At 40.3% G+C, this 43,036-nt stretch carries 39 protein-coding genes and 1 riboswitch; of the genes, 6 read left to right on the top strand and 33 right to left on the bottom strand.

Annotated elements, in window-relative coordinates; translation table 11 throughout:
- The 17 genes from WYK_RS00400 to WYK_RS00315 form a co-directional block, all read right to left on the bottom strand.
- Nucleotides 1-413 (bottom strand): PglD-related sugar-binding protein (locus WYK_RS00400; protein ID WP_040372341.1); only part of this gene is annotated, 413 nt, incomplete at its 3' end.
- The gene (locus WYK_RS00395) at nt 403-1,053 is read right to left on the bottom strand and encodes a sugar transferase (protein WP_040372340.1); all 651 of its coding nucleotides are present in this window, start codon (nt 1,051-1,053) and stop codon (nt 403-405) included. The genes WYK_RS00395 and WYK_RS00400, both read right to left, overlap by 11 nt.
- Nucleotides 1,053-2,168, bottom strand: a complete 1,116-nt coding sequence (locus tag WYK_RS00390) for a DegT/DnrJ/EryC1/StrS family aminotransferase (RefSeq protein WP_040372339.1) — start codon at nt 2,166-2,168, stop codon at nt 1,053-1,055. Before WYK_RS00390 ends, WYK_RS00395 begins: the two co-directional genes overlap by 1 nt.
- A 36-nt stretch (nt 2,169-2,204) precedes the next feature.
- On the bottom strand, nt 2,205-3,095 hold the full coding sequence (galU, locus tag WYK_RS00385; RefSeq protein ID WP_040372338.1) for a UTP--glucose-1-phosphate uridylyltransferase GalU: 891 nt from the start codon (nt 3,093-3,095) through the stop codon (nt 2,205-2,207).
- Nucleotides 3,096-3,114: 19 nt separating this feature from the next.
- On the bottom strand, nt 3,115-4,932 hold the full coding sequence (locus tag WYK_RS00380) for a polysaccharide biosynthesis protein (RefSeq protein WP_040372337.1): 1,818 nt from the start codon (nt 4,930-4,932) through the stop codon (nt 3,115-3,117).
- 1,063 nt (nt 4,933-5,995) lie between these two features.
- A riboswitch (cyclic di-GMP riboswitch) is annotated at nt 5,996-6,078 on the top strand.
- A 656-nt stretch (nt 6,079-6,734) separates the two neighbouring features.
- Nucleotides 6,735-7,238 (bottom strand): VanZ family protein, encoded by a 504-nt coding sequence (locus WYK_RS00370; RefSeq protein ID WP_040372335.1) that lies wholly within the window; start codon nt 7,236-7,238, stop codon nt 6,735-6,737.
- A 25-nt stretch (nt 7,239-7,263) separates the two neighbouring features.
- Nucleotides 7,264-8,238, bottom strand: coding sequence for a UDP-glucose 4-epimerase GalE (gene galE, locus WYK_RS00365; protein WP_040372334.1), 975 nt, complete (start codon nt 8,236-8,238; stop codon nt 7,264-7,266).
- 28 nt (nt 8,239-8,266) lie between these two features.
- Nucleotides 8,267-9,481 (bottom strand): polysaccharide pyruvyl transferase family protein, encoded by a 1,215-nt coding sequence (locus WYK_RS00360; protein WP_040372333.1) that lies wholly within the window; start codon nt 9,479-9,481, stop codon nt 8,267-8,269.
- Nucleotides 9,482-9,483: 2 nt separating this feature from the next.
- The gene (murJ, locus tag WYK_RS00355) at nt 9,484-11,028 is read right to left on the bottom strand and encodes a murein biosynthesis integral membrane protein MurJ (protein ID WP_040372332.1); all 1,545 of its coding nucleotides are present in this window, start codon (nt 11,026-11,028) and stop codon (nt 9,484-9,486) included.
- A gap of 3 nt (nt 11,029-11,031) precedes the next feature.
- Nucleotides 11,032-12,099 carry a glycosyltransferase family 4 protein gene (locus tag WYK_RS00350; RefSeq protein WP_040372345.1) on the bottom strand — a complete coding sequence of 356 codons (1,068 nt, stop codon included), beginning with the start codon at nt 12,097-12,099 and terminating at the stop codon, nt 11,032-11,034.
- 26 nt (nt 12,100-12,125) lie between these two features.
- Nucleotides 12,126-12,605, bottom strand: a complete 480-nt coding sequence (gene pssE / locus WYK_RS00345; RefSeq protein WP_040372331.1) for a PssE/Cps14G family polysaccharide biosynthesis glycosyltransferase — start codon at nt 12,603-12,605, stop codon at nt 12,126-12,128.
- Nucleotides 12,602-13,057 (bottom strand): PssD/Cps14F family polysaccharide biosynthesis glycosyltransferase, encoded by a 456-nt coding sequence (gene pssD, locus WYK_RS00340; RefSeq protein WP_040372330.1) that lies wholly within the window; start codon nt 13,055-13,057, stop codon nt 12,602-12,604. The genes pssE and pssD overlap by 4 nt, the downstream gene beginning before the upstream one ends.
- A 26-nt stretch (nt 13,058-13,083) precedes the next feature.
- A complete protein-coding gene (locus WYK_RS00335; protein WP_040372328.1) occupies nt 13,084-14,403 on the bottom strand; it encodes a UDP-glucose dehydrogenase family protein in 1,320 nt (439 codons plus the stop codon).
- Nucleotides 14,404-14,454: 51 nt separating this feature from the next.
- Nucleotides 14,455-15,087, bottom strand: a complete 633-nt coding sequence (locus WYK_RS00330) for a sugar transferase (protein ID WP_051387228.1) — start codon at nt 15,085-15,087, stop codon at nt 14,455-14,457.
- Nucleotides 15,088-15,146: 59 nt separating this feature from the next.
- Nucleotides 15,147-16,040, bottom strand: a complete 894-nt coding sequence (gene galU / locus WYK_RS00325) for a UTP--glucose-1-phosphate uridylyltransferase GalU (RefSeq protein ID WP_040372326.1) — start codon at nt 16,038-16,040, stop codon at nt 15,147-15,149.
- Between the two features lie 996 nt (nt 16,041-17,036).
- Nucleotides 17,037-18,266 carry an acyltransferase family protein gene (locus WYK_RS00320; protein WP_040372324.1) on the bottom strand — a complete coding sequence of 410 codons (1,230 nt, stop codon included), beginning with the start codon at nt 18,264-18,266 and terminating at the stop codon, nt 17,037-17,039.
- Nucleotides 18,267-18,641: 375 nt separating this feature from the next.
- A complete protein-coding gene (locus WYK_RS00315) occupies nt 18,642-19,193 on the bottom strand; it encodes a hypothetical protein (protein WP_040372322.1) in 552 nt (183 codons plus the stop codon).
- 226 nt (nt 19,194-19,419) lie between these two features.
- Between WYK_RS00315 and WYK_RS25920 the strand changes: the two genes are divergently transcribed.
- Nucleotides 19,420-19,554, top strand: a complete 135-nt coding sequence (locus WYK_RS25920; RefSeq protein ID WP_268870010.1) for a hypothetical protein — start codon at nt 19,420-19,422, stop codon at nt 19,552-19,554.
- 385 nt (nt 19,555-19,939) lie between these two features.
- The gene (gene nagZ, locus WYK_RS00310; RefSeq protein WP_152526359.1) at nt 19,940-21,220 is read left to right on the top strand and encodes a beta-N-acetylhexosaminidase; all 1,281 of its coding nucleotides are present in this window, start codon (nt 19,940-19,942) and stop codon (nt 21,218-21,220) included.
- Between the two features lie 59 nt (nt 21,221-21,279).
- Here nagZ and WYK_RS00305 read toward each other — a convergent pair whose 3' ends face one another.
- Nucleotides 21,280-22,743 carry a hypothetical protein gene (locus WYK_RS00305; protein WP_040372320.1) on the bottom strand — a complete coding sequence of 488 codons (1,464 nt, stop codon included), beginning with the start codon at nt 22,741-22,743 and terminating at the stop codon, nt 21,280-21,282.
- A 211-nt stretch (nt 22,744-22,954) separates the two neighbouring features.
- A complete protein-coding gene (gene manA / locus WYK_RS00300; protein WP_040372318.1) occupies nt 22,955-23,905 on the bottom strand; it encodes a mannose-6-phosphate isomerase, class I in 951 nt (316 codons plus the stop codon).
- A 408-nt stretch (nt 23,906-24,313) separates the two neighbouring features.
- Here manA and WYK_RS00295 point away from each other — a divergent pair, with 408 nt between their 5' ends.
- On the top strand, nt 24,314-25,006 hold the full coding sequence (locus tag WYK_RS00295; RefSeq protein WP_040372316.1) for a hypothetical protein: 693 nt from the start codon (nt 24,314-24,316) through the stop codon (nt 25,004-25,006).
- 4 nt (nt 25,007-25,010) lie between these two features.
- Here WYK_RS00295 and WYK_RS00290 read toward each other — a convergent pair whose 3' ends face one another.
- The 7 genes from WYK_RS00290 to WYK_RS00260 form a co-directional block, all read right to left on the bottom strand.
- Nucleotides 25,011-25,244, bottom strand: a complete 234-nt coding sequence (locus WYK_RS00290) for an aspartyl-phosphate phosphatase Spo0E family protein (RefSeq protein ID WP_040372314.1) — start codon at nt 25,242-25,244, stop codon at nt 25,011-25,013.
- Nucleotides 25,245-25,661: 417 nt separating this feature from the next.
- Nucleotides 25,662-26,369: an ABC transporter ATP-binding protein gene (locus WYK_RS00285; protein ID WP_040372313.1), complete on the bottom strand. Its 708-nt coding sequence runs from the start codon at nt 26,367-26,369 to the stop codon at nt 25,662-25,664.
- On the bottom strand, nt 26,369-27,148 hold the full coding sequence (locus WYK_RS00280; RefSeq protein WP_040372311.1) for an ABC transporter ATP-binding protein: 780 nt from the start codon (nt 27,146-27,148) through the stop codon (nt 26,369-26,371). The genes WYK_RS00285 and WYK_RS00280 overlap by 1 nt, the downstream gene beginning before the upstream one ends.
- On the bottom strand, nt 27,123-28,091 hold the full coding sequence (locus tag WYK_RS00275) for a branched-chain amino acid ABC transporter permease (RefSeq protein ID WP_040372308.1): 969 nt from the start codon (nt 28,089-28,091) through the stop codon (nt 27,123-27,125). The genes WYK_RS00280 and WYK_RS00275 overlap by 26 nt, the downstream gene beginning before the upstream one ends.
- 12 nt (nt 28,092-28,103) lie before the next feature.
- On the bottom strand, nt 28,104-28,982 hold the full coding sequence (locus WYK_RS00270; protein ID WP_040372305.1) for a branched-chain amino acid ABC transporter permease: 879 nt from the start codon (nt 28,980-28,982) through the stop codon (nt 28,104-28,106).
- 62 nt (nt 28,983-29,044) lie between these two features.
- The gene (locus tag WYK_RS00265; RefSeq protein WP_040372303.1) at nt 29,045-30,217 is read right to left on the bottom strand and encodes an ABC transporter substrate-binding protein; all 1,173 of its coding nucleotides are present in this window, start codon (nt 30,215-30,217) and stop codon (nt 29,045-29,047) included.
- Nucleotides 30,218-30,562: 345 nt separating this feature from the next.
- Nucleotides 30,563-32,170 (bottom strand): thiamine pyrophosphate-binding protein, encoded by a 1,608-nt coding sequence (locus WYK_RS00260; RefSeq protein ID WP_040372301.1) that lies wholly within the window; start codon nt 32,168-32,170, stop codon nt 30,563-30,565.
- A 916-nt stretch (nt 32,171-33,086) separates the two neighbouring features.
- Between WYK_RS00260 and WYK_RS00255 the strand changes: the two genes are divergently transcribed.
- A complete protein-coding gene (locus WYK_RS00255; RefSeq protein WP_040372299.1) occupies nt 33,087-33,926 on the top strand; it encodes a manganese catalase in 840 nt (279 codons plus the stop codon).
- A 278-nt stretch (nt 33,927-34,204) separates the two neighbouring features.
- Here the strand turns inward: WYK_RS00255 and WYK_RS00250 are convergent, their stop codons facing one another.
- On the bottom strand, nt 34,205-34,879 hold the full coding sequence (locus tag WYK_RS00250) for a TetR/AcrR family transcriptional regulator (protein ID WP_040372297.1): 675 nt from the start codon (nt 34,877-34,879) through the stop codon (nt 34,205-34,207).
- A 146-nt stretch (nt 34,880-35,025) separates the two neighbouring features.
- On the opposite strand from WYK_RS00250, the gene WYK_RS00245 reads away from it, so the two are divergent.
- A complete protein-coding gene (locus WYK_RS00245) occupies nt 35,026-35,778 on the top strand; it encodes an SDR family NAD(P)-dependent oxidoreductase (RefSeq protein ID WP_040372295.1) in 753 nt (250 codons plus the stop codon).
- 46 nt (nt 35,779-35,824) lie between these two features.
- Nucleotides 35,825-36,655, top strand: coding sequence for an SDR family oxidoreductase (locus WYK_RS00240; protein ID WP_040372293.1), 831 nt, complete (start codon nt 35,825-35,827; stop codon nt 36,653-36,655).
- A 435-nt stretch (nt 36,656-37,090) separates the two neighbouring features.
- Here the strand turns inward: WYK_RS00240 and WYK_RS00235 are convergent, their stop codons facing one another.
- The 6 genes from WYK_RS00235 to WYK_RS00215 form a co-directional block, all read right to left on the bottom strand.
- Nucleotides 37,091-37,852, bottom strand: a complete 762-nt coding sequence (locus tag WYK_RS00235; protein WP_040372292.1) for a tRNA threonylcarbamoyladenosine dehydratase — start codon at nt 37,850-37,852, stop codon at nt 37,091-37,093.
- Nucleotides 37,853-37,943: 91 nt separating this feature from the next.
- Nucleotides 37,944-38,888, bottom strand: coding sequence for a right-handed parallel beta-helix repeat-containing protein (locus WYK_RS00230; RefSeq protein WP_051387226.1), 945 nt, complete (start codon nt 38,886-38,888; stop codon nt 37,944-37,946).
- Nucleotides 38,885-40,351, bottom strand: a complete 1,467-nt coding sequence (locus WYK_RS00225; RefSeq protein ID WP_040372290.1) for a DUF6270 domain-containing protein — start codon at nt 40,349-40,351, stop codon at nt 38,885-38,887. The genes WYK_RS00230 and WYK_RS00225 overlap by 4 nt, the downstream gene beginning before the upstream one ends.
- Nucleotides 40,305-42,104 (bottom strand): DUF6270 domain-containing protein, encoded by a 1,800-nt coding sequence (locus WYK_RS00220; RefSeq protein ID WP_040372288.1) that lies wholly within the window; start codon nt 42,102-42,104, stop codon nt 40,305-40,307. The genes WYK_RS00225 and WYK_RS00220 overlap by 47 nt, the downstream gene beginning before the upstream one ends.
- Nucleotides 42,101-42,277: a hypothetical protein gene (locus WYK_RS24720; RefSeq protein WP_161629083.1), complete on the bottom strand. Its 177-nt coding sequence runs from the start codon at nt 42,275-42,277 to the stop codon at nt 42,101-42,103. The genes WYK_RS00220 and WYK_RS24720 overlap by 4 nt, the downstream gene beginning before the upstream one ends.
- The coding region (locus WYK_RS00215; protein ID WP_040372286.1) for a CDP-glycerol glycerophosphotransferase family protein at nt 42,274-43,036 on the bottom strand (763 nt) is incomplete at its 5' end. The genes WYK_RS24720 and WYK_RS00215, both read right to left, overlap by 4 nt.

The raw sequence follows: 43,036 nt of genomic DNA, 5'->3' as shown, positions 1-43,036 counted from the left end.
ATATTGTCATGATCTATAGTAGCTCCAGTATTGATAATGCAGCCCTTTCCTATTTTCGAGCAACAATTGATAACTGCACCAGCCATGACTACTATTCCTGATGACAACTCAACCTGATTTCCAATTACAGAAGTAGGATGTATTATAATTGGGATACTTGCACCTTCAGCTTCAAGCTTCCTCTGAATCTTTTCTCTGATATTATTATTTCCGACACCGACGAAAATATCACTATTCTTTAAGTATTTAACTGCTTCAGATGATTTACCTATTACTTCTATCCCCATTGTAGACTCAATATTTTCGTTATCATCTAAAAAAGCTACACTTTTCCATTTATTCATTTTCAATGCAATGTCTGCCACAACTTTCCCGTGGCCACTGGCACCGATTATAAGAAGTTTATTTTTCATGGTTAAATCTATCCTTTTTTGTACCTTTGAAAGGCTCTATTGTTGCAGCAGTTTCTGAATTTATACCTTCTCTTCTAAATACCTTCTTAACAGTTAAATAAATAATCTTCCAGTCTCCTATGAAGCTTATATTATTAACATATTCCACATCGAGTTTGAATTTATTTTCCCAACTAATTGCATTTCTACCGCTAATCTGTGCTAAACCAGATAATCCAGGCCTTACCTCATGGCGACACTTTTGATGTTCATTGTAGAGTGGCAGATACTGTACAAGTAAGGGTCTTGGTCCAATAATGGCCATATCTCCCTTTAGAATATTAAAAAGTTCAGGGAGTTCATCGAGAGAAGTAGAACGAAGAAATCTGCCGAAATTAGTAAGCCTTACGCTGTCCGCCAGTAACTTACCATTCTCATCTCTTTCATCGGTCATTGTCCTAAATTTGTACATCATAAAAATCTTCTCATAAAGGCCAGGTCTTTTCTGCTTAAAAAGTACTGGGCTTCCAAGCTTTACTCTTACTAACAAACTTACAACCAAAAGAACTGGGCTCAGCATTATAATAGCTATTAAAGATAGTGTAAAATCCATCGACCTTTTTATAATTCTTCTATAAATACCACCTTTAGAATCACTCATTACCTTACCCACAAATTTTTGATAGTCTCTACTACTCTCTTCAAATCCTCATCCGTAATCTTCGTATCACTCGGTAAACAAACACCGTTCTCGAACAACTTCTCCGATACATCTGTACCAACGAAGTCATACTTTTCAAAGTACGGTTGCATATGCATCGGCTTCCAGATGGGTCTTGATTCAATGTTCGCTTTTTCAAGAGCTTCCATAATATCTATTGGTCTAACCTTACCGTTTAAAGTCATAGAACTTAGCCAATAATTCGGTTTGTTCCATTCATTACTAGGCATGAACTCAATACCTTCAAGTTCACTAAGTTCTCTCTTATATAATTCAAATATATAATTCTTCTTCTCAACTCTCTGCTTTAATACCTTAAGTTGTCCTCTACCAATTCCTGCAACTACATTACTCATTCTATAATTAAATCCTAATTCGCTATGTTGATAGTGCCTTGCTTGGTCTCTGCTTTGAGTAGCCCAAAACCTTGCCTTAGTAACTTTTTCTTCATTATTAGAAACTAGCATTCCACCACCAGAAGTCGTAATAATTTTGTTGCCATTAAAAGAGAAAATCCCATAATCTCCGATGGTTCCCGTATGTATTCCTTTATAATATGTTCCTAGAGACTCCGCTGCATCTTCTATTAAAGCTACATTATGCTTTTTACAAAGCTCTACTATTTTATCCATATCTGCTGACAGTCCATAAAGGTGTACGACAATTACAGCCTTAACCTCAGGGTATTTTTCAAATGCTTTTTCCAAAGCTTTAGGACACATATTCCAAGTTTCATAATTACTATCAATAAAAACAGGAACAGCATTTTGATAAATAATTGGATTAACCGTAGCAGAAAAAGTTAAAGTCGGACAGAATACGATATCTCCTACTTCAACACCTGCTGCTTTAAGTGCTAAATGAATGGCAGCTGTTCCTGAAGATAATGCTGCTGCAGATTTAGAACCGACCATAGTTGCAAGTTCGTTTTCAAACTCATTCACATTTTCTCCTAGAGGAGCAATCCAGTTCGTATCAAAAGCTTCCTTTATATATTCCATTTCATACCCTTCATCGCTCATATGTGGTGATGAGAGAAATAATCTATCTGCCATTGTCTATAACTTCCTTCCTATCATTTAGAAATCATATTAAGCGTTGATTTTTTCCGAAGAGACCTTCTTAACCATTTGTTCTAAAAATACTAATAAATCATCTTTTATTTCTTCGTTCTGTAAAGCAAACTCTACCGTCGTTTTCACGAACCCTAATTTCTCTCCGACATCGTATCGTTTACCTTCAAAGTCATAAGCAAATACCTGCTGAATTTCATTTAATTTTTGGATGGAATCAGTTAACTGGATTTCGCCGCCGGAACCTTTTTCTTGCTGTTCTAGGAACAGAAATATTTCAGGCGTTAGTATATAACGTCCCATTATGCCTAAGTTAGAGGGTGCAGTCCCCTTAACAGGTTTTTCAACGAATTGATTGACTTGATATCTTCTTCCCGTTTGTTCAGAAGGATCCACAATTCCATATCGATGTGTCTCGTTTTCAGGAACCGTCTGTACACCAATCACTGAAGAAAGCGTTTGGTCATATTCATTCATTAGCTGTTTTAAACAAGGTGTTTCGGCTTGGATGATATCATCACCTAAAAGTACTGCAAATGGTTCATCCCCAATGAAATTCCTCGCACACCACACCGCATGTCCTAATCCTTTTGGTTCTTTTTGTCGTATATAGTGAATTTCAACTTTTGAAGGTGCTTGGACTTTTTCTAATAAATCGAATTTTTCTTTCTCTAGTAAATTCATTTCCAGTTCAAGGTTATTATCGAAGTGATCCTCTATTGATCGCTTCCCTTTCCCCGTTACAATGATAATGTCCTCAATCCCTGAAGCAATCGCTTCTTCGACAATATATTGAATCGTTGGTTTATCAACAATCGGGAGCATTTCTTTCGGCATCGCTTTGGTAGCTGGTAAGAAGCGCGTTCCTAAACCAGCAGCTGGAATAATTGCTTTTCTAATTTTCTTCAATTAACTTCCCTCCAGTTCACTAGTTTGCTAAGGACAATTTATTCTTTTTCCGATTAGCTAAGTTGATAACGAATTCTTTAAGCTCCATTAGCGTTAAAGTCTCATGAGATTCGAGCAAATAATGAATTTCTTCTTCCTGATCGAGTACTGCTTTGCCAATAAAGATTTTAGGAAATACCGCTTCACTATGAACCTCATTTTCTCCCAATAATTCCTCATACATTTTCTCGCCAGGTCTGATTCCCGAGAATTCAATCCCGATTTCTTCTATAGTATAGCCAGATAACTGAATCAGATTGGTTGCCAAGTCGACAATCTTAACAGGCTCGCCCATATCAAGGACAAAGATTTCGCCGCCTCTTGCAAGAGAACCAGCTTGAATCACTAAACGTGACGCTTCTGGAATGGTCATAAAGTATCTGGTCATTTCTGGATCAGTCACGGTAACGGGTCCGCCTGCTAGAATTTGTTTTTTGAATAAAGGAATAACACTGCCTCTGCTTCCTAACACATTCCCAAATCGTACAGCGACGAATTTGGTTGAGCTGTTTTTGGCTAACTGCTGGATGATCATTTCGGCTATCCGCTTAGTTGAGCCCATGACGTTTGTTGGGTTGACGGCTTTATCGGATGAAATCATTACAAAGGTACCGACTCCATATGTATCTGCTGCTTCTGCGACGTTCTTAGTACCAAATATGTTATTTTTCACGGCTTCACGCGGGTTGTACTCCATCAATGGAACATGTTTATGTGCAGCTGCATGGTAAACGAGATTCGGTCTGTGTGTATCCATTACGTCAAACAGCCTAGCTCGGTCTTGAATATCCGCAATAACGGGTACAAGTTCAATCTGTTCTGCATAGAGCTTTTTCAATTCCATATCAATCAGATAAATACTGTTTTCACCATGACCAAGTAAGATTAATTTTTTCGGGGAGAACCGGCATAATTGACGGCAAATTTCAGAACCAATTGATCCCCCCGCACCGGTAACCAAAACGGTTTTTCCTGTAACCGATTCTGAGATGCTGTCAATATCGAGTTCTACGGGATCTCTTCCTAGTAAATCCTCTACTTCAACTTCTTTGAATGAATTAACCGCGACATTCCCGAGCATAATATCTTCAATCATCGGCATAATCTGTGTTTTGGCTTTCGTTTTGACGCACTCTTCAAAGATATCTTTTAAGTCTTTTTTGCTTAAGGAAGGAATGGCAATGACAATATTATCAATATGATAGTTTTCAACCATTTCTGGAATATCGGTAGATGTACCAACTACGGGTATGCCTAAAATGTCTAATCTACTTTTTTTCGGATCGTCATCGATAAAAGCGACCGGCTTAAGCTCTGTATCATGATTGTGCAAGAGCTGACGAACGACCATCGTTCCTGCTGCACCGGCCCCAATTACCAGAGTGTTTTTCACATTCAACTGGACGTTAATATACCGGTCGCGAACAACTCTCCATGAAAAACGCGATCCGCCGATTAGGATGACATGAAGCATCCACGTTAATCCCATGGCTCGAACATAAATATCTTGAAAAACTATGGCTTGGATAATGACCACGGATAGAATGGACAGCGTCACTGCTTTTACAATCGACACCAATTCTCCGATACTCGCATATTCCCACGCTTTTTTATATAACTTATACATAGAAGCAAACATATGATGGCAAATTAATAGGGAAACTGAACTAACTAAAAGCGTGGGTAATTTAAATATGCCTAGATACGGATGCAGGACTAAATAGCTGACATAAATGGCCGATAAAACAATGACCGAGTCTAGCAAAGCTAAGATGGCTATACGTTTACGGTAGCCCAACCGAATTCCTCCTTCAAACTAATTGCTGCGAACCTGTAAACAGGCATGCTGTTCAGTTATTCTTGATTAGCACTATCACTAAAACAAAAGAGCATCCATTGACCTATTTTCCTTTAACTTAATAAAGGCTTATGCCGAACTAAATACCCACTAAGAACCCATATCCTATTAATCTTTCTTATTAAATCGTCTAGGCATTGCACATAAGATGACTAAGCTTTACCGACAATGCTTAAGAAATTTAATTTTCCATTATATTTAAAAATACCCTTAAAAACCCATTTATAACCTAACGAAGATAATTGGTTTTAATTACCAATAAATAAAGGTGCTGGATCCATAATAAAAAAATCATGGCACATCTTAGGCAAGTGGTCAGTTAAAGCTATTGTTTGTTCTTTTTGGTGCATCAAAAGAAATTGTGTGTGTGGGAGTTTTATTGATTTTCGTTTCAAGTGCCCGGTTAAGCTTGGCAGCAGTAACTTGAGTCTGCTCTCCACTTTCACAGTGAGAGCAAGCGAGCAGAGAATTTGCAGATTAGATTCTGGATGGACAATAAGTGGCGTTAATCCCTTACTTAAAAGGACATACACCAATCTTCCTTATAACGAGGTACAGAAATTGAAGGCAGTTCAATGAGTAAAATCTTGTCTCCATTTTGGGTCAGTTAGTCTTCGTTGTAATAGATCATCCAGTAGTTCCCCGCATATCCCTGGCTTTTCACCAAGAAAAATCGTCAATGGAATATTTGCTTTTAAATGATGTAACTTTTCAAAAATTAATTCTTCTTAGGTTCATATTGTCTGTTTTCATGATGCACTGATCCCAATGATCGAGGTAATCCCTTAAAAACTTCTGAGACTAACCTACTCTTTTCCGTCATCCAGAAATGTACGACAGAACACACTAAACATTGACAATAATCCTAAATACTTGATTAATATATCATATTTACTAGTAATTTGAAAGAATATACCAATTTTTTATTTATCACGAGTCAATATATCTATTATTTTGTAATTTATAGTAAATTTGGTGCTATAATGACAGTGTCCAAACAAAATCTAGTGAAAAGCAAACTTATTGAAAAGTAAGGACGCAAAGTTACAGATCTAAGGCGTAGGCTAAGATGGCTGGGCTCCCGCAAAGGGAAGAAACGAACATGCCTTTATATCATATGAAGGAACTATGGACACCCGCTTCCATTTTAGGGGTGAAGTTTTTCAGAACAGAAGATGGTCATGTATTTATGAAAGTCCGCAAACATAGTCGTAAACGAATCAGGTAAAGAAAAGAGGCGCTCAGATGAGCGCCTCTTTTGGTATAGACAGACAAAAACAGCGGATATACCTAGTAGGCATACCCGCTGTTTATATTTATTTACAATTTACATATCGGCGACTTTTTTATCTCCGCGTTTTGCGGCTGACGTAATGCTAATTCCGAATATAGTAATGATTGAGCCTGTAAGTACTCCTGCGATAAATGTGATCAATAGTATCTCCTCCTACGTTGTCTTAATTCACGAAAATGGTTCGAGAGTGGACCAGTGGAGAAATAATGAAGGTCACTATGTTGCAGGGCTAATCCAAGTGGCTATGCCCTATTCACGAATTAAGTTTATAGGTATATAATACCTTTTATGAACACGAGTTAAACGAGCCTAAAGTACTATCTTTTTTCATTTTTAGGGAAAACCATATATTTTTCTAGTGTTTTCAAGGTGTAAAGAACTAGTTTCGTGCTTCAAAAGATGATAATGCCCAAACAAGGAAAAAAGCCGTAAGCAATATGCCACGGCTTTATTCTAGATTATGCTTTTTTCTTTTCAATCTTAGCTTATGGATGATCCAGCACCCGGTAATCCCAACGATGCCGCCGATGGTATCCAAGACCACATCCATTTTCAGGGGCGTACGGTTCCCAGTTCTACTTTGATGATATTCATCCAGTACCGCGTAAAGAATAACGAAAATAACGGAGAGGAGCCAACGTACTTTGTCATGCTTTTTCATAAACAAAGTGAGTAAGCTGTAGGTTAGGAATCCCCAAACAAAGAAAATCGCCAGATGTGCTGCCTTGCGGATGAAGAATTCAACGAATGTATCGACACCTAAATTTTCGGTACTAATTTCCCGGCCGCCATACATAAAGGAAATAAAGGAGAGTTTCTCTTTAAGATCAAGATCACTAAGATAGTCATGTAAAATGGGCGTAATGTCCTGATCCTGGTACGGCTGGGAGGAAAAATAGAAGATGAGCAGGGCCCAGAACATGAATACCGCTGCAATCAGGGTCTTTTTCATGATTTTTTCTCCTGCCTTTCACGCTTTAGCTGAGAGGACTGCGCTGATGCCAGTTCCAGGCGCTTTCAATAATTTCCTTGAGCGAATAGTTGGGAACCCAGCCCAGTTCTTGCTCGATTTTTGCTGAGGAAGCAATGAGCTGAGCCGGATCCCCTGCTCGGCGCTCACTATAATCAATTGTTGCTTTTCTGCCAGTCACGGCTTCACAGGTCTGAATGATTTCGTTCACTGAATACCCTTTGCCATTCCCTAAGTTGTAGGTTGATGTGTCTTTGTCACCGTTCAATAAGGCATTGAGTGCAAGAATATGAGCGTTTGCTAGATCCGTTACATGGATATAATCACGAATACAGGTACCGTCCTTCGTATCATAATCGCTGCCGAAGACCGAAATCTTCTCGCGCTTTCCTTGTAAATGTTCCAGCACAATCGGAATTAAATGCGTTTCTGGATCGTGATTTTCACCGATTTCAGCTAATGTATGTGCACCGGCAGCGTTAAAGTAACGCAGGACAATATAATTCAATCCATATGCTTTGGAAAAATCAGCAAGGATCTGTTCGACCATTAATTTCGAGTGACCGTATGGATTGATTGGCTTCGTTATTGACTTCTCTGTTAATACATCGTCTTCTGGAATCCCGTAGGTTGCTGCGGTTGAGGAGAAGATGAACTTTTTCACCTTATATTTCAGCATCGTCTGTAGCAGGGTAAGTGTTCCCGCTACATTATTCTGGTAATACTTGCTTGGATCAACAACCGACTCGCCTACTAAACTATTCGCTGCAAAATGCATGACGGCGTCGATTTGATGTTCTTGAAAGATTTTCTCCACATCCTGTACATTTCCAAGGTCACCTTCAAATAAGACCGCTTGCTTATCGACTGCATTTCGATGTCCAGTTGAAAAGTTATCGAGAACACCCACTTCTTGTGTTTCGACCAGTTCCTTTACTAAATGGCTTCCAATATAACCGGCCCCGCCTACTACTAATATCATGGAGGATGACTCTCCTTTCATGTCTACCTTAGATTTCTTCTTTAATATAGATGGCAGGTTTTTCGCTGCTTTTCACTAGATTCGGAATATTTTGCTCTAATTTCTTGCGTACAGCTTCCTTGTTGTTCCAGCAGTGATCGACTTTTGAAATTAACTCATCCGGTGTAATCTCATTGATTTCTACTACGTTTTCTTCTAAATCGAGCATTTCCATAATGCCTCGTGTTTTATGTTCATAATTAATGGCAATGGTTGGAACAAAGGAAGACAGTGCAAAGATATTAGAATGCATCCGTGTGCCAATAAACATGTCCACTTTTGAGTAGAGATACTTCAATTCTCTCGGCGAAAAATCAACATCTAGTAACCCGCTGGTCGTGATTCCTTCATCCTGAAGAATTTCTTTGCTGATCAGTCGATCATCATTAAAGGGATTCGGGCCTAGAACCTGTGGCATCAACAAGACTTTTGCTTGATACTTCTTCTCTACATGCTTAATCACTTCTTGGATGCTTTCCACATAAGAACGTCTCCGGAAGTCCTTATCTTCCATCTCAGGGAAATTCCAATCTCTCGCCGTTAAGCCAATAATAGGTCCTTTGTGATTTTCTTTTGCTTTTGCGAGAATCGCATCCACAAGTCCGGACGGCTTCGGCTCTAAGCTAAAGGCGGCATCCGGTACGACATGAACATTTTTATTCGTGCAGCCGATTGTATTCAGCCATTCTTTTGAAATCGTTTCTCTTATATAGATTTGATCCACTTGATCGAGAATTTTCTTACTCATCTTCTGCATATAGCTGTTGTAGAATGGCCCAATCGATTGAGCGTAGATAATGACCGGTTTTTTATAGTCAAAAGCAAGCTTGATTTGCACCAAATGCTGCAGCAGTGCCGTACTAAATCGGTGAGACAGGAGAAATCCGCCGCCGCAGCTGACCACGACATCTGCCCATTCATAATCAGGATCGATTCGCTTATCACTTCCGCTTAACAGCTTTAAAAGCTTTCTCGCCGATAAGACCTTGGAGAGCTTGGAATCCTTCGGGTCGACGGAGATATTGGCGACACTCTCCTCTACTGACACATTCTCATAAAATAAACGGTCAATGTCGGGAAATCTCGTTTTTATTTTGATACTGGCATTCGGGATATGTTTATTAAACGAATCCAGCATGGCCAAAATGATACCTGCATCCCCTTTGTTTTGAGATGAATGGGCATTTATGATTAGGATATTCAATGCTATTCTCCTTTTTTAGACAAAAATTTCGTAAAGAAGCGGGTGATTTGCTTGTCTCGCAGGCCGAGCAAAACAACCAGATACACGACTGTAAATAGAACAAAATAGATGATGAGAATAATGAGCTTGAAGATAATCGACTGATTGGACTCCCAAGCGAAAAGCGGTGAATACATCAGGATTGCCTTGATGGCCATTGCTGCAATAATCAAGGAAAGACTCACCTTCACACATGCTGCCACAAAGGCTTTGTCCCAAATATTCGGTAAGTAATTCTTTAATTTATTCGTCAACATCCAGACACTTATGATAATGCCGACGGAAGATGACAGGCCTAATCCATATAAACCAAACCAGCCTACAAATAAATAGCTGAGAATCATGTTAAGCACTAAGCTGATGATAAGAATGACGGTTGGTGTTTTCGTATTGCCTAATGCATAGAAATTCCGGAGCACAAGTTCTCGAACGCCGACGAATACTAAGCCTAAGGAGTAATAGAAAAAGACACCACCTGTAGCAAGCTTCGCGTCTTCACCAAATGCCCCACGCTGGAAAAGGATTTCAACAATCTCTGAACCAAACAGCATCAGATAGGCACTGACTGGTCCGACAACAAGAAAAATTAAGAGAATATTCTCTTTCGTCAACTCGATTAACTCTTTCCGTTTCAAATTATTCGCAAGCTTTGACACCTTTGGAAACGAAATCGTAATCAGCGCCGAAATGAAAATCCCAATGACCATGCTTTTCAGTCTGTAGGCATACATTAAGGAGGAAATACTTCCTTCACTGAGTGTAGAAGCTAATAATCGATCCACTACTGCATTTAACTGACTAAACAAACTGCTCACGATTACGGGCATCGCCAACAGCATAAAGCCCTTGGTATTTTCGTCTAAGAATTTCTTAGTAAAAGTGAACGAATACGTTTCCTTCCGGAGAAAGTAATATAATAGAAGGAACTGAACAATAAAGCTGATTAGCGTAACCACTGCAATTCCGATAATCCCTAAACTTTTTCCATAAACAAGCAAGTAAAGAATGATAATGGCATTATTCGGCAGGATACTTAATGCCGGAATGAGAAACTTCTCATAGCTGTTTAACATATCTGTGAACAGCTGTATACAGATCACGATAAAGACTAACGGAAATAATACCTTAAGCAACTGAATAGAAAGAGCCTCAGATTCAGGCGGAAGGCCCGGTGCCAGCAGCTTAATAATCGGACTATTATCCATAAATAACGAAAGATAAAGAATCCCCGTTACGATAAAGAACATCGTGATAATGTTATTCGTAAACCGATAGGCTTCTTTTTTATTGCTCATATATTTGACGAATAACGGTAGAAAAACACTGCTAAGGCTTAATGAAAAGGTAATCGCCAATGTTGAGGGTGTTAATGCAATGAAATACGCATCCGATTCATAGGACGTCCCATAATAGTAAGCTAAAAATGTTTCACGGAGAAAGCCTAATAGTTTGCTTACCGTAGACAATATAAATAGGAGTATCCCTGCTTTGACTAGATTCTTGGACATGTTTCACTTACCTACTTTTGTCTGCAAATCGCGAAAAATCACAAGAAGATCATCAATCGATGAATAGATATTAAATCGCTGATTGATTTTTTCCCTATTATTCTTCGACATCGCGGTCTGTACTTCCGGATGATCCAGTATGTAGGTTATACTCTTTACCATTTCATCGATTTCTCCTGGCTGAACCAGAATCCCATTTTCCGCTTCAACGACGGTTTCAATGGAACCGACTCGAGTCGAAATGATCGGAATCCCATAGCTCATTCCTTCTAAAACAGACATCGGCATGCCTTCATTATAGGAAGGAAGCATATAGATTGCACTCTTCTGATAGATTTCCTCAATTTTTGCTTGATCGGAAATCCAACCCGGAATGACGAATAGCTCTTCTAAATCTAGTTCTTTGATCTTCTTCTTGATGATCTCGACATCGCCGTCACCTGCGATGAGAAATTTATACTTTTTATCAATTTTCCCTTTTAATCGCTTGCCAACTTCTAGTAAATCATACGACCCTTTCCGCTGAGACAACACACCCATCGTGGAGATATAAACCTTCTCCTCTTGAACTGCCTCTTCTTCTTTAGGGAATACCGCATTATCCAAGGAAATAACCTTCGCCGTACTGATACTTTCATAGAATTGCTTCCATTGCTGACCTAACGCTAGAATGACATCCACCGAATTCAAGGTATTCTTGATTTCACTTTGCTGACTTTTAGAGCTGTTATTATAAAAGTCTTTGAACTGTGAGCCATGCATATGTAAGACCATCGGAATCTTTCTTTTCTTTAACAGAGCGATAATCACTTTCTTCCGCAGGAAGCTTCCTTTATAGGACATATGAATATGTGCGGCATCATAGTCTTTGCGCAGAATGACCAGTTGAAAATAAAGAAGTAAATATCTTGTAAAGAAATACAAGATATTTACTAGATTGTTACTTCCATAATACGTTGGAAAATAGGTAAGATTGGCTTTTTCATTCAAGCCAGCTTCCATATAATTTTTCACAACTCGGGTAATCCCACCATTGACACGTAAATGAGATCCAATCATTAAAACATTCATTTTTTTCACCTTTTCCATCCATCATGTTATGTATGCAGCGCTGTTTCTAAAAGTTCAATAATATGATTTGTATTCGATTGATACGTTCTGAAGGTCATATCGACTACCTTTACAAGTGCGTCTTCAAGATCCGCAATCTCGTATACGGCATAGATTAGTTTCGTATTCTCGAATTCCTCGATAATCTCAAATTGATGGTTATCCACATGTTCGCCAAAGGCCTCTTGTCTCGGAACACCAATCACTTTTTTCCCAAGTTTCACACTATTGATGATGGACCCTGTTCCTCCATGTGTAATGACGATTTCACTGTTGTTGATATGAGTTAGAAAATCATCTTTCGACATAAATGGTTCAAAGTGGAAGTGTTTTGGTTCATACTGACAGTAACCCGTTTGAGCGACGATCTCAGAACCGTTCATCTTCCCTGTTTCGATTAACCGGTCCACTTCCTTTAGCAGCCGGTCAAACTGGAATTTCTGTGAACCTACCGTTATGAAGATCAATAGATTCCACCGCCATAGATTGCTTTAGGATAATGCTTAATCATATCTTCCCATTGAACGATAAATTGGTCTGCAATCTTATACATAAGTTTGCCCGTAACCGTAGGCGAACTGATTTTTGAAAAGGACTCGATAAAGATGACCTTTTTCCGGAATACCTTAGCAATCGTACACATCGGTACGGTTGCTAAAGCGCCTGTTGAGATCACAACATCCGGCTTTTCTTTTAAGAAAATGAATAAGGTTTGAATACTCAACAGCAGAAATTTAAAGATAAACGTTTTTTCTCTTCTGTTTACTTGAGGTACCTTAACGATATCTAACCCTTTTTTATTCATTTCATAATTTGTTTTCTCTGTTAGAACAAAGCTGTCGTACTTGTTCATCATCGGTGTCAGCATCAGCAACTGCTCGAGGTGTCCTCCCGACGAAGCGGCAAAACAGATTTTCATGCTAATCCCAGCTTTCTTTGTATGTGTTAAACGAGAACTTCCTGTCTTTTCGCTGCCCGGCCGATTGAATAGTAGGATTGAAGATTTGATTGTTGAATGTCCTTTTGGCTAAAGCAATTTCTGCCATCATAGACATTCGAATTCCTCATTTGATTCTCGAACGTTGATAATGGAAGGTCTCTGATATCTGCCCATTCCGTTAAGATGAATACCAAATCCGTATCCGCTAGTGCAAGAGTTGGTGAATCGACATATGTCACTTCAGCTGGAAGTACTTTCTTAGCGTTATCCATTGCTACAGGATCATAAGCTTTGACGTTTGCACCCATTTTCACCAATTCAGGAATGATTTCAAGCGACGCTGCTTCACGAATATCATCCGTATCTGGCTTGAACGCTAACCCAAGGATTCCGATATTCTTGCCTGCTAAGGAATCAAAATCTAGTAAAGCTTGGTTTAATAGTTTCTTTCTTTGCTTATTATTAAACTCAATGACTGCATTAAGCAGACCAAACTCATAATCTACTTCATCAGCAATTTGTTTCAAGGCTTTTGTATCTTTAGGGAAACAAGACCCGCCGTAGCCAATGCCAGCTTTAAGGAATTGACTGCCGATTCGATTATCTAATCCCATTCCAAGCGCTACTTCCTCAATATCTGCATTCACCTTTTCACATACATTTGCAATTTCGTTAATGAAGCTGATTTTGGTTGCTAGGAAGGCGTTTGAAGCATATTTAATCATTTCAGCACTGCATGTGTCTGTTTTGAAGATTGGAATACCAAATGGTTCGTTTACTTGATGCATCACTTCAGCCGCAGCTTCACTATCTGATCCGATGACAATCCGGCTGCCATGAAAGACATCATAAACGGCCGATCCTTCACGTAGAAATTCCGGATTAGAAACTACTTCAAAGGCCACATTTGGATTTTGTTTCGTTAATTTGTCTTTAATATAATGATTGGTGCCGACTGGAACCGTGCTTTTTGTTACGACGATGATTTCCTTCTTGGTATAGTAGGCAATCTGGTCAACTACTTTATCAATAAAGGTTAAGTTAGCTGTTCCGTCCTCGTTTTCTGGAGTTCCCACAGCAATATAAACGATATCAAGATTTAGGAAGGTATCTGCGTAATTCGTGGTGAAATGCAAACGATCTGCAAGGATGTTTTCCTTCATTAAGTCTTCTAGACCCGGTTCAAAAATCGGTGAAATCCCTTGCTTCATTTTGTTCACTTTTTCTTCATCAATATCGATACAGGTAACATGATGACCAATAGCAGAAAGTCCTACTCCAGTAACAAGTCCAACATATCCAGTTCCAACTACTGCAATATTCAAATCAAACAGCTCCTAATTAGTGAAAAGTATTTATTCATCAATCCGTCATTTTTAATAGGCATCTTTTGATCCGACCAGTAAAAACACGGTTCTAAATATGATGGTCAGATCAAACATAAACGATCTCTGTTCAATATACTGAAGATCTAGCTCGACCATTTGATGAAAGCTTAAGTGATTACGGCCGCTTACCTGCCATAATCCTGTGCATCCTGGGGTGACTAATAACCGCTGTCTATCATAATTCGTATAGACTTCAACTTCCCGGGGAAGCGGCGGACGCGGGCCCACCAGACTCATATCCCCTATAAGAATGTTGAAGAATTGAGGGAATTCATCAATACTCGTTTTGCGGATGAATTTCCCAATCTTCGTGATACGGGGGTCATCTTTCATCTTAAACATGGCCCCGTCAATTTCATTTTGTGCTAATAATTCAGCCAGACGCTCCTCCGCATCCGAAACCATCGAGCGGAATTTATACATATCGAATTCTTCGCCATTTTTACCAATTCTTTTTTGTGAAAAGAAAACACTGCCCTTTGGATCTTCTAGTTTAATTAAGATAGCAATAATTAATAGCGGAATAGATAAGACCAGCAGTCCACAGGATGCGCCTATGATATCGAACAACCTCTTCGAATAGCTGTATGCTTTTCTTTCTTTTACGACGATGGTGGACATTTTCGTCTCTGAAAGCAAGGCTTCCTGATTCGCAAGATTTGACACATAGAGCCCTCCTTTTATACTTGTGTAACTTTTACTTTAGCCGCAGACGTAACTTCTAATAAATACTCCATAACTTCCTCTTGCAGCTCTTTGTTTTGCAAAGCGAAATCGACGGTTGTTTTAATGAAACCGATTTTCTCACCGACATCATAACGAATTCCTTCAAAGTCATATGCGAATACACGTTGGATTTGATTTAATTGTTGAATAGCGTCTGTCAGTTGGATTTCTCCGCCTGCTCCTGTTTCTTGGCGATCAAGGAAACGGAAGATTTCTGGTGTTAGTACATATCGGCCCATAATAGCAAGTGTTGATGGTGCTGTTCCGGGCTTTGGCTTCTCAACAAAGTTATTCACTTGGTAACGACGGCCTTCTTGAGACTCAGGATCGATAATTCCGTAACGGCTAGTCAAAGCTTCGGGTACAGTTTGAACACCAATAACAGAGGCTAAGGTTTCTTCGTATTGATCAATAAGTTGTTTTAAGCAAGGTGTGTCGCTCTGCACGATATCATCACCAAGCAAAACAGCAAATGGCTCATCTCCAATGAAATTCCTAGCGCACCAAACTGCATGTCCAAGTCCTTTTGGTTCTTTTTGACGGATGTAGTGGATGTCAGCAAGGTTAGTAGAATAGCGGACTTTATCAAGTAAATCTAATTTACCTTTCGCTTGTAAGCTTTGTTCAAGCTCCATGGCTACATCAAAGTGATCTTCAATTGCCCGCTTCCCTTTCCCTGTTACGATAATGATATCTTCAATTCCTGAAGCAACTGCTTCCTCAACGATGTACTGAATGGTTGGCTTATCAACAATTGGAAGCATTTCTTTCGGCATTGCTTTGGTAACTGGTAAAAACCTAGTTCCTAATCCTGCTGCTGGTATAATCGCTTTACGTACTTTTTTCATGTTTGTTCCTCCCCATTCTTTAGCGGACATTTATCTGCTAAGTAAAATAAATACCTAATGATAAGCCATGCTGGTCACACGAATTATCATTAACTATCTATCGTTTGTTTCTCACAGCAATTCCATCCCGGCAAATTATGCATTATTTTATGCATGACTATTTTCGCGGTACTAATTATCTAAATATACTGAAATATAGTATTAGAATATTAGTAGGCTATAGAATATCCGCTGGAATACTCGTTTATCCCAAAACACGATGGCTGTGATTTCTTCCACAACAGTAACATATTGTCATAATGTTTGGAAGGTATTTCATGTATTTCTTATATATTTCCATCTAAGGTAATAGAAGCTATACGATAATAGTTTTTAGCCCTAATTGAGGGCTTAATTACCCACCGGTGATCCTAGAAGCTTGTTGAAAACAATCGAATTTTGCAAACCCTTTCAATTTTTTATACAATATATTTTATGAATATACATTCAGTTATTATGTTAACTATTACCAACTATTGAATTATTGAGGAAAGCCTCCAAATAGAGGTTTATCAGTATTTAAAAAGGGGTACAGGTATAATCCACTTCCCTCACAACTTCTATTCCTTTCTTTTATTGCACTTGCTGGTCCGGTTGTCTGCAGGAGCACGATCCACACTGAATACATTTTTTCTATACTCCCTTTTTAATTTGTCAAATGACATATGACTTATTTGTGAGTAGAGTAATAGTACCGAAAGGCTTTGACGTAACGCTTGTGCCCTGTAATACTGCTACCATTGACGCTTGTTTCATTCATCTAGAAAATAGTAGTGACCTTTTCAACAAATAAAGTCCGCATTTGGACGGTGTTTTCTCCCGATAAATTGGTAATTAATTGATGTATACCTAGATTTCTATAGTTTCGAGTGGGTTAATACAACTAGACTCGATGTGGGATATTTATAAAAAAAGATACAAAATAGGCTGCTGAGAAATTCTCAGCAGCCTTATTTGTCAAGGATTCTTACTTATGATTGATTGCTTAGGTGTGATGACTAGTTTCTGTTTCTTTTTAGAAGTTAAATAGTTTCCTAGTTTCTGTGCTGGCTTTTCAATATATGTATGTGTAACGGCGGCAACAGCAATCGATAGGAACGGAACGATCACTAAAACATAATAGTATGGAATGATTTTCCCCAAGGTGTACATTAATGTAATCAATACCACCATATGAGTTAAATATAAACTATATGAAACTTTACCCAGCCATAAAAACACCCGCTTGGTTAACAAGTCTTTCACACGCGTCGAATCAATGGCAAATAAAAAGATGATTAATACGCCTATAGATGCTACCCAATCACCTCCTGCTTTTATCGGCATCGACAATATTCCAAAGTCTTTCTGCAGCACTTTGAACACTTCATCTATGTTAAATAAAACCAAAGCCAGAATGAATAGAAGAATTTTTATAAAAGCAGGGATATTCGTAAAGGCCGGAATCACCTTTTTATAATATTTTGCGAATACGGCTCCTATGATAAAGAACGTTGTATAAAAGAAGGTATCTTTAAACGAATTGACGATATCTTGATACATTGGATTTTCGACGAAGGTATTTACTGCCGCTAACCCTGCTGATAGAGACATCGATAGAGCAAAACCAAAAACGATGGCTTTTTTCCAACTTAATTTTAAAACGAGCAGCATTAAGAATGGAAAGAAAAAGGAAATTCTCATTTCATGAACAAGACTCCAAGTTGGTCCATCTACGTTTGTATTGTCATATCCAAGCATTAGAAGATATGAAATGACAGCTTCCCATGAAATTGGGTGAGCCCATCTTCTTTCACTAAAAGAAGGAATCAACCCACTGTGACCTTTATAATCTGCAAAGATGATCATTAGCAATACAGCAATGGTCATGACCGAAATATATGGAATATAGATCCGACAGAATCTTTTAATCATATATTTGGGATAGCTGAATGGTTTAGCGTGTATAAAAGGGATTGCTAACACAAATCCGCTTAAAATAAAGAACAATAAGACCGCTTCGCTTCCAGCCCAAAAGGTATGTAAAATGGTATTGGTAAATGCAGTTACCCACCCATTATCATACGGTTCATTATAATGCGCCGCGTGAAACAAAGGCGTCATTAATAGACAATGATGAAATAAAACAATGAGTGCAGCAATTCCTCTCAATGAATCAAGAGAATGAATTCGATTACTTTGTTGCAAAAGCCTAGCCTCCCTACTGTAAGTTGAATTTATCTTACAGGAATCAGAAAGCTTTGAATATGAGTTTACCAATTTTTGCACAAAACAGTTAGATAGTAGTAACCCCTTGATAAAACCAGCTGCTCCATTATAAAAAACCGCCAATAGCCTCTCGTTTTTTGAGAATTTATTGACTATTGATTTATACACTTATATTGAACGGGTATTTCTTTGAACCCTTGTTCCATCCGTCTTAGTCGTTCTTCAAATACGTCTATGTTCAAGGTTTATGCCTGACTGCCCCTTTTAGTGAAATAGTCTATATGAACCTATCTAGGGTTAGACTTTTGACACACACATAGAAAGCCGGACTACCAAATGGGAGCCCGGCTCTTTTCATATTTCCTTGCTTTGCTCATTCCTTCTCGGCCAAATAAAGTAGCTGCTCGATATGACGAGATCAATTCCGAGTGCGAGTGTCCAGATTTTGAGTATATTCCATAGGGCTTCCGTGCGCGAGGGTTCATTGATGAGGTAGATGATGCCCAGCAGTAATCCAGCACCGATCAGATAGGCAAATACATGACTTACCCAGCCCTTCATTTGATGTTTGGCATATTGAATGCCATAGCGTTTGATAGGTTTCGGGCCGGTCTTCATAATATAGTATTGAAATCTTTCGTCTGCCCAGGCAATCATGCTTTTTCCGAAGGCAATTGAACTTCCAATGTAGATGGCTGCAATGCCATGTACGGTTGTTGCGGTTGCTCCTTTTGCTAAATCCCAACTTGTCGCAATCAATAAAACCAAATCAATCACTGGTGTGAGTGCTAATAATAGGAAACCAAGTTTCTCTTTCTTCCATATGTAACGAGACACAAGCCCAACTATAATCACTAACCAGAAAGCAATCTCACAAGCTGCGATTAACCATCCAATACCAGTCATTCAACCCCTCCTTTACTAGTAAATTATACCATTTATAAGTTTAAATTAAATCAACTGGCGTTTTTTTATTCAAATGATTATATTTACCTAGTAAATACCCTAAAATCGGCTTAATCTTCACAAAAACCAGACGATAGTATCAATAGAATAGCATTTTAACAGAGTAGGAACTTCCCCTATCACAAACATCACCCACCAAATTACCCACTAAGGAGAATTAATTCTTATGTCTAGAAATCAATGGGATACTGCAGAGGATATTTATAAAAAAAGAATGCTAAGAAAGAATATACTCGTTGGCGCGTATATCGGGGTTGTTATCATCGCCATTACCTCGATCACTTTTCTGATGAGCCAATGAACACCTAAAAGGACGACTTTCAGAATAAGAGTCGTTTCTAGCTGCCGAGAAACCTTCGGCAGCTTTTTTATTTGACTAGTCCTGTAGTGCCTGAACCGCACAATAGGAATGGGAGACACTTAAATCAAACCTCAGTACAGTAATTATGCTGTATTAAAAAGTGATTGCCTTAAAAGCAGCCTGAATGGGCGACTTAGATTCAGCTTACTAGCGCTTTTTATCTGTTTTATTTTGATCAATTAGGGAAGCAACTTCATATGGTGTACAATCATTACATATTCTTAAAGGAATAGAACGGATGACGGAGGTGTTATGGTGAAACCATTTGGTGGATGGAAGCGTGTATAATGCTTGCCGATTCTGCAGAAATGGATTCCCGAACAGAATGAAGAAAAAACCACTATATATACTTATACTGCTTGTCTTACTCTTCGCTGTTGTCGCTATGGTCTATTTCCAACCGAAAATCACCACGGAAGAACAAAGTGAAGAGAATACGACAGGTAAAGACGAAGAAAAAGAAGGCTCAAAAACACCAGAAACCTCACCAGCAGAGGAAATAAATCCAGATGAGCAGATCGATGCCTTGCTTGCTGACATGACTCTTGAAGAAAAAGTGGGACAGCTTATGGTCATTGGCTTTGACGGGAGTAAAGTCTCGAGCAACGCAAAAGATATGATTAAAAATAAACATATTGGGGGCATTATTTACTTCGACCGCAACATGGAGTCGCCTAAACAGGTAGCTGAATTGTCCAATTCGCTGCAGCAGACTGCCGCCGATAGTAAGAATCAACTTCCGCTTATGATTGGGGTTGATCAAGAAGGCGGAGATATTCTTCGGATGCGCTCACAGGTGTCCCCTATTCCTTCTCAGCAAAAGCTTGGAAAGATTGGGGCTGCGGAGACTGTTTATCAAACGGCTAAACTAAATGCAACAGAGCTTAGTGCAATGGGGGTTAATCTAAACTTTGCGCCTGTGCTCGATTTATCCAAGACAGACAGCCGCTCATTTGGAACCGACCCGAAAAAGACAGCAGAATACGGAACAAAGGTGATTGAAGGGTTTCAGAGCGCATCAATCACAGGTGCGGTGAAGCATTTCCCTGGTCACGGCCGTAGTTCGGTAGATCCACATCTGGATTCATCCTCGGTAGAAGCCAATCAGCTTGATTTGGAGAATTCGGACATCTACCCTTTCACCCAGCTCATAAAAGAAGTCGATAATCAGAATTTTTTTGTGATGGTTACTCATATTAAATATCCCGCCTATGATAAAGAAAAACCAGCAAGCCTTTCGAAGGTCATTATCCAAGACCTGCTTCGTAAAAAGCTCGGCTACGAAGGAATCGTTGTTACTGATGATTTAGAAATGGGGGCGGTGACTAAACATTATGCCTATAAAGATTTAGGAAGCGAAGCGATTCAAGCAGGTGCAGATCTCTTGCTCGTGTGTCACACATATAAGCATCAACTCGAGGTCTACAACGGGATTATTGAAGCTGTCCAGTCAGGTGAAATCCCGATAGAACGAATTAACGAAGCGGCAAAACGGGTTATATCGTATAAAATGAATACGATGCAGCATGAAATCGTTGATCCTAAGCAAGCTGATTCAATCGTCAAAAGTGAGGAAAGTCTAACGTATTTAGAGAATTTGAAATGAAGAGGGACTGCCGAGTAATAACTTGGCAGCTTTTTTTGGTTTTATGTTCAAAAAAAGCCCTATTTTTCAATAGGACTCTGTATTCTTGAAACGGCAAACCCACATAAGATGGTTAATATCCCTGTATAGTTTAAGCCTAATGTTGCTTCCTGAAAAAAGGAAACCGTCATCATGGAGAAAATCAGACCCGAGTATAAAATATAATCAAATGAGATTTTTTTTGTACTATAAGCGAATGTTAGAAGGTATTTAATCAATCCAATAAAGAATACTAGATACAAGATAAAGCCTGGGTAGCCTAGTTGATAAATGAGACTTCCCATGAAGCTTTCAGCACCCATATGGGTAATATCCCAAGCAACTACCTCGTTCATCATCGCATAATAGACGCCGCCATTCCCTACTCCAAGTCCGATTGGATGTAAATAGGAGTCTAACAGGGGTAAAATAAATCCATCAAAATGGACGATAATACTGGATTTTATTCCAATTCCTTTAATAACAAAAAAGGCGACAAATATGAAACTAACAAAAACCGTAATAAATTGTTTTGGTTTTAATTTAAAGTTGTATAAGCAGACAATCCAAAAAGTTAGTATGGCTAAGATAGCGAGCGCACCCTTCCCTAGAGTTAACCCGATACCGATTAGCAAGAAGAACCTGACAGATACCATTAATTTCGATTTAATGAATAAGGTACAACAAAATGCTGCTAACACAAAATAACTTAGATTGATGGCATCAAAGAAAAAGGAGTACATTCTGTATATATACATTGGACCAACAGACGTTCTAAAATCCGGGAAATCCGTATAGGCCGTACCTTTGGCTTGCATAATATAGCCAAGGTGAAACCACTCTTTCCAAATGTGCGAGTTATTATCGATTAATAGAAAAATAATTCCGAAAATAACGGATAAAATTCCTAAAAAGATCACCATTTTTATCACATTATATATTTTATGTACAGACTGTTTAAGTGAATAATAGAGAAGTCTCCCTAGGAAATAACTCACAAAGAGAATGCCAAAGGATCGCATATAATACAGTTTGCCTTCCATATTTGCACTAGAGATAAGGAAACTTATTCCGAGCCACAATACAAGCAGAGGAAATGTTTTTTCGAACTTAAGGAGACGTAAGCTTTTTTGATAGCGTATGTATAAGAGTGAAACGAAGAGAATCGCGAAGACCTCTTTGAAGATCATCAGCATCTTAATGTTAAAACCGCTCTCTTGATTCTCAAAAATCCCCATACCAATTCCGACTAGTACATTTTGAAACGTTAATAGAAACACCAGATGGTACAGCAGATAGATGCTGCCATCAAAACGTTCTATAAATAAAAATGTCATTAAGAACGTATATAGAATTAAAAATCCAAAACTAAAGGTGACATTATGTAAATTAGTTATTAATGAATAAAAAAGAATATGTGGGACTAAAAGAGCGAATAAATAAACGACAAATAGTTTACTTTGTTTATTGATGGATATCTTCGAATTTTCCAGTATATGCTGCATAAACCTACTCCTTTTCTTAACTAAATTTAATTATTGTGGAAATTTTGGAGGAATGCAACATGTTTCGCCGTAACATTGTGAAATCAGGAACAAAGGATTAGATGGTAAAATTTAAATAAGTACTATTAGCTATTTTCCTGATTATAGGGTTGGAAACTTCTTGTGACACAAAAAAAGCCGGCCCAATTATTCAGCGGGTCGACTTTATTCCTTACATATAACTAGTAATCCATTCCATCTCGCCGTTTGCTGTAATGTCTTTGGTGCCGCGGGTGATGATGAAGTGATCGCCTTTTTTGATTGGTGTTGTTTCTCCGTCGGCTGTGATGGTTCCGCTGCCTTCGATGACGGTGACCAATTGGAAACGGTCCTGGGATGCTAATTTATAGCTTGTGCCTTTGATTGCATGGTGAGCAACCGTAAATTCAGGAACGGAGATGAGTTCTTGTGTTTCTCCGCTTTCAACGGATTGCTTTTGCAGCGCAACGGGATCAGTTAGATCTGGTGCATTCGTTACCGCAATCGCTTTTTCTAAATGAAGCTCACGCAAATTTCCGGCCGCATCTTTTCGATCATAATCATAAACCCGGTAAGTAGTATCCGACGATTGCTGCGTTTCTAGAATCGTGATGCCCTTTCCGATAGCATGAATGGTCCCGCTTTTCACGAAGATAAAATCGCCGCGTTTGACGGGCATTTTCCGGAGCAGTTTTTCCCATTGGCCTTGATAAATGTAGCCCGCTACTTCTTCCTTCGTATCGGCATAATGGCCAAGGATGATTTCAGCGCCTGGTTCTGCGTCAAGGATGTACCAGCATTCCGTTTTGCCGTATGGTTCTCCTTCTAATTGACCTGCTTGTTCGTCGTTTGGGTGAACCTGAACGGACAGATCATCTCTTGCGTCGAGAATTTTAATCAATAACGGAAATTCATTGAGTTCGTATTCGCCAAATAATTGGCTGCGTTCTTGATTCCACAGCTCGGACAACTTTTTGCCGTCGTATTCGCCGCCCTCAATCACGCTTTCTCCTGCAGGATGAGCCGATATTCCCCAGCATTCCCCGATTGGTCCCTCAGGAATGGTGTAGCCAAATTCGGTTTCAAGCTTGCGTCCTCCCCAAATACGTTCTTGGAAAACTGGTTTTAGATGTAAGATACTCATACTCTCCACGCTCCTCATGTTCACTGCTTAATTGTTTATTCATTCTCCTACTATATATATCGTACGGTGCCTTCTAGCATTATTGATTGCCTTGCTAAGCTAACGGAATGTTCCTCCATGTCGCTCGCTTTCATGTATAATACTACCATACTTTTTGTTATATATTCTGTCCGTTTCATGATTTTTCGCCTTTCTAGTTTCAACTACATATTTGTTATACACCAAGCGAAAAAAGCCCTCTTTTCATGAGCGGGTTCTAGTATTACTGCTGTTATTAGTTGGGCATTTAGTCAGACTGATCGTGGTTCTTTTTATCCTACTAATTATGGGTTTTATGTATGAATCTATTGAATTACTATATTCGTATGGTAATTAATAGTATAATTACCAAAGGAGGCGATTAATTAAATGAACTTACGTAATAAGCTGATTATTGCTGGTTGTTTCGTAATTCTAGCAGGTACCGTTATTATCGGGAATCAAACGTACCAGGATAGACAAGATGCAATGGTTGAAAAATCTTCGAATGATCTTAATAAACGGAAGCTTACTGTTGCTGCAAAAGATGATTCTACGAGTGAAGATAAAGAGAGTTCAACAGGTACTAATTCAGCTAAAGTGGATTCAAAGGGTGATGACGCAGAGCGGACAACTACAGAATCTACAAAAAAGGCTGATTCTAGTAAAACTGATGCTGCGCAAGATACAAGCAGCAGTACTGCATCTAACAATAGTAGTCAGTCTAAGGACGTACAGAATACTAGCAGTAGTTCCCCTGCAACTGCGCCTAAAAAGGCTGATTCTTCTGTAAGTGCACCTGCAAAAGATAAGCCATCGTCAAGTACACCTGTTAAGAAAGATGAGTCTACCGGCACTACTCCTCCAAAAGACAAGGAAAACACAAGTGGTTTACATTTCTCTTCTAGAGAAGAAGCGATTCAGTATGGGACAAGCAGGCTTTCAGCTGAGGAGCTAGCGATTTATAAAAAGGCTTCTGCAAAAGGATTGACTGCCGAACAAGAAGCGTTGGCTTTTCAGGTTGCTTCATCTCGGTTCACTTCTGAAGAAATGCAAGCCTTAAAAGAAGCACTCAATAAGTAAAACCTTACTCCGCCCTTGTTGGCGGTTTTATTAGTTCTATCGTAAGGTTTTGCCTTTTAGGTTTATGATGATCTAACGCAAGTATTTGATAGATTAAAATAAAATTGTCAAGCTGCCGGCTTAATTCAATTGTTTCTACGCAATTACATCCATGTTTGTTAGCCTTTGTAATCATCTCTGTTCGAGTACGTTCTATCAATTGCGTTAAATAAATCATTGTTTCACCGGACTGAACCATGAATTCACACTCTCCCTTATTAGGTATATTTTACCATTGTTTACGGATAGAATTTACAAACAGATGTGAACTTTTTTATTATTTTGATGTCCCCTAGTGCCGGTTCACTAGATATCTCGTATACAGTTGTTTTTCTGTCTTTGGTCTATAAAAATAGCATCATTTCTTCTGGTTTGGCTTGCTAGTACAAGATTAATGACCCATTTTTAACAACCCCGGGTAATTTTAACAGGTATTGCTGCTGAGAGTAGATCGGTATCGGTCTACTTGGACGGTTTATCGGTCTAACTTATTGTTGTATCGGTCTACTTCATACTTGTATCAGTCTACCAGATACGTTTATCAGTCTTACGCCATTCCAGACCACTTTATCAACACACACAATGAAACCCCCGACACAAAGTGTCGGGGGTTTGGTTAGTGTCCGCCTAAATAGGCCATTTTTACTTTTTCGCTTGAAGTGAGTTCCTCCGCTGTCCCTGCCAAAACGATTCGGCCAGTTTCAACAACGTAGGCTCGGTCAGCGATAGAGAGTGCTAGATTAGCATTTTGTTCGACAAGCAGAATCGTCGTGCCAGTCGCGTTAATCTCTTCAATAATCCGGAAGATCGTTTTAACGAGCAGCGGGGCCAGTCCCATTGACGGTTCATCGAGAAGAAGCAGTTTCGGTCTTGCCATCAGGGCACGTCCCATAGCAAGCATCTGCTGTTCACCGCCTGACAGTGTCCCGGCTTGCTGCTTAAGCCGTTCGAGCAACCGTGGAAACAACACATACACGCGTTCCATATCTTCTTTCATTCCCGCTTTGTCCTTACGTAAGAAGGCTCCGAGTTCCAGGTTTTCTTGAACGGTCATGTTGGCAAACACACGACGTCCCTCGGGTACATGGGAGATACCTTGTTTAACGATGGCCTGCGCCTGCTTTCCGCCAATTGACTTTCCTTCGTATAGGACCTGACCATTTTTGGGTTTTAGTAAGCCAGAGATGGTTTTTAAAAGCGTACTTTTCCCAGCACCGTTCGCGCCAATCAGGGTGACGATTTCGCCTTGGTTAATTTCAAGCGTGACACCCTTCAGCGCCTGAATGTTTCCATAATAAACGTTGATGTCTTCTACTTTCAGCATTATGAGACCTCCTCGCCGAGATACGCTTCGATGACTTTTGGGTTGTTGCGGATTTCTTCCGGCGTTCCGTTTGCAATCAACTGACCATGATCCAGAACATAAATCCGTTCACATACGCCCATAACCAAGGGCATATCATGCTCAATCAACAGCACGGTCAGATTGAATTTTTTTCGAATTAACCCGATCAAATCCATCAATTCATGTGTTTCCTTTGGATTCATCCCTGCCGCAGGTTCATCGAGCAGCAGCAAACGCGGATTGGCGGCTAATGCTCGCGCAATCTCGAGCCGGCGCTGTTGTCCGTATGGCAGATTTTTTGCTTTTTCATCCATATATTGATCAAGGTTAAAAATCTTCAAAAACTCGATCGCTTTTTCATGCATGTCTTTCTCACCGGAAAAATGGCCCGGCATGCGTAAGATTGAACTCGCCATCGTATGCTTCGCCTGTGAGTGATACGCTACTTTTACATTATCCAATACCGATAGCTCACTGAATAAACGGATATTCTGAAACGTCCGGCTGATCCCTTTCCGCGTAATTTTAAACGGAGGCAGCCGGCATAAATCTTCTCCCTCGAAGGAAATACTTCCTTCTGTCGGAACGTATACACCCGTCAACAGATTGAACAGCGTCGTTTTACCAGCACCATTGGGACCAATTAACCCAACCAGCTCGCCTGGAAAGAGCTTAATATTCACATCAGCAACAGCCCTCAAGCCTCCAAAGCGGATTCCAACATGATCAATATTAAGCAGTGGTGTGGTGGTTTCCATCCTTAGAACCTCCTTTTGTTTTACGTTTGAACAGCGACGTCAATTCCCGCGTACCCATTAAGCCCTGTGGACGATAAATCATCATCACAATCAGAATCAAACTGTAGAATAACATCCGTGTTTCCGGATAGTCCTGCAGGAAGGTTGACACAATCGTCAGTACAATAGCTGCAAGGACGGCACCAGATAAGCTGCCCAATCCGCCTAACACAACAAAGATCAAAATATCAAATGATTTCAAGAAACCGAAATTTGACGGCTGAATGATATAGAAATTATGAGCCCATAACCCGCCGGCTATTCCGGCAAAGAAGGCACCGATCACAAACGCGGCAACCTTATAGTACGTGGTGTTGATTCCCATTGCATCTGCGGCTGTTTCGTCTTCTCGAATGGAAATACACGCACGTCCATGTGAGGAGTTCGTAAAGTTACGAATCACAAGGATTGTGATGAGGATACAGCCAAAAACCCAAGGCCAAGTCGTCATATGGGTCACCTGCATTCCGCTTGCTCCACCGATATAGTCGATATTTAAAAAGACAATCCGAACAATTTCACCAAATCCAAGCGTCGCTATCGCTAGGTAGTCCCCTTTCAGCCTGAGCGTTGGAATCCCAATCAGCATTCCCGCTAATGCCGCAACGATCCCTCCGACAAGTAACCCGGCGAATAAGGGCATTTCAAACTTCATCGTGATAACAGCCGATGCGAACGCACCTACGGCCAAGAAGCCAGCGTGGCCAATCGAAAACTGACCGGTAATGCCTATAATTAAGTGGAGACTTACTGCTAAGATAATATTAATGCCCATAAAGATAATCATATTTTCATAGTACGAATTAAGAATGCCCCCGGTTAACAGCAGTTGTACCACAGTAAAAAGAATAAATGATAAAAGAACCGAGAGCCAAAACCCTTTTGATTGCTTAAAAATAGTCATCGCTTGTCTCCCCTATACTTTTTCTCGTTTATTTTTTCCGAATAAGCCCTGAGGTAAGAAAATTAAAATAAGGATTAAGACAACAAATGCTGCCGCATCCCGCCATAGTGAAAATCCGGCGGCGCTGACCAGTGCTTCAATTAAACCGAGTAAAAGACCGCCAACCATAGCACCTGGAATAATCCCGATTCCGCCAAGAACCGCAGCAACAAATGCCTTCAGTCCTGGAAGCACCCCCATTAAGGGCTCAATTTTTATGTAATAGGTTCCGAAAATAACGCCTGCTGCGCCTGCTAGTGCTGAACCAATCGCGAATGTTGCAGAAATCGTGTTATTGACATTGATACCCATTAGCTTAGCCGCTTCTGCATCATAAGAAACCGCACGCATCGCTTTCCCGATTTTTGTTTTATGAACAATAATCTGAAGAATCATCATAAGCACCAATGATACACCTAAGATTAAGAGCGATTGGCTTTTAATCGATACGCCAAATATGTCGATATTTTCGGATGGTAAAAGATTCGTTGGGTAAGCTTCAAGCTGTGCCCCGCGGATAAAAATCATCCCGTTTTCAATCATTAATGATACCCCGATTGCCGTAATGAGTGCCGCAATTCTTGTTGCATTTCGCAATGGCTTATAGGCAATTCTCTCAATAATGACTCCAAAAACAGCACAAGCTGCCATTGAGATCAACAACGCAGGAAAGAACGATAAATCTAGTACTGTGATCGAATAAAAACCGATAAATGCGCCTACCATAAACACATCACCATGTGCAAAGTTTATCAACTTAACGATTCCATAAACCATCGTATACCCGAGTGCGATAAGGGCATAGATACTGCCTAATGAAATTCCATTAACTAGCTGTTGAAACAGTTCCATATTCCGACTCCCCTTTTAAATGGCTAAAATAGGAGGCAGAGCGCCTCCTATTCATCTATTGCTTATGGATTAACCTTTGTTTCAAATTTTTGCTCGCCATTTACATATTTCAGAATGGAAGCGGATTTGATTGGATTATGATTTTCGTCCAATTTCATTTTTCCAGACACTAGAGCAAGACCATCTGTGCTTTCTAGAGCATCCTTAATTTTCTCTGGTGTCGCATCTCCGCCCGCACGTTTAATGGCATCAGCAATGAAGTACGCTGTATCATAGCCAAGTGCAGCAAATGCATCCGGTGATTTGTCTTTGTACTTAGCTTTGAACGCAGAAACAAATCCTTGAATTTTTTCATCTGGATCTTCTGCAGAATAATGGTTTGTGATGAATGTATTTTCCAACGCATCCGCACCAGCAATTTCAATCAACTTAGGAGAATCCCAGCCATCGCCGCCCATGAATGGAACATCAATTCCTGACTCACGCGCTTGTTTTAGGATTAAACCGACTTCTTCATAAAAGGCAGGAACAAAAACAAAATCTGGTTTTGCGCTTTTAATATTTGTTAAAGTCGCTTGGAAATCGGTGTCTTTTTGCACAAACGATTCTTCTTTTACAATCGTTCCGCCGCCTTCTGTGAAGGCTTCTTTAAATGCAGCTGCAAGTCCTTTTGAATAATCACTCGAGCTGTCAATGTAAATGGCCGCTGTTTTGGCCTTCAACGTATCCTTCGCAAAGTTAGCCGCTACGGTTCCTTGGAACGGATCGATGAAGCATGTCCGGAAAACAAAGTCATTTACCTTGCCGTCTTTTGACGTAATATCTGAGTTTGTTCCTGTCGGAGTAATTAAAGGTATTTTCTTATCATTAGCAATTTGCACCTGTGCCAATGTATTTGTGCTTGTTGCTGCTCCAACCATAACCGATACTTTATCCTGACTGGTTAATTTCGTCGCTCCGCCTGTTGCTTCCGCGGCCTCGGACTTATTATCATATTTAACAAGTTTGAATTTCTTTCCATCAATACCTTCTTTATTAAGTTCTCCGATTGCCAATTCCATCCCTTCGACAACGGACTGTCCATATGAAGCACCACCGCCAGTCAATTCTAGGTTCGCCCCAATTTTAATGGTATCTCCATCCGATCCTGACTTTTCTGAATCACTGCACCCGGCTAACGCACCTGCAGCTAATGACACGGATAGCAGAATTCCTGCTAACTTATTCTTCTTCATGAAAATACCCCCCTGGCTTTTTTAAATTGACATACTATTTTGAAATTAGTGTACATCATTATAAAGAACTCGTCTAGATGTCCTATTTTATTGAAATTAATGTCATTAACTGTAAAATGTCATAAGAATATTATTCTGTGCTAAGAGTTTTCTTTCACCAAGCGGGGAAGTCAGGATAAGAAAATTTCGTTGTTGATATACGAAAATTCGGAAAAATATTTTACATTATTAGTAAAAGCGTTATTCTAGGAAAATCAAAAATTCCCTCACTATAGTAAAATTCAGTTTAAAAATATTTTTTATTCACAAAAAAAGAAGCCCAAAACTTGAGCTTCTTGGTATATCTTATTCCGTTTCTGGGAAAAAAGTTTGGTTGGTTTGAATGTCCACCAATGTCGGCGAATCTGTATTCAATGCTTGCTGAATGACAGCTTCAATGCTGTCTCCCGAATCGGCGCGGTATCCTTTCCAACCGCATGCTTCCGCCATTTTAACAAAATCAGGATTTGTTAAATCGGTGCCTTCTCTCCGGTCCCCCATGGCATCTATTTTATCATTTTCCATTTGCAATGCTTGATTGTTAAATACAAAGACCGTGATATTGAGTCCATAACGTGTTGCTGTTAATAAATCAGCGAGCGTCATTTGAAGTCCGCCGTCACCTACAATCGCAACCACTTGTTGTTCAGGCATTTCAAGCTTTGCAGCTATGGCAGCCGGGAGGCCGAAGCCCATCGTCCGCCAATAGCCGGAAAAGAGCACCTTTTGATTTTGTTGGCGGAAATTACGGTTCATCCATACCGTCACATCCCCTGTATCAAGGGCGATAATTGCATCATCGGCAATCGTTTTTTCAATCGCTCGCACAATTTTGGAAGGATGGATTGGCTGACTTTCCTGCTCGCCTTCCTGTTGATTTTGCTGGGCCCATTTTTCTTTCCCTTGCTGAATGGTCGTTTGCCATTTTTGGTTCGGCGAATGGGTTTTCAGACTTTCATGTAAAAGTGGGATAATATCTTCGGTTTTTCCGCTGATGGCAAGCTCGACAGGAATTCCTTTTTTCGCATTGTCTAGATTGATATCGATTTGAATAATTCTCGCATTCTGCGGGACATATCCTTCTGGCCACCAAGTCACACCTGACAGGAGGACTACATCTGCTTCTTTAAAAATTTCTTTCGCATACGGATTTCCGCCTTCACCGATTCCTTGGAGAAGGTAAGGAGAATTTTCTTCAAAGATACCCTTGCCGCCAAGACTGGTTAAAATACCGGCTCCCCAGCGTTCGGCAAGTGCTTCAAGATCAGCCGAAGCTTTCGCAGAACCTGCACCGGCAAGAATCATCGGCTTTTTGGCTGTTTTCATAATGGCTGCAGCCCGTTCGACGCCTTCTTTTTCAAACGTTGAAATACCCTCAATCACTACTGGTAACGGACGTGATTGAGCCGACGTCTTTTTATCGAATAGATCTTTTGGAATCGAAAGATGAGTGACAGCCCGTTGCTGCAGGGATATCTGAGCCGCTTTTTGAAGCAACTCGACAATCGCCTCCTCACTGCCAAGATTCGCAGAGTAGGATGCGAATGGTTTGAACAGCTCCTGCTGGTCAACGTACTGCTGATAGTCGGTTCCAATCTTGTCGGTTGGTGCTTGGCCAGTCAGCGCAAGGACGGGTGCTTTATCTGAATAGGCATCGCCCAATCCGTTCAGCAGATTCGTTGCCCCCGGACCCATCGTTGCTGTACAGACGCCGAGTCTTCCGGTTAACTTCGCTTCAGCAGAAGCCATTAAAGCCGCACTCGATTCATGCTTCACAGCAATAAACTGAATACGATCCTGCTTTGCCAACGCATCGAGAAGACCGATAATGGTATCCCCCACCACCCCATAAATCCGCTTAACCCCAAACTCGGCTAATTGATCCAAAATAACTTCAGAAACAGTTTGCTTCATAAAAAATCAACTCCTCATTAAATATGTATCTTATTAATATTTACACGGAATAAGTACTGGATAAACATGGGGAGCGGGGAAAGGAGGTGACCCTTTCTTTATCCTGTCCAATTATTCAATTGAGTTCCCATTTAGATACACCTTTTTGGGAAGCCTGGGGAACTTGGTAATAGCGTTTATACTCTAGTGATCTCATTTATTTGGCTCAAAAACGTGTATCTTTCTCTTTTACTGTCTCGTTAAGCCGGTTTTCATAGAAATCCCTCTATTTGAAGCACCCTTATTAGCTTGAGATTCCCTTGAACTTCAATCATTCGGCCCAAAGTGGGAAACATTCGGCCCATCCGACAATTTATTCAGCCCAAACTCAAGATCATTCGGCCCATTTTGCAAAACATTCGGCCCTACACCCTTTTAGATACTCTTTCTGGACAACCCCGATTCACAGAAAACGTCTCTATAGATAAAATGTCTTCTCTGGGCTCTTAAAAATGTGTATCTTTCTCTTTTTCTGTCTCTTTAAGCTGGTGTTCATAGAAATCCCTCTATCTCACGCACCCGGATTGGCTTGAGATCCCCTCCAACTTCAATCATTCGGCCCAAAGTGGGAAACATTCGGCCTATTCGGCAATTTATTCGGCCCAAACTCGAGATGATTCTGCCCGTTTTGCAAAACATTCGGCCCTACAACCTTTTAGATACTCTTTCTGGACAACCTCGATCCGCAGAAAATGTCTCTAAGATAAAATGTCTTCTCTGGGCTCTTAAAAATATGAATCCTCATAAAACTCTTTTATCAGAATGTAAGATTATGTTAAAAAATATAAAAGAATTTAAGGAGGTTTTAATTGTGAACACAAGGGAAATAAAACAACTATTACCGTGAAGTTAAATAATTTAAGAGGAGGAATTTTACATGTTTCGTCACCAAAAAGAATTACAATTTGAAGTTAAGGTAGATCGTCCAGATCCAATGTTAGCTCGTCAAATACAAGAAGTGCTTGGCGGCCAGTTTGGCGAAATGACCGTTATGATGCAATATCTCTTCCAAGGATTTAACTGCCGAGGAGAAGAGAAGTATAAAGACATGTTAATGGATATTGGTACTGAAGAAATTGGACATGTAGAAATGCTTTGTTCATTAATCAGCCAACTGCTCGATGGAGCTTCTCCTGCAGATCAAGCAGAAGCTGCCAAAGATCCAGCAATAGCTGCTATTATGGGAGGAATTAATCCACAACACTTACTAGTTAGTGGTCTTGGTGGATTGCCTACGAATTCAAATGGTATTCCTTGGAATGGTTCATATATTGTAGCAAGTGGGAACCTTTTAGCTGATATGCGTTCGAACCTTCATGCAGAAAGCCAAGGTCGTCTGCAAGTTGCCCGTTTATATCACATGACAAAAGACGAAGGTGTTCGAGCAACTTTCCGTAAAATGCTTGCCCGCGATCGTTACCATCAGTATCAATGGATGGCAGCCATTGCTGAGTTAGAAGAGAAGAATGGTGTCGTTGTACCAGCCTCCTTCCCTCCAGAAGCAGAAATGGAGTCTCAAAAAGAAGCCTATGAATTCTGGAACCTATCAGAAGGGGAAGAATCAGGTGAAGGCCTCTGGGCAAAAGGAAGTGCTCCCGATGGAACAGGTGATTTTGTCTATATTGCGAAACCTGTTGCAAAAGGACAAGTCCCTAATCCACCAGTTCCAGCAACTGAGTTACATCATGACTTAGATGGGAAAGCAACAGACAAGTAATCTATGATGTTTGTAAAAAGTTTCTTTTCAAATGAACGATACCCCTTAATTCTGGACACTTTAAAAAGGTCTCTTATTACGGGGTTTTTCTTTGTCCATCTAGTAGTCTCTTGTTTATATGTAAACTTAGTAACTTTTTCCAACAAAAAGAAATTCTCTATGAATGAATTTTTTGTAGATTAATACCATTCCTTCTCTTTGAGAAGTATAGAGCCAAAAACCCTTGAAAGGCTGGAAGCCAATCAAGGGTTCAATACCAAAAAACAAAATAACTCCAATTAGTCCTTATTATTTGAAGCTATTTGAGGATTCTTGAGAGCAGGCAGCAGAATACCGTCGATTAGAGTCGCGTAGAAATGCCTGTCGAACGCCTTGTGTAGAACAAGTCCACGAAAAGCAGCCATGGAAACGATAACCTGGCAAGCCAAATCTACATCCGCATGAGCGGGAAAATCACCGCGACCTACAGATCGATTAATGAGTTCGCGATTCAGGGTGTCCCAAGAATCAAAGATTCCGATGCCACCCTCCTCAGATAATTCCACCTGCTGCAAAAAAGATCCTAGCCCCATAATGACTCGAAGCTTTTTCTCTCCTTCTTCGATCGATTGCGGCTTTAAAAGCGCAAGAAGATCATCACGTAAAGTACCTGTATCAGGCAAATGTTCCATCTCAAGATGACTTCGGTTCATCCAGGTCAACGCTTCCTGAACCAGCTCTGCCTTGGAAGACCATCGGCGGTATACTGTTGCTTTTCCGGCCTTTGCTTTTGCAGCAACCATATCCATTGTCATACCATCGAATCCCGCATCTGCAAGAATGTCTATGGCCGCTTCAAGAATTTTTGCATCCCGTGTGTGATCACGCTTACGGCCTAATGTTCGCGTAGGCTTTTCTGCCAATAACTCAACTACTTCGCTTTGCTCGGATGTTTCGGTCTTTATCTTTTTCATATATTTATTTAACCCCTTTTAAACATTTTTGGAAACTTATTAGTTTCGGAACTTTACAGTTCCGTATTTATGTGGTTTACTATCATTATCCCACATTCGATGGGAAAATTATAGATAGTATTCCATAAACAAAGGGGATTAAAACCATGCAGAACAAGCCCGTAGCATTGATTACCGGAGCCAATAAAGGAATAGGGTTACAAATTGCAAAGGATTTGGCGGCACACGGCTACACCACGCTTATCGGATCGCGTAGCCTAGAGAATGGAAAATCGGCCGCTGCTAGCATTGGAACTGATGCACATGCTCTCCAGCTCGACGTGACAAATGAGGAATCCATCTTAGCTGCAGAAGAACGTATTCGGAACGAATTTGGTCGTCTCGACGTGCTCGTAAATAATGCAGGCATCTCACATGCAGGCAAACCTGGCGATCCTTTTCCGAGCAGTGGCGCTGCAAGCGGTCTCATGACTATTGCTTCACTCGAAGACATTCGTGCAGTTTATGAAACGAATGTCTTTGGAGTCATAGCTGTCACACAGGCCATGTTACCACTTTTACGTGAAGCCCCAGCAGCTCGGATTGTTAACATGGGTAGTACCGGCGGCTCCCTTGGTTGGAATTCCCTTCCAGATAACTCACACCGTGCGATGTTTGGAGCCTATTCGGCGTCAAAATCGGCTGTTCATGCTGTGACACTTGCCTTTGCCTTCGCGCTTGAATCGTCAAATATCAAGGTCAATGCTGCATGTCCTGGCCATACCTCGACTGCACTCAATAATTTTTCTGGCTCTCGCAGTGTCGAACAAGGAGCACGTGAAGCAGTCCGGCTTGCGATGCTTGATGTGGATGGTCCAACGGGGACGTTCTCTGATCAGGATGGTGCCATTGCATGGTAATTAACGTTGATAACATTATGGTTAGCATGGTAAGGGGGAGAGCATAATGCGTGTTTTCGTAACAGGAGCAACCGGGTACATCGGTTCAGCCGTCATCCGCGAACTTAAAAACGCCGGTCATCAGGTCGTCGGTCTTGCGCGCTCAGATAATAGCGCTGCGAAGCTAAAAGAGGTTGGGGCCGATAGTCACCGCGGCGATATTGCAGATCTTGATAGTCTTCGCAGTGGCGCAGCTGCAGCAGATGGCGTCATTCATCTAGCATTTAATCATGACTTTTCTAACTTTGACGGGGCACTTACAGCAGATCTGCACGCCGTCGAAGCGATGGGGTCGGCGTTGGAAGGGTCTGGTAAACCATTTGTGATCACTACCCACAACAACGGAGTGGCAACGGAAAATGTAGTGTTGTCACTGGCTGAGCGCGGTGTGCGAACATCAATAGTCGAGCTTTGTCCCTCAGTACATGGTGAGGGTGACACAGGATTTGTGCCAAGATTAATCCAAATTGCCAAAACAAAGGGCTTCTCAGCCTATGTGGAAGCAGGAACCAATCGCTGGCCGGCTGTTCACCGGCTTGACGCCGCACAACTATATCGTCTCGCCTTAGAAAAAGCCCCTGCCGGTTCACGACTAAATGGGGTTGGCGATGAAGGGATACCCTTTCGTGACATCGCAAGTGTTATTGGGCAACAACTAAACGTTCCAGTAGTCAGCATTTCAAGTGAAGAGGCAAAAGATTACTTTGGCTTCCTCAGCACACTTGCTGCTCTCGATATCCCAAAATCAAACACTGAAACTCAGAAACTCTTAAAATGGAAGCCGGTGCAACTTGGACTAATTCCTGACCTCGAACAGGGTCACTACTACAATAACTGAATAGAAAAGCTCCCGTAACTATATCTAGAATTTACGGGAGCTTTTTTTCAATAATAGGAAAAGGGTATAATCCATGTGGCCCTATACCTTTTTAGATACTCTTTCTGGACAACCCCGATCCACAGAAAACGTTTCTATAGATAAAATGTTTTCTCTGGGCTCTTAAAAATGTGTATCTTTCTCTTTTTCTGTCTCGTTAAGCCGGTTTTCATAGAAATCCCTCTTTCTGACGCACCCGGATTGGCATGAGAACTCCGCCAACTTCAGTCATTCGGCCCAAACTGGGAATCATTCAGCCCATTCGGCAATTTATTCGGCCCAAACTCAAGATGATTCGGCCCGTTTTGCAAAACATTCGGCCCTACACCCTTTTAGATAAATAGCTAGATCACAAAAAAAGATTGCAGAGAAAGTGGTGCTTTCTCTGCAATCTTTTTAGTCGTTTACTCGTGCTATATGGATATCGGTAAGGATTTCTTGGACGACCCAGCTGGCGGCGATGAGGCCGGCAACGGATGGGACGAAGGCGTTTGAGGATGGCGGCATTTGGGCTTTGCGGATTTTGGCCGCATCGTTTCCGACTTCTTTGCGGATGTCTTCGCGAATCACAATGGGGCTTTCATCAGAAAAGACAACCATGACGCCTTTTTTAATGCCTTCCTTACGCAATTTTGTCCGAATCACTTTGGCAAGTGGATCGGTGTGTGTTTTAGAAATATCGGCAATTTTAAAGCGGGTCGGGTCCATTTTATTGGCCGCACCCATGCTTGAAATAATTGGGATATTCCGTTTAAGGCATTCTTTCATTAAGTGAATTTTATAAATCACCGTATCTGAAGCATCAATGACATAGTCAATCCCGTAGTTAAAGAATTCCTCGTACGTTTCATCTGTGTAAAACATTTTCAGAGAAATCACTTCACAATCAGGATTAATATCCTTAATACGTTCTTTCATTAAATCTGCTTTTGGCTTTCCGACTGTCGATAACAATGCATGAAGCTGACGGTTAACATTCGTGATATCAATATCATCCTTATCAACCAAAATCAAACGGCCGACGCCTGAACGAGCCAACGCTTCCGTTGCAAACGAACCAACACCGCCGATTCCAAGTACGGCCACCGTTGAATTTTTCAACAATTCAACGCCTTCTTTACCTATTGCCAGTTCATTACGTGAAAATTGATGCAGCATACCTTTTCAACTCCAACCTATAATCTATCTAACATGAATATATCATAAACACCTCTAAAATATAAGTAAGATGATATAGGTTTGCCTAGAGTTAATTGATCGAATTGTTTTCAATGATAATATCTTGTTCTTTCAATTTGTTTCCTGGATGTTCTATCGTAATTACTTCATTGATTCCTGAAAAAGTATTATCCCTAATCTTAACATGGTTCCAATTATAGGCGCTGATCCCGGTATAGGTCATCCCCATAAACTTGTTGCCGGTTATCGTAATGTTTTCATTCCATTCGTCATTCTTACCACTATGGCTTCCAACTCCGACTGGCCACGTATTCATTTCTTTTGTATCACTATCACCAAAATAATTGTTTTTAATGACGACATCACGGCTTGGTGTCCCATCCCAGTCACCGAAATGCGGAAATCCATTCTTGGAGGAAAAATCAAGTTGAATCGCTTCTGATTTACTCCGGCTCTTATCGGTTGTCGGATCAAGATAACCGAGGAACTGACAATTTTCAATCACTACATTATGTGACGAATTGATTTCAATTCCATGGGAATAAACAATATCCTTTATGGTGAGATTTCGTATTTCAATGTGATCGGCATGGGCAAATTCTATCCCGCCATAGCCATACTCCCCATAGTCAGCGTCCAGAACATTCCCATCCAGTGTCCCGCCTTCAATGATGATATTGCCATTCCCTTTATAGCCCGTAAATTGATCTCCAGCTTTCCCGTTCGACATGAAAGCATCCGTGTGCTTACGAACGAGCACCGTATGTTCTTCCATGACTATTTTAGTATTTGCATAAATGTGTAAGGTTTCATTCATGCTATAGTTTCCAGCTGGAATCAGGATTTCGACTTTACCGTCTGTTTTTGCCTTGTTTAACCCTTTTTGAATCGCTGCTGAATCATGACCATATTTCGAGATATCAATCACGTCAGGTTGTTCATTTTGGTAACTGATGAACAAGATGGCTCCAAAAATAAGTACCCCCATCAAGATATAACTAAGTATCCTTTTCATGAATGGCCAATCTCCAAAGCATGTTTGAATTTCTCTAAGAATTCATGGTAATACGAATCTATATAATGGACATTAAATTTGCCCCATTTATGGTTTTCGTGTGAAAGATGTTTTTCTTGGCTGACATTGATTGAAATGACATCGAAGTTCTTCTCCACATAGTGGTCAAAACGATCCCACCATTTATTAAATTGCTCTACCCTGTCAGCATTTTCAAAATAGGCAACGGTGCCATCTTCTTTTAGGTAGCGATCCGTAAATCGTGCTTTATGAAGGACTACTTTTGTCAAAGGCATCGTAATACTCAGTTTTTCAAATAGTTGATGAACAGCTTGCTTCCACATGTCAAAATAAGCTTCATCATCTTCAGATAGTGTACAAATCGTTAAGTCATTTTGGTAAACGTCCGTTTTGTGAAGGACCCAGTGATTATTGGTAAGCGCAGAGTCCTTCAGCAAACACACCCCGAAATAAACATCTGAGAAAAAATCGAGAATTAGGTAATCCGTGTTAGCCAATTCAGAGGTGGTAAAAAAATCTTTCCTGCACTCTGATAAGAGATTATTTTGCTCCCACGTTCCAAGTTGAGAAATGTCTTCTTTATTGATCACCAATGGCTCTGCAACCGCACTGATAATGGATACCTGATTTTGAAGCTGAAGAAATTGAAAGTCCTGCTTATATCCAGCATTGAAATGTGAATTAAAATTGTCTCGAGAAACGCATGAACCAATAACCGAGACCGTTTTTCTTGGTTTGTTCAACATCAACATACAGCTATCAGCTGAGCTTGTTACAGTGACCTCTATTTCTCCATGTGTTTGTATATTCCCCGTACTTTTCGCTGTCAGCCACTTTCCGTCTTCTGTCGGCACAGCCACTGTCAAAGGCGTCTTCGCATGTCCTTCTTGGTCAAAAGAGAAAGTCTCTATTGGGAGAATAAAATAGGCTGTAGATTGCTCTGAATACGTTGGCTGCACCAAGGTATCTCCTTGCACGATTGAACAAGCATCAAGTTTCAGCCATAGACGGTCTCTCGTTGCATAGACATCTTTCACTTCTACTGCCTTAACATCCTTATGATATCGGGCATAAAAAGCAAGCTGCTCATCCTTTGTCCAATAGGGCTTCCAGGCAAATCCCTGCCACTGTTTCTCAAGGTAATGCGTCTTTTCCGACAGTGATGCCCCTTTTAAAACTGTAACGTCTTCCTTTTCAGTGGAAACCCTCAAATCCCATACTTCTTCTGGATGAAAGAGTGTGCGGTTGGCAAAATCCTCTGCAGCAATATTGACGAGACCTACATGTGAGTCAAACACCTGCTTATGTTTGTATATCTCCACATTAGCTTGACGCTTGATAATTCGAAACGAGAGTTCACTTCCGATTAACTTCTCAGGTATATCCAGAAATAAATCAATGGCGTTTTCCAGGTATTTGATGTTCTTGATCAAGATTTCCATGTTCCACCCTGCTTCTGAATGTGACTTGTTTATCCAATACAATGGCATTTAGCTGCTGTACAAACTCCTGATCTGATTTCCCTTGATGCTGGGCATCCACACGATAAGGAGTATTCGTTAAATCGAGTACATTTGTTTCAGGTAGTTTTGAAAGAAAATAAGATTCAAGCATCCCTAGTACTCTATTATTCCGTTTGATTTGCTCTTTTTCCTCATCATTTATAAGTCTCCCAGTTGCTAGGATAATCCGCTCTGCAGGTATTACAGCTGTTAGTGAGCTAATGAATGTATCCATCGCGTTCATAATCATCATGTGATTATCGGAAGTATCCATTACACTTTCCTCGTTGAACATATAACTTGTTCTCACTAATGCACTGCTCAAGGTAAGCAACTGTGAATCCACGAATTGGATTAAAGGATTAACCACATCATTCATTAAATCGATAATTAGATAATCTGGTGCTGCCTGTTCCAGATCTGTAAAGAACGATTTTTCAAATTCTTGTTTCAGCATAGATCGGTCATTTTTATTAACTGATTTAAAATCTTTGTCATTCCAGACAACAGGTTTCCCCGTCATACTTATCATTGAAGAAAGATTTTGCTGTAACACGACCTGATAAACAGCTTCGGTACGCGTAGTAAATAAAAACGGTTCGGTAATCATTTGACTGCCGAAGAGGGCAATTTTTAGTTTCTCTTTTTTCTGGTTAGCTGCTGTATATAGAGCGATCCCACGGGCACCTGTTACGTAAGGTTTGATTTTTTTTGAACTCTCTGGGATAACAAAGTAGTGGTAATTCTTGCTTAGATAACCGTCAACCACTTTGACCGGATAATCTGCCACGCTGTGATTCGATGCTTGAAGCCTGATAAATACATCCCAAATCCCGCCCTCATAAGAATGGTGAATCGGAAGGCTTTCTAACGGATACGACCCAGCAAAAATTTCACCGCTTACCTCTAGTGATTTTGCTATTTCAAAGGAATACTGCTCTTTGCCCAACTTGTCACGCAGTTTGAGCACGATTTTTATCGCTCGCGCTTGAACTGGAACGGCTTCATTATCAACTAAGCCTTCAATAGAAAATTGCCCATTTGTTTTATTAAAAATGACATCGACAATTGATACAGCCATCTTTTCTTGCTTAATATAGAGTGAAAGCAATTGTTCATTATTCTTATACGGTTTGATTAAGTAAAAAGAATTTTTTCCACTACGCGCATAGTCCGCTTTAAAATTCTTTGGGGTCGCTACTTTCTCAGTCCTTACTAACTCTCCGCTGTTATAAATCACATATAAATCATAAATCATTCCATCTTCAAACTCGTTTAAATCGAATGCAAGCGGCAGTTCAAAGCCCACTTTCCTTTGATCCACTTTGACAGGATAACGAAGGGCAAACTCTTCAGTGATATCATTTCGACCTTTGAGTCCAATCTCAACTTGAACGGCAGGCAAGATTGGTTTGAACGTCATTTCACCGCTCAGCATGCCTTTTTTAAAGCTCAATTTTTCAGCCACTACTGGTAATTCAACTTTTCTTTGATATAAACCAAACGTGCCATGCGTCGTCAGATATGGCTTACATTGATAAAGACCGTTGTTGTACGAATAATAGTCAAAAGATTGAGGATCAATTTTACATTGATAGTCTTTACTGCCATTTGTAAAGATTAATTGACAAGCTCCCTCTAGAGGCTCACTAGAAAAGAGTTCTTCAAAGTTAATTTCAACCGACGCTTTCATTTTAGCTTTCGGTTTATAGGGAATTTTCCATTTAACCGGCGGCAATAAGCCAGGACGTTTTTTATTAAATAAAAAGTACTTTCCTCCTTAACTTGTTCTGGAAGTTCAACCCATAGTGTTACGCGTCCGGCTTCCTTTTGATAGCTAAAGTTGGTACTAGTCAATGTCCTCATTTTCTTGCCCCTTTCAGGTCGTTAATCGCCTTGAATATTCGTGCACTGTTCTTTTGGTCTTTATGAGCAAAGAACGTATTTGATTTTTCTTGATAAGCAGAACTAATTTTGAAGTCATCGTTGATGCTTTTAGTAATGGCTTCTACTAAGCTATCTTCCTCATCATATACTTCGCCAAAATCATCATAGCTGATCTGCTGAACGGGACCATGATGATTATCATACGGATCGAATTGATACAGCAGAACGGACTTATCCATGTAAAGGAAATCAGCCATTACGGATGAATAATCGGTCACCAGCAGGGAACTTTCCTTCAACAGCTCAGACACGATGGCATCCTGTTTCGTCAAAAATTGTACGTTTGGATGTTCAAACGCAAATTCTGGTAGGAACTTTTGCATTTGGCTATGCACATAGAATTTAAGAACAATTTGTTTTTCCTCAAGAATCTTTAACAACTTCTCGTTCCGGACGAGTTCGAAATAACGGTTAAAATACAGCGATCTAAGAAACTGACTTTTGTTGAGATTAAAGATTGAACGTCTCCACGTCGGCATAATTAGAATTTGTTTTTTGACCGAGAGATTATGAAGATTATCAAAGCGGCTTAATCCTGTTACCACAACGTCTTGATCTTCATAGCCTAACGTCTGCTTGATGACTTCCTTCTCTGCTTCAGAACTGGCAATGAAAAGCTGTTGATTATATTGTTCTTTGCTCAGATAGGGAGCAATATTATGGATAATAACTCCGTGC

Source organism: Peribacillus psychrosaccharolyticus ATCC 23296, assembly GCF_000305495.1.
Classification (GTDB): Bacteria; Bacillota; Bacilli; order Bacillales; family DSM-1321; genus Peribacillus; species Peribacillus psychrosaccharolyticus.
The sequence above is the reverse complement of the archived record's forward strand: the minus strand, read 5'-3'. Positions and strand labels throughout refer to the sequence as shown.

Coding starts and splice junctions, on each gene's coding strand:
- WYK_RS00315 (WP_040372322.1), bottom strand. CDS start 19,193: ATGACTGGTATTGGATGGTTAATCGCAGCTTGTGAGATTGCTTTCTGG.
- WYK_RS00250 (WP_040372297.1), bottom strand. CDS start 34,879: ATGAAAAAGATAAAGACCGAAACATCCGAGCAAAGCGAAGTAGTTGAG.
- pssD (WP_040372330.1), bottom strand. CDS start 13,057: ATGAAAATCTGTTTTGCCGCTTCGTCGGGAGGACACCTCGAGCAGTTG.
- WYK_RS00295 (WP_040372316.1), top strand. CDS start 24,314: ATGAACTTACGTAATAAGCTGATTATTGCTGGTTGTTTCGTAATTCTA.
- WYK_RS00225 (WP_040372290.1), bottom strand. CDS start 40,351: ATGGAAATCTTGATCAAGAACATCAAATACCTGGAAAACGCCATTGAT.
- WYK_RS00235 (WP_040372292.1), bottom strand. CDS start 37,852: ATGCTGCATCAATTTTCACGTAATGAACTGGCAATAGGTAAAGAAGGC.
- nagZ (WP_152526359.1), top strand. CDS start 19,940: ATGAAGAAAAAACCACTATATATACTTATACTGCTTGTCTTACTCTTC.
- WYK_RS00370 (WP_040372335.1), bottom strand. CDS start 7,238: ATGAAAAAGACCCTGATTGCAGCGGTATTCATGTTCTGGGCCCTGCTC.
- WYK_RS00350 (WP_040372345.1), bottom strand. CDS start 12,099: ATGAATGTTTTAATGATTGGATCTCATTTACGTGTCAATGGTGGGATT.
- WYK_RS00255 (WP_040372299.1), top strand. CDS start 33,087: ATGTTTCGTCACCAAAAAGAATTACAATTTGAAGTTAAGGTAGATCGT.
- galE (WP_040372334.1), bottom strand. CDS start 8,238: ATGATATTAGTAGTAGGCGGGGCCGGTTATATTGGAAGCCATTTAGTA.
- WYK_RS00220 (WP_040372288.1), bottom strand. CDS start 42,104: ATGAAAGCGTCGGTTGAAATTAACTTTGAAGAACTCTTTTCTAGTGAG.
- WYK_RS00265 (WP_040372303.1), bottom strand. CDS start 30,217: ATGAAGAAGAATAAGTTAGCAGGAATTCTGCTATCCGTGTCATTAGCT.
- WYK_RS00290 (WP_040372314.1), bottom strand. CDS start 25,244: ATGGTTCAGTCCGGTGAAACAATGATTTATTTAACGCAATTGATAGAA.
- WYK_RS00330 (WP_051387228.1), bottom strand. CDS start 15,087: ATGTCCACCATCGTCGTAAAAGAAAGAAAAGCATACAGCTATTCGAAG.
- WYK_RS00305 (WP_040372320.1), bottom strand. CDS start 22,743: ATGCAGCATATACTGGAAAATTCGAAGATATCCATCAATAAACAAAGT.
- manA (WP_040372318.1), bottom strand. CDS start 23,905: ATGAGTATCTTACATCTAAAACCAGTTTTCCAAGAACGTATTTGGGGA.
- murJ (WP_040372332.1), bottom strand. CDS start 11,028: ATGTCCAAGAATCTAGTCAAAGCAGGGATACTCCTATTTATATTGTCT.
- WYK_RS00260 (WP_040372301.1), bottom strand. CDS start 32,170: ATGAAGCAAACTGTTTCTGAAGTTATTTTGGATCAATTAGCCGAGTTT.
- WYK_RS24720 (WP_161629083.1), bottom strand. CDS start 42,277: ATGAGGACATTGACTAGTACCAACTTTAGCTATCAAAAGGAAGCCGGA.
- WYK_RS00230 (WP_051387226.1), bottom strand. CDS start 38,888: ATGAAAAGGATACTTAGTTATATCTTGATGGGGGTACTTATTTTTGGA.
- WYK_RS00275 (WP_040372308.1), bottom strand. CDS start 28,091: ATGACTATTTTTAAGCAATCAAAAGGGTTTTGGCTCTCGGTTCTTTTA.
- WYK_RS00245 (WP_040372295.1), top strand. CDS start 35,026: ATGCAGAACAAGCCCGTAGCATTGATTACCGGAGCCAATAAAGGAATA.
- WYK_RS25920 (WP_268870010.1), top strand. CDS start 19,420: ATGTCTAGAAATCAATGGGATACTGCAGAGGATATTTATAAAAAAAGA.
- WYK_RS00285 (WP_040372313.1), bottom strand. CDS start 26,369: ATGCTGAAAGTAGAAGACATCAACGTTTATTATGGAAACATTCAGGCG.
- WYK_RS00240 (WP_040372293.1), top strand. CDS start 35,825: ATGCGTGTTTTCGTAACAGGAGCAACCGGGTACATCGGTTCAGCCGTC.
- WYK_RS00280 (WP_040372311.1), bottom strand. CDS start 27,148: ATGGAAACCACCACACCACTGCTTAATATTGATCATGTTGGAATCCGC.
- WYK_RS00395 (WP_040372340.1), bottom strand. CDS start 1,053: ATGAGTGATTCTAAAGGTGGTATTTATAGAAGAATTATAAAAAGGTCG.
- galU (WP_040372326.1), bottom strand. CDS start 16,040: ATGAAAAAAGTACGTAAAGCGATTATACCAGCAGCAGGATTAGGAACT.
- WYK_RS00270 (WP_040372305.1), bottom strand. CDS start 28,982: ATGGAACTGTTTCAACAGCTAGTTAATGGAATTTCATTAGGCAGTATC.
- WYK_RS00390 (WP_040372339.1), bottom strand. CDS start 2,168: ATGGCAGATAGATTATTTCTCTCATCACCACATATGAGCGATGAAGGG.